The organism is Enterobacter sp. GER_MD16_1505_Eko_090 (assembly GCF_003331015.1).
Taxonomy (GTDB): domain Bacteria; phylum Pseudomonadota; class Gammaproteobacteria; order Enterobacterales; family Enterobacteriaceae; genus Enterobacter; species Enterobacter roggenkampii.
Genome location: NZ_PUQF01000012.1, coordinates 114,482 through 171,993 on the forward strand (window position 1 = coordinate 114,482; position 57,512 = coordinate 171,993).

The following is a 57,512-nucleotide window of genomic DNA, read 5'->3' on the forward strand; positions in this document are numbered from 1 at the left end:
ACATATTGGAAAGAAAATACAAAAAAAAGAATTGCTGCTTGTGCTGGAGAATTTCAGCCTTATGGAGCGATACCTTTAGCAAACTTACATTCACTTGCTGCAAGAACAATAATTGACTTAATATTGAATAGATTTCCTGACAGTTCCTTTGCATATAGCTATCTTGGTAGACAAGAAGAACTGGTAGAACTTGGTGGTCAATGGAATGATTGTTGGATAAATAAATTTGGCAATCCAAATAAAGGCGATCGAATCATTTCTTTGATTTATGAAAACTCAAACTGGATGAATAACGATGCATAAATTTTATAGTTATGATTTAAATTTTTATATATGCATCAGTGAAGATATTATGGAAGAGTTATTTTCTTATAGACAGAAAAATTTCCTAAGTAAAGAGTCTGGAGGAATGTTATTTACAAATAAACTTGACAACACAGAAATAGAAATAAATAAAATCTCAATACCTTGCTCATCTGATATAAGGAAAAGAAACTATTTCAAATTAGATGAGAAAAAAGCGAAACAAGAAATACTAATACAATTTGAAAATGGTTTCCATTATTTAGGCGACTGGCATACACACAACGAGACTATTGCAAACCCATCACCTACTGATATTAATAGCATTCATGAGTTATTTACCAAATCTAAACATAACAGACCATTTTTTATAATTTTAATAATTCCTAATCAAAATGTAATATCTAATTGTTATTTGGCAGCGGCAGATGGAAAAAAGATATACCAATTTAAATATCAAAATCAAACAACAACGATTTAGAAAAGACTATAAATTAAGGAGAGCAAAGTGTCTATAATTAAAAGTTTTTCAGTAGGAAATGGTGATATGTGTTATATAAAGCATAATAGTGATAATTTCACAATCATTGATTGTAACATTAATACTGGAAATGCCAAAGGCATTATAGAAGAAATAAAAGAGCAATCAGCTCAAAAGAGTATAATGCGATTTATTTCAACTCATCCTGATGAAGATCATTTCGGGGGTATTCATCTGCTTGATGATGAAATAAAAATCCATAACTTTTATGTAATAAAAAATAAAGCGATAAAAAAAGATATTACAGTTTCATTTGAGAGATACTGTTCCTTACGTGATGATTGTGATAAAGCTTTTTATATTTCTAAGGGATGCACACGTAAATGGATGAATAAAAGTGATGAAAACCGTTCAAGCTCAGGAATAAGTGTTCTATGGCCTGAACTAAATAACCCTTTCTTTATTGAGGCGTTAAGTGCCTGCGAAACAGGTGAAAGTTATAACAATGCCTCAGCAGTAATTAGATATAGCCTCAATAATGGTGCCAGCATAATGTGGTTAGGAGACCTTGAAACTGAATTTATGGAAAATATTGCTAATGACATACACTTAGAAAAAACCACAATTGTTTTTGCAGCACATCATGGTAGAAAGTCAGGAAAAATACCAGATTCATGGCTGAAAAAGTTAGATCCTCAATATATTATCATCGGAGAAGCCCCATCTCGACATTTAAATTACTATACCGGATACCAAAAAATAACCCAAAACAGAGCCGGTGATATTACAATGAAATGCATCGATGATAAAGTTCATTTTTACGTATCGAATGCAGCCTATGAAAAAGACTCTTTGATTGATGAACAAGTATATGACGCATCTCTCGGGCACTACATCGGCTCACTTACAGTAGAAAAAGAATATACGTTATAGATTCACATTCAAAATGCAATATTAATCTCTATTTTTAAAAAATAAGAGTATAATTTCAAACTATACTCTTATTACTAAGAACTAAATACTAACTATCAGCACCGACAGCCACTGCACTTGTAACCATCCTATTACCATAATGTCTTGAAATAACTGAGAAAATAAAGGTCATTATGAAAAGAAAGGCAAGCACAATCCATTTTATATGCAAGCCATCAATTGAAATAAATTTCAATAAACCAGCACATAAAAACATAACTAAGGTTGCGCTACATAAATCTCTAAATAAAAGAAAATTTTTATGAGCATCAATCACCTGAGCACTTGAATCAGTTTTCTTATAAATATTTTTATACCAAAAGGGATTCCTATCTTGCTCTGGCATATCATGCAGAAAAAGCTCAGGCCATTTGTTTTGTAAATCATTCATGTTCAGACGTTCATCTTTACGACAAAGTTCAATAACTCTATTTCCTGGCAATACTCGTTTAACCCGCCAAAAGACCAGAATATGTTTGAAGTTTTGAGGAATGATATTAACTAATAACAACGATATGACGGATACCCCTCCAGAGATACCGAGCCCCGCATAAATATTCTTGATATTAACATATCCTTCGATGCCTAACTGAATTAAAAATATAACAACGCAGAGTACAGTTATAACTGCATATATAGTAGTTTTATTCGATTCTTTTAAATTTTTAGTTTCACTCATTAAATCACCTTTTCGTGATATGCCATATCATTGGAAGACAATTATAGCTAAAAACCGTGAAGATCTCCATCAACAAATTGTTTGTAAGATAAGCAAGGGCTAACTTTAAGAAGCTACGCTTATTAAAGTTTCCCTTGTTTTTTCTCCTTTCAGTCGAAAAAATACGCACACACTTCTTAAAGAGACTATAAATAACCATTTATTAAATTACACTGAAAGATGCAGGTCATAGTCTTTTTTTATCAAAATTTCCAGAACGTAATTTTCCAGCATTTGAAATGATTAATTCTTTTTCTTTTGAAGCAATTAGCGAAGGTATATCTACCGACATAAAATTTAAATTATCGCACCACCAATTCACAAATATATACACATTCTGGCTCATAAGCCTATGAGCTTCCGAAAAATAATTCTTTGCAAACATCTCATTTATTGATTTCAAACTCTCAACTTCTGTCTTATTTACGATAATTCTAAACATATCTTCACTTGGATATGCATTAATTTCGCCTATCCCTATATTTAATCTCTCGAATAATCCTTCCATAAGCAAATCAATCTCATTGAATGCTGAAATATATTTTTCCATATTCCCTCCGCCTTGTTATTATATTTCCCACAAGTTATCTGATCATTATAAAATGTCAAGAGTAATGCTGATAAATAAACATATATCAATAAACACCACTTGACATTACAGCAAATAAAGAATAATAAATTTATAAAAATAAAAAAGGAGTTTGTATGTTTGAAAATAATACTGGCGTCTACAATTACAAAAATAAAAACATTGATTTAAAATCCAATAACGCTAATTTATATAGAGATAAACTAAGGCAACACTGTGTTAGTGTTAGACTTAATAAAGAGGAATTACAATTTTTAAATGAAAAACGAGGAAACATAAGAAAAGGTGAATGGCTTCGAAAGAGCTTTCTGAACACAACCCCCACCCTCATTCCTCCAATCAATCTCGATGCCTGGAAAGAATTAGGGAAGATATCGCAAAACCTAAATAAGCTCAATATCCATCTTGATAACAAGAGTGATGGAAGCTGTTTGACAAATACAGAACTTTTTGCCGTTAGACGTCAAATCTCTGAGCTTCGTTTGCATCTCATAAATATTGATCTTTGGAGGATATCTGATGAAGGGAATGCAGAAGATTAAAAGAGGAAAATGTTTCTCAGGAATTATTCACTATGCTTTGAAATCAGTATCTCATCATAAAACTGTACCAAGAGTAATCGGTGGAAACATGCTGGGAAGCTCTACTACTGAGTTAATCGATGAATTTAATACAGCCAAAAAGCTTCGAGAAGATATAGTAAAACCGGTGTGGCACAATTCACTTCGATTACCAAAAGATGATACGCTTACAGATTATCAGTGGTCTAATATCGCTGATGATTACATGGCACGTATGGGTTTCTCGGAAACACATCTAAAATGCTATGTTCTACATGATGATATTAGCGGTCAACATATCCACATTATCGCCTGTCGTATTGATCTCATTGATGGCAGAGTCTACTTAGGTAAAAATGAAAATCTCATCAGTACACGTATTATCCAAGAACTGGAAGAAGATTATAAATTAACCCGAACTAGAGGGCCATCAGCTATTGGAGCGCAATCATCTAAGTCGAAAAATAAAAAAAGTCGTGGTGAGGATATGTTGGAAAAAAGAACTGGTAAGCCATGTTCTAAAGTCATAATCCAGGAAGCCATTGAAACCTTGCTTGTCAAAAATCTTTCGACTATAGAATTTGTACATCAACTCAAAGAAAAGAACATTGTAGCTGTTCCAAACATCTCATCTACTGGTCGTATGAATGGATTCTCGTTTAAATATGGAAATATGGCTTTCAAAGCATCGCAATTAGGAAAAACCTACTCATGGCCTGCTCTACAGAACAGGATCAATTATATTCCAGATCGCGACAACGGTTTTCTTTTCAATTTAAAAGCATCTTGCAGTGAAACTCTTGATATGATACCTCCTTCTGGGATTGTAATAGAAGAGGTTAATCCCACGATAGAAATGCTTGCACTTTGTAAAACTTCTCATGACGATAGATACGATACCGATTATACCAAAGAATGTATCTCGACAATTCCTAGTAATAGCGAAGGGCTGTTAACTGATGCTCAAAAATTAAGCTTAGAAATACCTAAGTTTAGATGGCTAGAAACAATTCCCTATATTGATGCAGTTATTAGTCTACTAAAAAACATCAAAATACTAACACTTAAACGCCCTAAAAACCCTAGTATTATCAGCAAGATAAGGATTACGAAGATAGCCCCTTTATGCCTCGCCACAACAGATGAGCCTGTCTCGGTACACCGCAAACGATCACCATCATTGTAGGCATAACTTTTCTTTTTCGGTCTTTGGATGGATAGAACGCGCATCACAATCGATCGTTTATACCGATCGATAAATCATTCATGATAGCCTATAACTATCATTATTACTCAATCGATCGGTACAAGTGATTTGCCTTCTTTTCAAAATCAGTCAAAATGAAAATTTGTAATAACCGACATAACAGACTGATTTATCTAGGCTATTTATTTACAACCGAGAAAAGTAGATTTTTTATGTCCAGTTTCAGCACATTCAAAAGCTTGAATTGCTTCATACATCGAATATGAACGTCATTTACTTAAAAGGAATCGGTATGAGCATTTACTCTATGAAGAGCAACAGTAAACAAGCAGAAACTGTTGCTCCTAAATTCGTTTTCTTAGGGGAAACCTACGAGTTTGTTGAAACTTTTTCAGGCGAAGTCATCGAATCATTTAATGAACAGATCTTAGTAAGGAATGATTCAGGTGAGGAAACAAAAATTTCTGACTACGGTATTACATTCAGGAATTCACACCGCATTCATAAATATGAGTTGCGCCAATATAGTGGATATGAGCGGTGTAGTGTAAATTACGATGCTCTGATCGTAAATGAGAATACAGGTGAGTATAAAGTAAATTTAAGCAGAAAACTCATTGTCATACCTGCATTCATGACAATGTTATTAAATAATGTATCAATGGCATCACACTACAAAGTGATGCCTGTTCCCAAACTTTTTTATATCCTTTTCACTTTGCTTTGCTTAGCTTCTTTCATTGCCTTCTGTATTTTACTTGCAGGATATAAAGATGGGTATGTTTTCAATGAACACAAATATGAGTGGTTAACATATCTCCTATCTCGCTCAGCAACTTTTATCTGCATCCAATGGATGAAAAGAAAAAGTTCAAGGTTTGATAACGAAATCAGAAATATTATTTATAATTTAGTTAAAAATAAAACATCATCATAAGGATAGTCGATTTATATAAGAAAGAATAATTATCTCCTCATTCACATTTCTGGTTCTGGTTGGCTGCTCCTCGGTTGAAAATCAGTCCTTAAAAATAAGACGCAAAACAGTGTGAAGACGAAACTACTAAAAGATAAGACTTCTAATAGAGCAAAAGCCTGTATCAAATCTACAGGCTTTTACTATCATTACAACCCATATTTTTTTCTCTTATTTTTCATTGATAAATCTCTTTGTAACTGGAAAGCATCATACTTCTTTTTTTCCTGAACATAGACCTTCTCTGATTGGCTACCATTATCGACAATAAAATTAATAAGCAAAGAGCATATTTTCCTTATACGTCTCTTATCAATTAAATCATCATCTAACTTATTAATAAATTTATAGTATGAATAGAGTAGAAACGTCAAAACAACATCACTATTAGAGAATTTTATCTTTTCAATTTCTTGCTTATATTTAATATAAAAGCCAGAACAAAATAGATATGATTGTTCGATGACTTTTTGTTGCGGCACTCCAGATTCTGATATTTTACTCACAAACTTATCGAGAATAATTAAATACCTCTCCATAAGATCAAGCTTTGTATTTTTCATATTAACCTTTCCTATTATGATAAAAACCTTGAATTATTAATACAATTATCACATTTTTTACAAGTGTCAATAGACACTAATCATCCGTACAATATTACACAGTGAGATTTTATCTGCTGCACATAACACTAAAGTTATTTATTTAATGAGAGAAGAATTATTCGGTTTTATGTGATGCTAAATATCTTCTATAATACCCAATCGCACTGTGCTGTGTAGTATTCATCTTTTGAGCCACCTCTTTCCATTTCAAACCGGACGATCTCAACTGAAATGAAAGACTTCTTTTTTTAGATGCCTCTTTCAAGTAATCCTCACGAGAAATACCATAGTATTTAATAACAGTTGAACGTGATACTTCTGCTAATTTCGCTAAATCTTTCGCTTTTATTTTTTTACCGTTTATAATCATAATAATATCCTCAATGCTTTTTCTAATTTTTCTTTGGTATCAGTATTTTTTATTTTTCCAAAATTATTCATCCCTCGTTTAGATTGAATAATTGAAAACTGTTTTTTTGAGAAATTTTTCCACGTCCACTTACAAACGCTTTGGCAAATTTGCCTAATTTCATTATGTGATAATGGGTTGTTAGAGTTGCTCTGTTTGTTAATTATATCAGCCGTTAAATACAAATAATTATAAAATTCATGCTCATTTTTACTCTCTTGATATTTTAGTATATTTTTATATGCAATTACTCTTAGATCTTCTAATAAATTAACATTGCGCCCCAATCCATATATATTTCTTTTGTTGCTATCATTCTTTCTAATTACATCAGGAACAAAATCAGCTAAATAGTATAGATCATACGCTTTAATATCTGTCCACGTGGTTCTCCATTCAAAGATGTTAAGAGGGTTTTTCATTAGAATATCAGCGTAAGATTTATCTGCTTTTAATCTTTCTGTAAATCCACACTGCACAACAGAAGCTAATCTTAGTGGTTTTATTTTTGCAGAGTTTGTTTTTAATACTGGTATTTTTAGAGCATAAAGTAAATGAGCATGACCATTTATTGTATTTTGTATGATCGCATTTGGTTTAGGCAGTCCAGCCATATCCCATGCAATTGCCCCATATTCATGATCCACATCAAAAACAAAACCATTTATAAAATATTTATTGTTATATCCTATATATTTCTTTAAGGTAGCTTTCTCTCTCGGTTTCCTGTATACACCATCATTAAAATCATCACAGCATAGAGCATATTTTTGTATTTGGCTCTTGTATTTATCCTCATTATATATTTCTTTTCTCATTATCATCCCCCTCTCATATTACCCCTCCGAATATCATTAAATACCTCTAATTAAAAAAGGAGTGTTATATATTAAATTATTTACCACTCTATAAATAATACAATATAAAACATTGTCAAGTGTCTATTTTAACCATATCAGATATTATATGGTTTCTGGTTGGAATTTTATGTGTCAATAGCAATTAATAGAGAACATTTAATAGCCATGGATATATTAAAATAACAAAAAGAAAACTCTATAAATAATTTCAATCCAGAATAAAATGAGAGAAAATAGAAAAGTAAAGACCGTGATTTTTTTCTTGCTAATTTAGTATTTACTTATCTTTTTTATTTTTTAAATCTCTAAGAAATTATTGCTTCTATTATAGATTCTTATCACACACAGAAAATAAATCAATATTGCATACTGATATTTTAACTCAACCAGAAAAGGGTCTTTATATTTAACTCCCCAAGACATCATTCATTGTATATCTTTCTTGCGCTGCTTCTGAAGCATAGCTCAAATTATTTAGAATTGTTATGAAAATATTGTGCCAAATAATTCGTTCATTTTTATTTTCCCACTCTTTGAAAATAGCCTGCTCAACAGAAATCCAGACTATATCAACATTAGGCTCTGACAATAACTTTCTAAAAAGATCATCAGAGGTTGTCAAAGCATGAGATATTATTTTTTGTCCTGAAAAATTAGACAGCCAAAATGGATGTGGCTCACATAAATCGGTTAATGACGTAAATGTTAATCCACGGATTTGAGCTGCGTGCATAGTATTTTGGACCTTATGATTATCACGCCACGCTCGAAGATCTTTTAGCAAGTAATTTACTCGCTGGTTTCTCGCTTTGCTATTTTCTACTTGGTACTGGATATATGCTGGTCCCCCGCCATTTTGCCTATATCGAGCAAGTGATTTTACACTAATACCAAGATACAGAGATGCCAACTCAACATTAAGTGTCGCGTCATCAGGAATCTCACTAAAAAGCTTCCATACTTCTGAAAACTCTCTTAACGTCTCAACAACACTCATCCCTCTTTCCTTTCTGGTAATGGCGGATACTTCGCAGATGCTAAAAGTGCATTATACAATTTAGGTGCAGTCATTAGCATATGCAACTCAATCCTTTGAAGTGCCTCAAAAACTCGCTGATTATCTGGCACAGCATACCTTTCCGTAGGATCGGTGGTATTGCGGTGGTTAAGCAACTTTTTCACAACTGCATATGAAGTTAGCTCTTCTGCAACACGGCCAAAGGTTCTGCGCAGATCATGCATACCCAACTTCGTTATGCCTGCTTCCTGACAGATATACTCACGTAGGCTTTTACTGTCGGAATAGTGTCCAACCTTACTTCGTGATGAACGAGCCGGAAAAACCCATTTGCGTTTATCTGCTCGCTTTTCGTTATCGTTGACGATATCTCTTCGATCTTCCAGAATTCGCTTTGTAGCATCGCAGATTGGCAACTCATGGTCATTACGGTTTTTGGTGTCGTAGAATCGAATCATTCGGTTTTCAAGATCGACGTAGCTTGTCGTTCTGGCTTCCTCTTCTGTCAGAGTCTCTCGCCAGCACAGTGCAGCGGTTTCTTCTTTCCGGGCTCCAATCAGAACGGTTAGCAACAGATAATCACAACCCAACCGATTAAAACCTCGCTTATTGTGTAATGCAGTTAGAAAACGTCCCAGGGTATCTTTGGGAGACAATGGGTTTCGTACTCCCTTGGCACGATAGCTATCCTCCAGTTCAGATCGCGTTCTGAACTTCTTCTGTACCTTTAAAATTGAAAAAGGATTATAGGACAGCGAAGGTTGTCGTTGTTGTGTCTGGGCATTGCCAGCTTCAATTTCAATCGCATGTTTAACTGCAACATTAGCCCATCGGAAAGTTTGTTCAGCAGCCGTTCTTGCTCTTGAAGCAATTTCATCAAACTTACTAAGGATTTCAGTACCCGTAAGATCTTTTATCCGAAGGTTTTGCCATTCTTTCAACCGATTCTCAGCTTTGTCTAACACATTGAGAGTGTTTGGTTTAGCGGGTTTGGTTCTGCCAAGTAAGTGGCTCCTGTATTGGGCAAAAGCTTCACTCACGGTCAATTCAGCAAGATCGAGTTCCCTCTTAATCTTGTTGGGATTTCTCTTTGTTGCGATCATGGTCTGAACCAACTGTCGAGCTACCTCACGGGCTTGATCGATACTCGGAAAATCAGACACATTTCCAACCTTTACTTTCAAGACAGAGCTTGGCTTCTTACCCTCGCTGACATTACGATCTGACGAGGCTACTCTTCGCTGGATTACATAGGTTTTTTTCGTCAAACTGACCTTCACACCAAAGCCAACAGGTGAATCTCGATGATCGTCAAAAACTATGTAAGGCTTTTGGTCAGGGTTGGCTTCGAAAACGACTTTTCCAGAGCTACTGAGTTCAGGCTTAACATTAATACTTAACTTGTTGATAATAAAAGCCTGGTTGAGAGTTGTTTTCAAAGTATCACCACCATTTGTAGCCCAAAGAAGGAGTACAACCAATCTATCACGCCTTGGGCTACAAGTGAGCTACAAATTTATGGGTTTATGTGGGTTTAAAGGGGTTTTACCTGAGGCCACATGAGCACTTGAAAGAATTAAAAAATGAGTAAAATCAATATGAATGAAGACATTGATAAGGACTTCTCTAGCCACACGCCGATGATGCAGCAGTATCTGAAGCTGAAGGCACAGCATCCGGAAATCCTGCTGTTCTATCGTATGGGCGATTTTTACGAGCTGTTTTATGACGATGCCAAACGCGCATCGCAGCTGCTCGACATCTCGCTGACCAAACGGGGCGCATCGGCTGGTGAACCCATTCCAATGGCCGGTATTCCGCACCACGCGGTAGAAAACTACCTGGCGAAACTGGTGAATCAGGGTGAGTCTGTTGCCATCTGCGAACAGATCGGCGACCCCGCAACCTCAAAAGGTCCGGTGGAACGCAAGGTCGTGCGCATCGTCACGCCGGGCACCATCAGTGATGAAGCCCTGCTTCAGGAGCGCCAGGATAACCTGCTGGCCGCGCTGTGGCAGGACGGCAAAGGCTTTGGCTACGCGACGCTGGACATCAGCTCCGGGCGTTTTCGTCTGAGTGAACCGGCCGATCGTGAAACGATGGCTGCCGAACTGCAGCGCACCAACCCGGCAGAACTGCTCTACGCCGAAGATTTCGCCGAAATGGCGCTGATTGAAGGTCGTCGCGGGCTGCGCCGCCGTCCACTGTGGGAATTCGAAATTGATACCGCGCGCCAGCAGCTGAATCTGCAGTTTGGCACCCGCGATCTGATTGGCTTTGGCGTTGAAAATGCCCCGCGCGGGCTGTGTGCGGCAGGTTGCCTCCTGCAGTACGTAAAAGATACCCAGCGCACCGCCCTGCCGCATATCCGCTCTATCACCATGGAGCGCCAGCAGGACAGCATCATCATGGATGCCGCCACGCGCCGTAACCTGGAGATCACCCAGAACCTGGCGGGCGGCGTAGAAAATACGCTCGCGTCGGTCCTCGACAATACGGTAACGCCAATGGGCAGCCGTATGCTGAAACGCTGGCTGCATATGCCGATTCGCGATACCGCTACGCTGGTTTGCCGTCAGCAGACGATTGCCGCCCTGCAGGATCGCTATACCGAGCTGCAGCCGGTCCTGCGTCAGGTGGGCGATCTGGAACGTATCCTGGCCCGTCTGGCGCTGCGCACGGCGCGACCGCGCGATCTGGCGCGGATGCGTCATGCTTTCCAGCAGCTGCCGGAACTGCGTGCGCAGCTGAGTGACGTTGACAGCGCGCCGGTACAGAAACTCCGCGAAACCATGGGCGAATTTACCGAACTCCGCGAGCTGCTTGAACGCGCCATTATTGATGCGCCTCCGGTTCTCGTGCGTGATGGCGGCGTGATTGCCCCGGGCTACAACGAGGAGCTGGACGAATGGCGCGCGCTGGCCGACGGCGCGACGGACTACCTTGATAAGCTGGAGATCCGCGAGCGCGAGCGTCTTGGTCTCGACACCCTGAAGGTGGGGTATAACGCGGTTCACGGTTACTACATTCAAATCAGCCGCGGGCAGAGCCACCTGGCGCCGATTCACTACGTGCGCCGCCAGACGTTGAAAAACGCTGAACGCTACATCATTCCCGAGCTGAAAGAGTACGAGGACAAAGTTCTCACCTCGAAAGGCAAAGCGCTGGCGCTGGAAAAACAGCTCTATGAAGAGCTGTTTGACATGCTGATGCCACACCTGGCCGACCTGCAGCTGAGCGCCAGCGCGCTGGCGGAACTGGACGTGCTGGTGAACCTGGCCGAACGCGCGGAAACGCTGAACTACACCTGCCCGACCTTTACCGACAAGGCAGGCATTCGCATTACCGAAGGCCGTCATCCGGTGGTCGAGCAGGTGCTGAACGAACCGTTCATCGCCAACCCGCTGAGCCTGTCGCCCCAGCGAAGAATGCTGATCATTACCGGTCCGAACATGGGCGGTAAGAGTACCTATATGCGTCAGACGGCGCTGATTGCCCTGCTTGCCTATATCGGCAGCTACGTTCCGGCGCAAAACGTGGAGATTGGCCCCATCGACCGTATCTTTACCCGCGTCGGGGCTGCGGACGATCTGGCGAGCGGCCGCTCAACCTTCATGGTCGAAATGACTGAAACGGCTAACATTCTGCATAACGCGACGGAGCACAGCCTGGTGCTGATGGACGAAGTCGGACGCGGAACGTCAACCTACGATGGTCTGTCGCTGGCCTGGGCCTGTGCGGAAAGCCTCGCGAATAAAATCAAGGCCATGACGCTGTTCGCCACCCACTACTTCGAGTTGACGCAGTTGCCGGAGAAAATGGAAGGCGTGGCTAACGTCCACCTTGATGCGCTGGAGCACGGCGACACCATCGCCTTTATGCACACGGTGCAGGATGGCGCGGCAAGCAAGAGCTATGGTCTGGCCGTTGCGGCGCTGGCCGGTGTACCGAAAGAGGTGATCAAGCGCGCGCGTCAGAAACTGCGTGAGCTGGAAAGCCTGTCACCGAATGCGGCGGCGACGCAGATCGATGGTACGCAGATGTCGCTGCTGGTGCCAGCGGAAGAGACATCGCCTGCTGTGGAAGCGCTGGAGAATCTCGATCCTGATTCCCTGACGCCGCGTCAGGCGCTGGAGTGGATTTATCGGTTGAAGAGTCTGGTTTAGTTTTCTGCGGTCTGTTTTGTCGGGTGGCGGCTTCGCCTTACCCGACCTACAAAACCGTAGGCCCGGTAAGCGCAGCGCCACCGGGCAAAAGGCCGCACAATATTATCGCCCGGTAAGCGCAGCGCCACCGGGCTTTTTTTTAGAGCAGCGGCGGGATTGTCGGCACCTGCGGCGCCTCGTCAATATCCTTCTGCGTCATGCGGAACGCTTCCGGGTAGTGCTCGCGGCTGGTACGACGCAGCGGTTCGGTATCGCGCCAGGTATACAGACAATGCTGGCACTGGTAAACGGTCCAGACCCCTTTCACCGGTGACGTCGCCATCACTTCAATATGCTCATCGGCACAACGTGGACAAATCATCTTTTCCTCCTTATTGGCGTGCAGCCAGCATCGCGGTCAGTTTTTCAGCCCAGGTTTTGGTTTCGGGAAGATCCTGTACCGGCTGGCTGTAGTGGCCACGGGTGTCCGGTGCAACAGGCGTGGTGGCATCAATAATCAGTTTGTCGGTAATGCCCGCCGGGCTGGAGCCTGGGTCGAGTTCAAGCACCGACATGTTCGGCAGTTGCACCAGATCGCCTGCCGAGTTGACCTTCGATGAGAGCGCCCACATCACCTGCGGGAGGTTGAACGGGTCGACATCCTCATCCACCATGATCACCATCTTCACGTAGCCCAGACCGTGCGGCGTGGTCATGGCGCGCAAGCCAACCGCGCGGGCGAAGCCGCCGTAACGCTTTTTGGTGGAGATGATCGCCAGCAGACCGTGGGTGTACATCGCGTTTACCGCCTGCACTTCCGGGAACTCCGCTTTCAGCTGCTGGTAGAGCGGCACGCAGGTGGCCGGCCCCATCAGATAATCAATCTCGGTCCACGGCATGCCGAGGTAAAGGGATTCGAAAACCGGTTTGGTGCGGTAAGAAACTTTGTCGATACGCACAACCGTCATGTTACGGCCACCGGAGTAGTGGCCGGTAAACTCGCCGAACGGCCCTTCAATTTCGCGCTTACGGCCTTCAATCACCCCTTCCAGGATCACTTCAGAACCCCACGGCACGTCGAAGCCGGTCAGCGGCGCGGTGGCAATCGGGTACGGGCTTTCACGGAGCGCACCGGCCATTTCATATTCCGACTGATCGTATTTCAGCGGCGTCGCGCCCATCAGGGTGATGATCGGGTCGTTGCCCAGCGTAATCGCAATCGGCAGGTCTTCGCCGCGCTCTTCCGCTTTGTGCAGATGCAGGGCGATATCGTGCATCGGCACCGGCTGCAGGCCGAGCTTGCGCTTGCCCTTCACTTCCATGCGGTAGATGCCAACGTTCTGCTTGCCGAAGTTATCCGGGTCGAGCGGATCGCGCGAGACAACGCACGCTTTGTCGAGATAAAAACCACCGTCCCCGTCGTTCAGGCGGAACAGCGGCAGGATGTCGAACAGGTTAATGTCTTCACCGTCCACCGTATTCTGCGCCCAGGCCGGGTTGGCGCGGCGCTCTGGCGCAATCGGGAATTTATCCCAGCGGCGAATAAACTCGTCGATCTGCTTTTTCACCGGCGTGTTCGCAGGCAGCCCCATCGAAATAGCGTGATTTTGCCAGGAGCCGATGGTGTTCATCACCACGCGGGCATCGGTAAAGCCGCGAATGTTGTCGAACCACAGCGCGGGTGCGCCGTCACCGATGCGGCCTGTCGCGTTGGCTGCCGCCGCCAGATCCGGCTCGGCGTTCACCTCTTCCTCAATTTTCAGCAGTTGCCCTTGCTCATCGAGCGCCTGCAGGAAGCTTCTCAGATCATCAAATGCCATCTTTATTCTCCTGTGAAAAATGTTTCGCCTCCCGCAACCCGTTCCAGCGGCGCGCCTTTTTATGCTCCAGGCCAAACTGGTCGAGCACGCGGGTCACAATATGCTGGGTAATGTCATCGGCGGTTTGCGGGTGGTTGTAGTACGCAGGCATGGGCGGCACCATCGCCACGCCCATGCGGGAGAGCGCCAGCATGTTCTCCAGATGAATGGTGCTGAGCGGCGTTTCACGGGGCACTAGCACCAGCTTGCGCCCCTCTTTCAGCACCACATCCGCCGCACGGCCCACCAGCCCTTCGGCATAGCCCGCGCGGATCCCGGCCAGCGTTTTCATGCTGCAGGGAATGACGATCATGCCGTCGGTACGAAACGAGCCGGAGGAGATAGTGGCGGCCTGGTCAGCCGGGCTGTGGACGACGTCAGCCAGGGCAGCAACGTCCTGGGCGGTGTAAGGCGTTTCCAGCTCAATGGTGGTTTTTGCCCACTTCGACATCACCAGATGCGTCTCTACTTCCGGCATTTCCCGCAGCGCCTGCAGCAGCGCCACGCCCAGCGGAGCACCCGTCGCCCCCGTCATTCCCACGATCAATCTCATTCATCACCTCAATCAATTTGTTCGTGTACGAACATTAGAGGTAAACTACTCCCGGATTGTTTTTCTGACAAGATTGTTCGTACACGATCACACAAAATGCTAAAAAATGCCGCATTATCATCCTGGACTTTAGCGGCTATCATAGGGGGTGATTTTTTCTGTCGGAGTGTTCATGGAACTAAGACAAGAGGCGTTCCACCTGTTACGTCAGCTTTTTCAACAGCATACCGCGAAGTGGCAACATGCCCTGCCGGAACTGACCAAGCCGCAGTATGCGGTGATGCGCTCGATTGCCGAGCATCCGGGCATTGAACAGGTGGCATTGACTGAAGTCGCGGTCAGCACGAAAGCGACCCTGGCGGAAATGCTGAGCCGCATGGAGGCGCGCGGGCTGGTCAAACGCGAGCACGACCCTGCGGATAAGCGCCGTCGCTTTGTCTTCCTCACGCCAGAAGGTGAGGCCCTGCTTGCAGACTGTAAGCCGGTAGGCAATGAGGTTGATGAGGCCTTTTTAGGACGCCTTAACAAGGCCGAGCGGGAGCAGTTCTCTGCGCTCATCAAAAAGATGATGCACGATTAACTCACGCTGGTGCGCATAAAATCGATAAAGGTGCGCACTTTTGCGGGCACATGCCGGGCATCAGGATAGACCGCATAGATCCCCTGCCGCGCAAAGGTATACTCCGGTAAAATCGTCACCAGCGTTCCCGCATCAAGCGAATCGCGCACCAGCCATTCCGGCAGTAACGCCACCCCACCGCCTGCGAGCGCAAAAGCCATAAGGGCCTGAGCGCTGTCGGCAAACAAACGCGGCGCCTTTTTTATCTCCAGCATGTCAGGCGCACCGCGGGCATCTTTCACCTGCCAGCGCAGCGGCGAGGCTAAGCGCTCGTGGATAATCCAGTCGGCCTGCGCCAGCTGCGCAATCGATTCGATAGGGTTTCCCGCAAGCCACTCGGGCGTCGCGACGGGGAGAATAGAAAAGTGAGAAATCAGTGCGGCGTGGTTGCGCGAATCAACAAGCGTTCCCAGCCGGATGGCCACGTCAAAGCGCTCCGAGATAAGGTCTGCGTGCAGTGACGACGAAACATGTCGGACGCGAAGATCCGTGTGCTGCTGGCTAAACCTGGCCAGCAGCGGCACCACGACCCGGGCGCCATATTCAGGCGTGGTCGTGATCCGCAGTTCGCCGGTGAGCCCCGCATGGTTCGCACGGACATCATCCTGCAGCCGTTCGGCCTCCTTCAGAAGCGCGACGCTGCGCTGATGAAAAAGCACGCCCGCCTCGGTTAGCGTCAGGCGGCGGGTGGAGCGCAGCAGCAGCGTAACGCCCAGCTCATCTTCAAGCTGGCGGATATTGAAGCTAACCACCGCTTTTGTCAGCCCCATCGCCTCGGCGGCCGCCGTAAAACTGCCGGTGTCGGCCACCGCGACAAACATCTGCGTCCGCTGCAGGTTAATCATCATCACACCCTTTACTGTCAAAATATTTTTGACAGTATATCGCGCTTTGTCAGGTTTATCCGTGCTTCCCGGATCGATACGATACGCCACCTCACCGGAGGATCCACCATGACGTATCGCAGCCAAGTTGCCGTTGTCTATCTGCTGGGCTTTTTTCTTGATTTGATCAACATGTTTATTGCCAGCGTCGCCTTTCCGGCGATGGCTCACGCCTTTAACACCACGCCTTCGGCCCTTACCTGGGTCAGTAACGGGTACATTGCCGGCCTGACGCTGGCGATCCCGTTCAGCAGCCTGCTCTCGCGCCGCATTGGGCCAAAGCGCGTCATCCTGCTTTCGCTTTTTCTGTTCAGTGCCGCCTCCGCTGCGGCGGGCCTGTCTGCAACGCTTGAAAGTCTGATTGCCTGGCGAGTGCTTCAGGGCGTGGGAGGAGGCTTACTGATCCCCGTCGGACAGGCGCTGACCTGGCAACAGTTCAGGCCTCAGGAGCGTGCGAAGCTCTCCTCGGCGGTGATGCTGGTCGCGCTGCTTGCCCCGGCCTGCTCCCCGGCTATCGGGGGACTGCTGGTACAGACGCTAAGCTGGCGATGGATATTTTTCGCCACGCTACCGGTCGCTATCGTGACCTTCGTTCTGGCCTGCCTGTGGCTTAAACACGAAATGCCTGCGATGAACGCGGCCAGACTGCTAAACCTGTCATTGCTCGCGGACCCGCTTTTGCGTTTTTCCATGCTTGTGTATATCTGCGTACCCGGCGTATTTATTGGGGTGAACGTCACGGGCATGTTTTATCTTCAGAACGTGGCGAACATGAGCCCAGCCGCTACGGGCATGCTCATGCTGCCGTGGTCTGTGGCATCGTTTCTCGCCATCACGGCAACGGGACGTTATTTTAACCGTATCGGCCCCCGCCCCCTGATCGTCATCGGCTGCCTGTTGCAGGCGACGGGCATTCTGCTTTTGATTGACGTCAGTTCGGCTACGCTGCTGCCTGCCGTCGCGTTTGCCCTGATGGGCGCCGGGGGAAGCCTGTGCAGCAGCACGGCTCAGAGCAGCGCGTTTCTGACAACGCGCCGGGACGAGATGCCGGATGCCAGCGCGCTGTGGAATCTCAATCGTCAATTGAGCTTTTTTGCCGGTGCCCTGCTGCTGGCGCAGGTGCTGAACCTGGCGCAGGCGTGGCTGACGCCACACGCCGCCTGGCACGGGATGTTTATTTTTGCCGCAGGCATGACCTTGCTGCCTGTACCGTACGTTTTTCGTCTTAACAATACGCAGGTGCTAAACCCGCTGCGACAGGAGAATTCATGACGCCTTTCGAACACGACATTATCAACCTCCACATTGCGCTTGAAGCATGGTTAGGCAAAGGTGAAGGCGAGGCCGACGCGCTGCTCGCCCGTTTCCAGCACGATTTTCTGATGATCCCGCCGGGCGGTGTGCAGGTCGACTATAACGGCCTGGCCAGTTTTCTGGAAAAACAGCGCGGAAGCCGTCCCGGGCTGAAAATCGTCATTGACGAATTAACCACGATCCAGAGCGGCGAACGGGGTGCAGTGCTTCACTACCGGGAGACGCAAACCCGGCCAGACCTGCCCGTTAACGTGCGCTGGTCAACCGCGGTGCTTAATCAGGAAGGTGACAAAATAACCTGGCGTCTGCTGCACGAGACGGCGACGCAGCCGTAACACAAAAGAAAAAGGCCCGTCTCACGACGGGCCTTTTTTGACGAAAGGTTGCTTATTCGCGGAACAGCGCTTCGATATTCAGACCTTGCCCCTGCAGGATTTCACGCAGGCGACGCAGACCTTCAACCTGAATCTGACGAACACGTTCACGGGTCAGGCCAATTTCGCGGCCGACGTCTTCCAGTGTCGCAGCTTCATACCCCAGTAAACCGAAACGACGCGCCAGCACTTCACGCTGTTTGGCGTTCAATTCGAACAGCCATTTGACGATGCTCTGTTTCATGTCATCGTCCTGCGTGGTGTCTTCCGGACCGTTATCTTTTTCATCGGCCAGGATGTCCAGCAGCGCTTTTTCGGAGTCGCCACCCAGCGGGGTGTCAACGGAGGTAATGCGCTCGTTGAGACGCAGCATACGGCTTACGTCATCAACCGGTTTATCGAGTTGTTCGGCAATTTCTTCTGCGCTTGGCTCGTGGTCCAGCTTATGGGACAACTCGCGCGCGGTACGCAGATACACGTTCAACTCTTTGACGATGTGAATCGGCAGGCGAATCGTACGGGTCTGGTTCATAATAGCCCGTTCGATGGTCTGACGAATCCACCAGGTCGCGTAGGTTGAGAAACGGAACCCGCGTTCCGGGTCAAACTTCTCAACTGCGCGGATGAGACCTAAGTTGCCCTCTTCAATCAGATCCAGCAGAGCCAGACCACGATTGCCGTAACGGCGGGCAATTTTCACGACCAGTCGCAGGTTACTTTCAATCATGCGACGACGCGAGGCCACATCACCACGCAAAGCACGACGTGCGAAATAGACTTCTTCTTCGGCCGTTAGCAGTGGGGAGTAACCAATCTCCCCAAGGTAAAGCTGAGTCGCGTCCAGTACACGCTGTGTGGCGCCCTGCGATAACAGCTCTTCTTCAGCCAAATCGTTATCACTGGGTTCCTCTTCTACTAAGGCTTTTTCGTCAAAAGCCTCTACTCCGTTCTCATCAAATTCCGCGTCTTCATTTAAATCATGAACTTTCAGCGTATTCTGACTCATAAGGTGGCTCCTACCCGTGATCCCTGAACGAGACACCCTGGCTGGCATGCCCCGTCAAATTATCGCTGCGGCAAGTACTGCAGCGGGTTTACGGATTTCCCCTTGTAACGAATTTCAAAATGCAAGCGTGTAGAACTGGTTCCGGTGCTACCCATGGTAGCGATTTTTTGCCCCGCCTTAACTTCTTGTTGTTCCCGGACCAGCATTGTGTCGTTATGGGCGTAGGCACTCAGGTAATCATCGTTGTGTTTGATGATGATAAGATTACCGTAACCGCGCAGAGCGTTACCGGCATACACAACGCGTCCATCTGCGGTCGCGATGATAGCCTGTCCTTTACTCCCTGCGATATCGATCCCTTTATTTCCCCCTTCGGAAGAAGAGAAGTTCTCGATAACCTTGCCGTCAGTCGGCCAGCGCCATGCAGAAATCGGCGAACTGGAGGTCATACTGCTGGCAGTCGGTTCAGTAGAGCTAACCACAGGTGCCGTAACCGGTGCTGTGACAGCAGTCGCAGTCCCTTTATTATTCGGCAACATTTTGTTAGCAGTCTGATCACCTGAATCCTCAGAATACGTAATTACAGGTTGTGAAGCAACCACCGTGGTGGATTTTTGTGCAGGCTTAACGCTGTTATTTTGAGCCGTCACATCGGCCGCTGAAACCGTGTTGCCAGGCGTAAGCGGCGTACCCGTCGCGTTGCCCACCTGGAGCGTTTGCCCGACTTCCAGACCGTATGGGGCCTGGACGTTGTTGCGCTGCGCGAGGTCACGGAAATCGTTCCCGGTGATCCACGCAATGTAGAACAGCGTATCGCCGCGTTTCACGGTATAGGTGCTGCCACCGGTGTAGCTGCCTTTCGGAATGTTCCCATACTGGCGGTTATAGACTATGCGGCCGTTTTGGGTCTGAACAGGCTGTTCAACTGGCTGAACCTGCATTGGCTGTGTAACAGGATGTTGCACAGGCTGAATTTGTGGTGTTTGCTGCGGCGCAGCCGTTCCCATTTTAGGTGGCGGCGTGATTAACATTCCGCTGGACGTGTTACCGGAGCCGCTGTTTCCGCCGACGGAACTGACGGGCGCAGGCGCGTTGTTAGAACTTGTACAGCCTGCCAGCCAGAGCGAAACCAGTGATAATGCCGCAACACGGCTGATGGTGAATTTAGGGCTTCCCGCGCTCATTTATCCCCCAGGAATGTGTTAACTACCAGTGACTTAAAATTTACCGTGATGGCACGAATCTTTCGCGCCACACCATACGCTGAATTTGCCTTAATAACCCTGGATAATTCCGAGTCTCAGGCCAACTCCCCCTTCACCAGAGGCACAAAGCGCACGGCTTCCACGGTGTCGATAATAAACTCGCCGCCGCGCCGACGAACGCGCTTCAACAGCTGCTGCTCGTCCCCGACAGGCAGAACCAGAATGCCCCCCTCATCCAGCTGCGACAACAGGGCAGCTGGAATTTCTGGCGGGGCCGCCGTCACGATGATCGCGTCAAACGGGGCACGAGCCTTCCAACCCTGCCATCCATCACCGTGTCGTGTCGAAACATTATGTAAATCAAGTTGTTTCAGGCGACGACGCGCCTGCCACTGTAAACCTTTGATCCGCTCCACGGAGCATACGTGATGAACGAGATGCGCCAGGATCGCGGTCTGATACCCCGACCCGGTGCCAATCTCCAGCACGCGGGAATCGGGCGTCAGCTCCAGCAGCTCCGTCATGCGAGCCACCATGTAAGGCTGCGAAATCGTCTGGCCCTGCCCGATGGGCAGCGCCACGTTTTCCCACGCTTTGTGTTCAAACGCCTCGTCTACAAATTTCTCACGCGGAACCAGGGCGAGCGCTTCAAGCACGTGCTCGTCGCGGATCCCCTGCGCGCGTAGTTGTTCCAGAAGAGTTTGTACACGTTTGTTTACCATTGCGCGTTCACTCCTGCGCGATCCAGCCAGCCCGACACCACATCATGCGCGCTATACGCGGTTAAATCTACGTGCAGCGGGGTAACCGAAACATAGCCTTCCTCCACGGCGGCAAAGTCGGTATCCGGACCCGCATCGCACTTATCGCCGGGAGGGCCGATCCAGTAAAGCGTGTTGCCGCGCGGATCCTGCTGCGGGATCACCTGATCGGCAGGATGTCGACTCCCGCAACGGGTGACGCGGATGCCTTTAATTTCATCGAGAGGAAGATCCGGCACGTTAATGTTGAGGATGCGTCCGGTACGCAACGGCTCGCGGCCGAGCGCCCGCAGGATCGAACAGGTCACCGCGGCGGCGGTGTCGTAGTGCGTGTAGCCGTTCAACGAGACCGCCAGCGCCGGGAATCCCAGATGGCGGCCTTCCATTGCGGCCGCCACGGTGCCGGAGTAAATCACGTCATCGCCGAGGTTAGGCCCGGCGTTAATGCCGGAGACGACGATATCCGGACGCGGCCGCATCAGCGCGTTCACGCCCAGAAAAACACAGTCGGTCGGCGTGCCCATCTGTACGGCAATATCGCCATTTTCAAAGGTAAAGGTGCGAAGCGACGACTCCAGCGTCAGCGAGTTAGACGCTCCACTGCGGTTACGATCGGGCGCCACAACCTGCACATCCGCAAACTCACGGAGGTGTTTCGCCAGGGTCTGAATGCCTGGCGCGTGGATCCCGTCATCGTTACTCAGCAATATTCGCATAATCACCCGAGGTGTTGATAAGTTCCCTGACAACACTGGTGGCAAAGCTGCCTGCCGGCAGCCAGAAGCGTAACTCGACGGTCACGTCATCCCACCAGTTCCAGCTTAACTGCTGCGGATAGAGCAGCATCGCGCGGCGTGCCGCGTCGACTTTTTCCCGCACCAGCAAGGACTGCAATTCTGGCGCATCCGCCACGGCTGACTGCTCGGCGGCCAGGGCCTCCCCCTGGGTTCCCCAGTCGCCCGTACCGGGCAACGCGGCGGTGATCAGCAGCCCTTTTGCGTCCACGCGCGACTGGACATCGGCCATCTCTTCGGCCGTTGCCACAAACCAGCTTCCGCGTCCCGCTAATTGTAGCGCATCGCCAACAACAACTTGATTCGCGTCCGGTTTTTTCAGCCTTTCGCTCACAATCTGATTAAACAACGCACTGCGGGCCGCCGACAACCAAAAACTGCGTTTATTCCTGTCACGCACCGGCGCGTCGCTTTGCGCCCAGCGCAGTGCGCCCTGCAGGTTGCTGCCGCCGATGCCAAAGCGCTGCGCGCCAAAGTAGTTCGGTACGCCGCGGTCGCTGATGGCATTCAGGCGTTTTTCAACGTCTTCACGGTCAGTCACGTCGCGCAGCACCAGCGTAAACGCGTTGCCTTTTAACGCGCCCAGACGCAGTTTGCGCTTGTGGCGGGCATATTCCAGTACCTTACAGCCCTCAAGCTCAAATTTGCTTAAATCAGGCATCGCATTGCCGGGAACGCGCGCGCAGAGCCACTGTTCCGTGACGGCGTGTTTATCTTTCTGCCCGGCAAAGCTCACCTCGCGGGCATGAATTTTGAGGAATTTTGCCAGCGCGTCGGCCACAAAGCGGGTATTGCAGCCATTTTTCAGAATACGCACCAGGATATGTTCGCCTTCGCCATCCGGCTCAAAGCCCAGATCCTCCACCACGAGGAAATCTTCCGGGCTGGCTTTCAGCACCCCGTTCCCCTGCGGCTTACCGTGCAGGTATGTCAGGTTGTCGAATTCTGTCATTTGCTCGCCTTCACCAGCAGCGCCACGGCTTCACAGGCAATCCCTTCGCCACGACCGGTAAAGCCCAGCTTCTCGGTCGTCGTCGCTTTCACGTTCACGTCGTCCATGTGGCAGCCCAGATCTTCTGCAATAAATACGCGCATCTGCGGAATGTGCGGCAGCATTTTTGGGGCCTGGGCGATAATCGTCACGTCGACGTTGCCAAGGGTATAGCCTTTCGCCTGGATGCGGCGCCACGCTTCGCGCAGCAGTTCACGGCTGTCCGCCCCTTTAAACGCCGGATCGGTGTCCGGGAACAGCTTGCCGATATCACCCAGTGCGGCCGCGCCCAGCAGCGCGTCGGTCAGCGCATGCAGCGCCACGTCGCCATCAGAATGCGCCAGCAGCCCTTTTTCATAAGGAATGCGCACGCCGCCAATGATAATTGGGCCTTCGCCGCCAAAGGCGTGTACATCAAAACCGTGTCCAATTCGCATTATGCCTTCTCCTGATGGGTCGAACGGGTAAGATAAAATTCCGCGAGCTGTAAATCTTCCGGACGCGTCACTTTAATATTATCAGCACGTCCTTCAACAAGCTCAGGGTGGAAACCGCAGTACTCCAGCGCAGAGGCTTCGTCCGTGATGGTCGCACCTTCGTTAAGCGCGCGCGTTAAGCAGTCGTGGAGCAGTTCGCGGGGGAAAAATTGCGGCGTCAGCGCGTGCCAGAGATCGACGCGATCGACGGTGTGGGCGATAGCCCGTTTGCCCGGCTCGGCACGCTTCATGGTGTCGCGCACGGGAGCGGCCAGAATGCCGCCCACTTTGCTGGTTTCGCTCAATGCCAGCAGGCGAGCGAGATCGTCCTGATGCAGGCACGGACGCGCCGCGTCATGCACCAGCACCCACGGCGCGTTACCGGCCGCCTGAATGCCTGCCAGCACGGAATCGGCGCGCTCGGCACCGCCATCGACAACGGTAATCTGTGGATGATTTGCCAGCGGGAGCTGCGCGAAGCGCGCATCGCCGGGGCTGATAGCGATGATCGCCCGCGTCACCCGCGGGTGCGCCAGCAGCGCCGCCACGGCGTGCTCGAGGATCGTTTTATCGCCAATAGAGAGGTATTGCTTGGGACATTCTGTCTGCATGCGCCGGCCAAAACCTGCGGCCGGCACCACGGCGCATACGTCCGAAAAAGTTACTGCCATGTCGTAATCCTGGGCCTGATTATCGATTGTTTTGTGCTGAGCCCTGATTGCGTTTAGACGCATCCGGAACCAGACGATAAAAGGTTTCGCCCGGCTTAGTCATACTGAGTTCATTGCGTGCGCGTTCCTCAATCGCCTCTTGCCCGCCATTGAGGTCATCAATTTCAGCGAAGAGTTGATCGTTTCGCGCCTTAAGTTTGGCGTTTGTTGCCTGCTGAGCTGCGACGTCATCGCTCACCCGGCTATAGTCGTGCAGTCCGTTCTTACCGAACCACAGCGAATATTGCAGCCAGATTAGCAAAGCCAGCAACAGCAGCGTTAGTTTACCCATCCTGCCCCCTGAAAAACGGCATCATCATCCCAAGACTTCCCCAGAGCACTACGCCGGGGTAACAGAGATGCCGCAACATCGCGGGCAAATGTACCACATTTTTTCCGCAGAATCGTCCTGCTCAATATCGTTACACAGTTGGTTACGGTTTGAATTATGGCTGAAGTTAGCCCATGAGCCACAAAAATAACAGACCAAACATCAGCACCACCGTCACAATCGTGACCACGGTACTGTACAGGAGCTTGCCGTTGAGCAGCGAGTGAAGCGCAATGCCGACGACAACCGCCACGGGCATCAGCGCCAGAAAGAAAGGCCAGGTGTAGAGAAAGAAGAACAGCGTGTTGCCGCCGTAGATAAGAAACGGGATACCCAGCGCCAGCAACCATGAGACGAAGCCAATGATGGCCCCAGGAAATGACCAGGTCGTTTCGTCGTCGGTCGCAAGCGGCTCCGACCCGGTGGTGGTGATGTAATGTTCACTGTTGCGCATAGCTAGTCCTGTGACCGTGACTCATCGTTCGGGAAGACAGCTCCCGAACGATACCGTCTCAGGATCTGATAATATCGTCCCGTCTGAGCAGGTCTAATAATTGGCTTACTAAATTTGTTACCAATTGTTGACCCTCCAGGTGAATTTCAGGCGATTCAGGCGCTTCGTATAGCGCGTCAATGCCGGTGAAGTTGCGCAATTCTCCGGCACGCGCTTTTTTGTACAGCCCTTTCGGGTCGCGCGCTTCGCAAACCTCCAGCGGCGTATCCACAAACACTTCGATAAAGCGATCCTGGCCCACGCGTTCGCGCACCATCTGGCGCTCGGCGCGGTGTGGAGAGATAAATGCGGTCAGCACCACCAGCCCGGCGTCGGCCATCAGGCTGGCGACCTCCCCGACCCGGCGGATGTTCTCTTTGCGGTCGTCGTCGCTGAACCCTAAATCGCTGCACAGGCCATGGCGCACGTTGTCGCCATCCAGCAGGTACGTGCTTACGCCCTGCTGATGCAATGCCTCTTCCAGCGCGCCCGCCACCGTCGATTTACCCGAGCCGGACAGCCCGGTAAACCACAGCACTACTCCACGGTGACCGTGGAGCTGTTCGCGCTGGGCGACGGTGACCGGATGAGGATGCCAGACGACGTTCTCATCATGGGCAGCCATTACTTGCCTCCCAGCAGATCGCGCGCGCCCCAGTGCGGGAAGTGCTTACGCACCAGCGCGTTCAGCTCCAGCTCAAAGGCGCTGAATTCTGAAGCTGCGGACGCCTGTTCGTTTGGCTCACGGACCATCCCCGCGCCGACGGTGACGTTCGTCAGGCGGTCAATAAAGATAAGGCCGCCCGTCACCGGATTTTGCTGATACGGATCCAGCACCAGCGGTTCGTCAAAGGTCAGATCGACCAGACCAATACCGTTCAGCGGCAGCTCGGTAACCTCGCGCTGGGTCAGATTGTTGATGTCCACCTGGAACTGAATACCGTCCACGCGGGCGCGGGTCTTCTTGCCGGCGATTTTGATGTCGTAGCTCTGGCCCGGCGTCAGCGGTTGCTCCGCCATCCACACCACATCCACGGAAGCCCCCTGCACGGCGGCCAGCGTTTCCTGGGCATCCACCAGAAGATCGCCCCGGCTGATATCAATCTCGTCTTTCAGCACCAGCGTAACCGCTTCACCGGCGCCTGCGTCCTGCAGGTCACCGTCGAAGGTGACGATGCGTGCGATGGTCGATTCCACGCCGGATGGCAGCACCTTGACGCGCTGACCGACCTTTACGGAGCCTGACGCAAGGGTGCCGGAGAAACCGCGGAAGTCGAGGTTAGGACGGTTCACGTACTGCACCGGGAAGCGCATCGGCTGGGTGTCGACCACGCGCTGAATTTCAACCGTCTCCAGCACCTCCAGCAGCGTCGGGCCGCTGTACCACGGCATGTTCGCGCTCTGGGAGGCGACGTTATCCCCTTCCAGCGCCGAGAGCGGCACAAAGCGGATATCCAGGTTGCCCGGCAGCTGTTCGGCAAAGGTCAGGTAGCTCTGGCGGATCTCCTCGAACTTCTCTTCGCTGAAGTTCACCAGATCCATCTTGTTGACCGCCACCACCAGATGTTTGATCCCCAGCAGCGTGGAGATAAAGCTGTGGCGACGGGTCTGATCCAGCACGCCTTTACGGGCGTCGATCAGCAGGATCGCCAGGTCACAGGTCGACGCGCCGGTCGCCATATTGCGGGTGTACTGTTCGTGCCCCGGGGTGTCGGCAATAATAAATTTGCGCTTCTCGGTAGAGAAATAGCGGTAGGCCACGTCAATCGTGATGCCCTGCTCGCGCTCCGCCTGCAGGCCGTCAACCAGCAGCGCCAGATCCAGCTTTTCGCCCTGGGTACCGTGACGCTTACTGTCGTTATGCAGGGAGGAGAGCTGATCTTCATAAATCTGGCGCGTATCGTGCAGCAGGCGGCCAATCAGGGTACTTTTCCCGTCATCCACGCTGCCGCAGGTCAGAAAACGCAGCAGGCTTTTGTGTTGTTGCGCATGCAGATACGCTTCCACGCCGCCTTCGTTGGCAATTTGTTGAGCAATAGTGGTATTCATGGCGGCTCCTTAGAAATAACCCTGACGTTTCTTCAGCTCCATGGAGCCTGCCTGGTCGCGGTCAATCACGCGCCCCTGTCGCTCGCTGGTGGTCGACACCAGCATCTCTTCGATGATCTCCGGCAGCGTCTGGGCGTTGGATTCCACCGCGCCGGTCAGCGGCCAGCAGCCGAGGGTGCGGAAACGCACCATCTGTTTTTTAATCACTTCACCCGGCTGCAGGTCGATGCGATCGTCGTCGATCATCATCAGCATGCCGTCACGCTCCAGCACCGGGCGCTCGGCGGCCAGATACAGCGGAACGATCTCGATGTTTTCCAGATAGATGTACTGCCAGATATCCAGCTCGGTCCAGTTGGAGAGCGGGAAGACGCGGATGCTTTCGCCCTTGTTAATCTGGCCGTTGTAGTTGTGCCACAGCTCCGGACGCTGGTTTTTGGGGTCCCAGCGGTGGAAGCGATCGCGGAAGGAGTAGATACGCTCTTTGGCGCGGGATTTCTCTTCGTCACGGCGCGCGCCGCCGAAGGCCGCGTCAAAACCGTATTTGTTCAGCGCCTGCTTCAGCCCTTCGGTTTTCATGATATCGGTGTGTTTGGCGCTGCCGTGCACGAACGGGTTAATGCCCATCGCCACCCCTTCCGGGTTTTTATGCACCAGCAGCTCGCAGCCGTAGGCTTTCGCGGTACGGTCGCGGAATTCGTACATCTCGCGGAATTTCCAGCCGGTGTCCACGTGCAGCAGCGGGAACGGCAGCGTGCCCGGATAAAACGCTTTACGCGCCAGATGCAGCATGACGCTGGAATCTTTACCGATGGAGTACATCATCACCGGGTTAGAAAACTCGGCGGCCACTTCGCGGATAATATGGATACTTTCCGCTTCGAGCTGCCGCAGGTGTGTAAGACGTTTTTGGTCCATAACCGTTCCTTAAGCCAAATTTACAACAGAAGAACCAAAGCCTTCTGTATCGGTTGTGTGCTGAAACCAGGCGAGCGTGCTGTGCAGCTGCACCACTTCCCCCACCACGATCAGGGCAGGCATCGGGGCATCTTTCGCCAGGGTTGCAAGGTCTTGAAGTGTGCCGACAGCAACATGCTGATCGACGCGCGTGCCGCGAGAAATGACGGCAACGGGGGTCGTCGCCTCGCGACCGTGCTGAATAAGCTGTTCGCTGATGTCCGCCGCTTTCATCGTGCCCATGTATATCGCCAGCGTCTGGCGGCTCTGGGCGAGATGCGACCAGTCGAACGGCGTGCTGTCCGCCTTGTAGTGGCCGGTCACAAAGGTGACGCTCTGGGCGTAATCGCGGTGGGTCAACGGGATACCGGCGTAGGCCGTTACTGCAGAAGCCGCCGTGATGCCGGGCACCACCTGGAACGGAACGCCCGCTTCAGCTGCCGCCTGCAGCTCTTCGCCGCCGCGACCGAAAATGAACGGATCGCCCCCCTTCAGGCGCACTACGGTTTTGCCCGCTTTCGCGGCGTCAATTAGCATCTGGTTGGTGTCGTGCTGCGGCACCGAGTGTTCGCCCGCCCGTTTGCCGACGCAGATTTGCTCCGCGTCGCGACGGATCAGCTCGCGCACGCCGTCGGTGACCAGGTGGTCGTAGAACACCACGTCCGCATCCTGCAGCACCTGCAGGCCGCGCAGCGTCAGGAGCCCGGCATCGCCCGGCCCCGCGCCCACCAGAATGATCTCCCCGCCCGTACTGCCGGGGTTATCCAGTTCGTCCTCGAGGATTTTCTGCGCCGCTGTCTCATTACCGGCATGCATCAGGCTGGCAAAGCGGCCGCGAAACACGCGTTCCCAGAAGCGACGGCGTTCCGTCACGCTGGTCAGGCGGGTTTTCAGATGGTTGCGCCAGTAGCTGGCTTTCTCCGCCATGCGCCCGAGGCTGGTCGGCAGCAGCGCTTCGATTTTTTCCCGCAGCACGCGCGCCAGCACCGGTGCGGTACCGCCGGAGGAGATCGCCACCAGCAGCGGCGAACGGTCAACGATCGACGGGAAAATAAACGAGCATAAAGGCTGGTCGTCCACCACGTTCACCAGGCGGTAACGGGCCTGAGCGGCGTCGGAGATCCGCTGGTTCAGTTCACGATCTTCGGTCGCCGCAATTACCAGCACGACGCTGTCGATTTGTGACTCGTCGAAATCCGCCTCTTCAACGACCTGCACCTGGGCCCCTGCGCGCTGCAGAAACGCGATTTTGCGATCGGCGATTTCACCCGTGCCAACCACCAGCACCGGTTTCTCTTTAATCGCAGCAAATAAGGGCAGATAGTCCACAGGCAACAACTCACTAACAACGAGGAATAGAGGGACTATAGGGGGCGGCTTAGACCGAATGAAATTACGAATTGGAATGAGTAGTTACTCAATGGAATAACGCTGTGAAAAAGCTAATACCAAAAAGTGCTTAACGCGCGAAATTTCGGGCATTTAAGAACGATTCAAATTGTGTATGGACGATCACAGTTTCATACTAGGCGGGTTATTATTTTGCTCTGTTTTTAAGGACTCACTATGTTTTCCGCAACGCGCCACCGTATTGCTGCCCTGGCGCTCGGCGTTTGCTTTATTCTTCCTGCCCAGGCAAAAAACCAACCTTATGGTGAAATCGCCACTATGCAGGCGCGGCATATTGCCACCGTTTTCCCTGGCCGCATGACCGGATCGCCTGCGGAAATGCTCTCCGCGGACTATCTTCGTCAGCAGTTTGCCGACATGGGTTACCAGAGCGATATCCGATCGTTTCACAGCCGCTACGTCTATACCTCGCGAAATAAAACGAAAAACTGGCATAACGTGACCGGCAGTACGGTGATTGCGGCCCACGAAGGCAGCGCAAAAGAGCAAATTATCATTATGGCGCACCTTGATACCTACGCCCCGATGAGTGACGCCGATACGGATAACAATCTTGGCGGGCTGACGCTGCAGGGCATGGACGATAATGCCGCAGGCCTGGGTGTGATGCTCGAACTGGCCGAGCGGATGAAAGATATTCCCACCCAATATGGCATTCGTTTTGTTGCCACCAGCGGTGAGGAAGAGGGCAAACTCGGCGCTGAGAATCTCCTTAAGCGCATGAGCGCTGAGGAGAAGAAAAATACGCTGCTGGTGATCAACCTCGACAACCTGATCGTCGGCGACAAGCTCTATTTCAACAGCGGGCAGAGTACGCCGGGTACCGTGCGGAAACTGACGCGCGACCGGGCGCTGGCGATAGCCCGCAGCCATGGGGTTTATGCCACCAGCAACCCCGGCGGTAACCCGGATTATCCGCGAGGCACAGGCTGCTGCAACGACGGGGAAGTGTTCGATAAGGCGGGCATTCCGGTGCTGTACGTGGAAGCGACGAACTGGGCGCTGGGCAAAAAAGATGGCTACCAGCAGCGGGCTAAATCGAAGGCCTTCCCGGACGGGACGAGCTGGCACAACGTGATGCTGGACAATCAGCAGCACATCGATCGCGCGCTGCCGCAGCGGATTGAGCACCGCAGTCGTGATGTGGTGAAGGTGATGCTGCCGCTGGTGAAGGAGCTGGCGAAAGCGGGGAAAGCCTGAGGCCGTTAAGCCCGGTGGCGGCTACGCCTTACCGGGCCTACATATGGAACGAGCCTTAGTAGGCCCGGTAAGCGCAGCGCCACCGGGCAAAAAGGTTATCACCCTTCGTGCAACCCGCACTCGCGCTTCAGCCCGAAGAATCGCGTCTCTTCTTCCGCCATGCCCGGTTCCCACTTACGCGTGGTGTGGGTATCGCCCACCGACAGATAGCCCTGGTCCCACAGCGGATGGTATTTCAGCCCGTGCTTTTGCAGGTACTGGTACACCGTCCGGTTATCCCAGTCGATAATCGGCAGCACTTTAAACACCCCGCGCTGCACCGCCAGCACCGGTAAGGTTGCCCGGCTGCCGGACTGCTCACGGCGCAGGCCCGCAAACCACGTCTGCGCATTAAGCTCTTTCAGCGCCCGGTTCATCGGCTCAACTTTGTTGATCTCATTGTATTTCTCAATGCCCTCAACCCCCTGCTCCCACAGCTTGCCGTAGCGCGCCTCCTGCCAGGCCGCGCTTTCCGTCGCGCGGTAAACTTTCAGGTTCAGCCTGAGCTTGTCCGTCAGCTCGTCAATGAACTGGTAGGTTTCCGGGAACAGATAGCCGGTATCGGTGAGGATCACCGGAATGTCCGGACGGATCTGATTCACCAGATGCAAACTGACCGCCGCCTGAATACCAAAGCTTGACGAGAGCACATACTCTCCCGGCAGGTTTTCCAGCGCCCACGCCACGCGCCCTTCAGCGTCCAGCTTTTCAAGGTGGGCATTGGTTTCTGCCAGCGCCAGAATGCGTTCGACTTTTGGCAGGTCATTAAGGGCGTTTAGATCGAGTACGGACATAATTACCTCTCGTGTTTACTCCCAGAAATCCCTGGCGGGATCGAGCACCGGGCGAATGATGCCCGCACGCACCGTAAAGTCGCCGAAGCCTTCACCCGCTTCGCGCTCTTTCGCCCAGCGCCCGACAAGCTCGTCGATGGAATCAAGAATTTCCGGCTCGGTGATGTTCTCGCGGAACATACGCGGAATGCGCGTGCCGATACGGTTACCGCCCAGGTGCAGGTTGTAGCGCCCCGGCGCTTTCCCCACCAGCCCCAGTTCGGCCAGCATCGCGCGACCGCAGCCGTTCGGGCAGCCCGTCACGCGCATAACAATATGCTCGTCCGGAATGCCGTGTTTTTCCAGAATCGCTTCTACCTTGTCAGTGAATGACGGCAGGAAACGTTCCGCTTCCGCCATCGCCAGCGGACAGGTCGGGAACGACACGCAGGCCATTGAGTTTTCACGCTGCGGCTTCACCGCATCCATCAACCCATGTTCGCGCGCCAGCTTCTCGATCTTCGCCTTCTGGCTTTCCGGCACGCCGGCAATGATCAGGTTCTGGTTAGCCGTAATGCGGAACTCGCCCTTATGGATCTTCGCAATTTCCAGCAGGCCGGTTTTCAGCGGACGCCCCGGATAATCCAGAATACGGCCGTTTTCGATAAACAGCGTCAGGTGCCATTTATTGTCGATACCCTTCACCCAGCCAATGCGATCGCCGCGACCGGTGAATTCGTAAGGGCGGATCGGCTCAAACTTGATGCCCGCGCGACGCTCCACTTCCGCTTTGAACGTCTCCACGCCCACGCGCTCCAGGGTATATTTGGTTTTCGCGTTTTTACGGTCGGTACGGTTACCCCAGTCGCGCTGGGTCGTCACCACCGCTTCCGCCACGGCCAGCGTGTGCTCCAGCGGCAGGAAGCCGAACTCGCTCGCGGTGCGGGCATAGGTTTTCTTGTTACCGTGCTCAATGGACAGGCCGCCGCCCACCAGCAGGTTAAAGCCCACCAGCTTGCCGTTTTCGGCAATCGCCACGAAGTTCATGTCGTTGGCGTGCAGGTCGATATCGTTCTGCGGCGGGATCACTACCGTGGTTTTAAACTTACGCGGCAGGTAGGTCTGGCCGAGGATCGGCTCTTCATCGGTGGTCGCGACTTTTTCCTGATCGAGCCAGATCTCCGCATAGGCGCGCGTGCGCGGCAGCAGGTGCTCGGAGATCTTCTTCGCCCACTCGTACGCTTCAGCGTGCAGCTCGGACTCATACGGGTTCGAGGTGCAGAGCACGTTACGGTTCATGTCGTTGGCGGTCGCCAGCGCGTCCAGCCCAACGGAGTGCAGCATCTGGTGCACCGGCTTGACGTTCTTCTTCAGAATGCCGTGGAACTGGAAGGTCTGACGGTTGGTCAGACGGATGCTGCCGTAGATCGTGTTTTCACCGGCAAACTTGTCGATCGCCTGCCACTGTTTGGTGGTAATCACCCCACCCGGCAGACGGCAGCGCAGCAGCATCGCGTGACGCGGCTCCAGCTTCTGCTCTGCACGCTCGGCGCGGATGTCGCGGTCGTCCTGCTGGTACATGCCGTGGAAACGGATCAGCAGGAAGTTGTCGCCTTTGAAACCGCCGGTGAGACCGTCATTCAGATCTTCAGCAATGGTGCCACGCAGATAGTTGCTTTCCAGCTTCATGCGCTCGGCGTCTGTCAGTGTACCTTCGACCACCAGTGGCCCTGGATGTTTTTCGCTCATTAGTAGACATCTCGCTGATAACGGCGCTCAACGCGCAGCTCACTTAAAAATTCGTCCGCCGCTTCGGCATCCATACCGCCGAATTCGGCAATCACTTCCAGCAAAGTCTGCTCAACGTCTTTCGCCATGCGATTGGCGTCGCCGCAGACATAAATGTGGGCACCGTCATTGATCCAGCGCCACAGCTCTGCGCCCTGTTCGCGCAGTTTGTCTTGTACGTATACTTTTTCTTTCTGGTCGCGGGACCAGGCCAGATCGATGCGGGTCAGTACGCCTTCTTTGACGTAGCGCTGCCACTCCACCTGGTAGAGGAAATCTTCCGTAAAGTGCGGGTTGCCGAAGAACAGCCAGTTTTTACCCGGTGCGCCATCCGCCGCACGCTGCTGCATGAAGGCGCGGAACGGCGCAATGCCGGTGCCCGGGCCAATCATGATGACCGGCGTTTCCGGGTTTGCAGGCAGGCGGAAGTTGTCGTTGTGCTCGATAAAGACGCGCACTTCGCCCTCTTCTTCCACGCGGTCTGCCAGGAAGCCCGATGCTCCACCCGTACGGGCGCGGCCTTCGATGTCGTAGCGCACCACGCCGACGGTGATATGCACTTCGCTCTCCACCTCGGCCTGAGACGAGGCAATCGAGTACAGGCGTGGGGTCAGCGGACGCAGCAGGCCGATCAGCGCATCGGCATCCAGCTGAGCCGGAGAGAAGCGCACCATATCGACAATCGGCGTCGTCGCGGCGTAATGCTGCAGCTTCGCCTTGTCGCCCACCAGCGGCAGCAGGGATTCGCTGCGCGTTAAGGTGGCATAATTTTCGACGATATTCGGGGTATTCACCGTCAGCTCAAAATGCCACTGCAACGCTTCAGAAAGCGGCTGCGTTTTGCCGTCAACGGTGACGGGCTCGTCGCCTTTCAGCCACAGCAGCTCAACCAGCTCTTTCACCAGCGCCGGATCGTTCTGATACCAGACGCCCAACGCATCGCCAGGCTGATAGCGCAGGCCCGAGTCGCCGAGATCGATTTCGATATGGCGAACGTCTTTTTCAGAATCGCGGCCGGTAATTTTCTGGTTCACCGACAGGCTCGCCGCCAGCGGCGCCTCTTTGGTGTACGGGCTGGTGTGGATGTCGTTAACAGCACCCGTCGCGGTGAACGCGGCCTGGGCTGACGTCTCTTTCGGCACGCGCGCTTTTAGCACGTCGACGATGCGGGCGCGCCATTCGGCGGCGGCGGTCTGGTATTCGACATCCGCGTCAACGCGGTCCAGCAGGCGCTCTGCGCCCAGCTCCGCCAGCCTGCTGTCGAAGTCTTTGCCGGACTGGCAGAAGAATTCATAGGAGGTATCGCCCAGGCCAAAGACGGCAAACGCCGTGCCATCCAGCTTCGGCGCTTTTTTCGAGAACAGGAACTTATGCAGCGCCACCGCTTCTTCTGCGGGTTCACCTTCACCCTGCGTAGAAGCCACCACTACCAGCAGTTTTTCTGACGCGATTTGCTTAAATTTATAATCCCCGGCGTTGACCAGGTTCACGTTCAGCCTGGCGGCCAGCAGGTCGTCACGCAGCGCTTCGGCCACGCGGCGGGCGTTACCCGTCTGCGAGGCGGAAATCAGAGTAATGGCCGGAATTTCTACGGCCGTGGCCGGTGCACCCGCCACAGCGCCAGGCTGCTGATTGAGCATTCCCCAGAAATAGCCGGAGACCCAGGCAAGCTGAGTGGGAGAAAAATCAGAGGTGGCAGCCTGAAGGCGCGCCAGCTGCTCCGGGTTCAGGGGAAGCAAGTTTGAAGGTGGGGCCTGTGTTGTCATGCGTCGTTATGTTCCAGTAGCCAAGCGGACTTTAAGCGAATAAATCCAAACTGAAGATAAGGTTAACGGCGAGGATAATAACAATTAAAGAAGGGATGGAAATAATAAATAACCAAATGGACTAACCTGTTTTGGTTGTCATGCTTAGCGATAAAACCGATTAAATAATTATTTGAAATATAAGAACAAATAGCGATAAACACCCCGTATACGAGGCGGTTGCCGCTCAGAGCCGTTTTAGTTAATGCTAAAATTTGTGCTTTCCGGTACTATGCGGCGGTTTTTTCCGCATTACTGAGAGCGATCATGTCCACCACACTGTTTAAAGATTTCACCTTCGAAGCCGCCCACCACCTTCCGCATGTCCCTGAAGGGCATAAATGTGGCCGTCTGCACGGGCATTCGTTCATGGTGCGTCTTGAGATCACCGGTGAAGTTGATCCGCATACCGGTTGGATCATGGATTTTGCCGAGCTGAAGGCGGCGTTTAAGCCGACCTACGATCGTCTGGATCACTACTACCTGAATGAGATCCCGGGCCTTGAAAACCCGACCAGCGAAGTGCTGGCAAAATGGATTTGGGATCAGATGAAACCGCGGGTACCGCTGCTGAGCGCGGTGATGATCAAAGAGACCTGCACCGCGGGCTGCATCTATCGCGGCGAGTGATGCTTGCCGGGTGGCGGCTTCGCCTTACCCGGCCTACAAAAGCCTCGAAACCCAGGCCCGGTAAGCGCTCGCGCCACCGGGCTTTTTTTCAGGCGATATTCAGATACTTATGCGTCTGCATCGACAGGCGCCAGTTGCGCGCAATACAGGTTTCAATGCACAGGCGCGTTGCATCGTCTTTCTGGCTGATAGGCTGCAGGGCAATCACCCGCTGCTTTTCGTCCGTCAGCGTGGCCAGCAGTTCATCCAGCGCTTCGATATCACGCACGCGTCCTACCGGGTGCTTAATCTCATCCGCGCGCTCCAGCGCCTGAGACAGCACGTCATACCCGCCGCGCATATTCACTTTTGGCGATACCGTCACCCAGGTGGTGTGCGAGCAGCGCACTTCATGGGTGCCGCTGGTTTCGATCTGGCAGCTGTAGCCGTTCTTTTCGAGCAGCTCGGTCAGCGGCGTCAGATCGTGGATGCAGGGTTCACCGCCGGTGATCACGACGTGGCGCGCCGTCCAGCCCTGACGGCCAATAATGGCGAGCAGATCTTCGGCACTGCCCGCGCCCCACTTATCGCTCTCTTTGGTTTTCGCCAGAATGCTAAACAGCGACACTTCCCGATCTGCGAGCTTATCCCACGTATGTTTGGTGTCACACCAGGCACAGCCAACCGGGCATCCCTGTAAACGAATGAAAATAGCGGGAACGCCGGTAAAGTAACCCTCGCCTTGCAGGGTCTGGAACATCTCGTTAATCGGGTACTGCATAGTCATCTCAGTAAAGGGGATAAACGATAAGTATCGCAGATCCCCGCCGGATGGTCATGCTCCATCGGTGCTTTACGCGCCAATCGCCGCCATAAACCGTTCCGTGATTTGCTGCGGACGGGTGATCGCGCCGCCGACCACCACCGTATGCGCGCCCAGCGCCAGACACCTGGCCGCACGCTCGGGGGTATCCACGTTGCCTTCGGCAACCACGGACACCGTCACGGCGGCCAGCACCGCCTTCAGGAAGGCGCAGTCGTTTTCCGGAAGTGAATGGCCCGCCGTTTCCGCCGTGTAGCCGTAAAGCGTGGTGCCGACGCAGTCAAAGCCCAGCGCCTGCGCCGTCACGGCTTCCTCCACGGAGGAGATATCCGCCATCAGCAGCACCGCGGGATAACGTGCGCGGATGCGCGAGACCAGCGTTTCCAGAGATTCTCCGCCGGGACGTGGCCGCGCCGTCGCATCAAGCGCAATGATGTCCGGCGAGACGCTCATGAGCTCATCCACTTCTTTCATTGTCGCGGTGATAAACACCTCGCTTTCGGGATAATCCCGTTTGATGATGCCGATGACCGGCAAAGACACCTGCTGCCTGATGGCCTCGATATCCACCACGCTGTTGGCGCGAATGGCGGCAGCCCCGCCCTGTGCCGCAGCCAGCGCCATGCGCGACATAATAAACGGGCTGTGCAGCGGTTCATTTTCCAGCGCCTGACAGGAGACGACCAGTTTTCCCTTCAGGTTATCCAGTACAGTTTTCATTACGATAAGATCTCTTCCACTTCGTTTTTGATAATCGTGACGTGCGGGCCATAAATGACCTGAACGCCGTTGCCGCGCACGATAACGCCGCGCGCCCCGGTGGCTTTCAGTGCCGACTCATTCACTTTGCTGCCGTCTTTAACCGTGACGCGAAGACGCGTGGCGCAGCAGTCCACCTCGTCCAGATTCTCTTTTCCGCCTAATCCGGCGATCACCGCGGCTGCGCGTTCGTTTTGCGGCAGACTGACCTCATCAGCCATTGCCTCCTTTTCCCGACCTGGCGTCGCGAAATCAAAGCGGTTAATCAGATAGCGGAAGGTAAAGTAGTAAAGGAAGAACCACGGTACGCCGACCAGCGGAACGAACATCCAGTTGGTTTTGGCTTCTCCCTGCAAAATGCCGAACAGCACGAAGTCGATGAAACCGCCGGAGAAGGTTTGCCCGATGGTGATATGCAGCATGTGCGCGAGCATGAATGCCAGCCCGTCAAACAGCGCATGGATGACGTAGAGCACCGGCGCAATAAACAGGAACGAGAATTCGATAGGCTCGGTAATCCCGGTCAGGAACGAGGTTAACGCCGCAGAAAGCAGCAGCCCGGCAACGCGTTTTTTGTTCTCGGGTTTTGCCGTGTGGTACATCGCCAGGCACGCCCCGAGCAGGCCAAACATCATCGTAATAAAGCGCCCGGACATGAAGCGTGACGTGCCCTCATAGAAATGTTGCGTGTTCGGGTCAGCCAGCTGAGCGAAGAAGATCCGCTGCGTGCCTTCCACGAGGTGTCCGTTGACGATTTCACTCCCGCCAAGCGCGGTGGTCCAGAAAGGCAGATAGAAGATGTGGTGCAGACCGAACGGACCCAGCATGCGTAAAATGAAGCCGTACAGCAAAGTGCCCAGATAGCCGGTCGCATCCACCAGCCCGCCGAGACCAAAAATCAGCTTCTGGAAATGCGGCCAGACCACGGTCATGAGCGCACCGACGAGTATCGCCGCCAGCGAGCTGATGATAGGAACAAAGCGCGAGCCGCCAAAAAAGCCCAGGAACTGCGGAAGTGCAATCTTGTTAAACCGATGATGGAGCGCGCAGGTTACCAGCCCAATCACCACGCCGCCAAAGACGCCGGTTTCCAGCGTCTGAATACCCAGCGTCATGCCCTGCCCCACCGCGCCCGGGTTCTCATGCGCCAGTTTGCCGGTGAGGATCAGTAGCGCGTTGATGGTGGCATTCATCACCAGAAACGCGAGTAACGCCGCCAGCCCCGCCGTGCCCTTATCGCTTTTTGCCAGCCCGACGGCCACCCCAACGGCAAACAGCACCGAGAGGTTCGCAAACACGATGGATCCTGCGCTGCTCATGATGGTGAAAATGGCCTGGAGCCAGCTCACGTCTAAAAACGGATAGGCTGCCAGCGTGTTGGGATTCGATAGCGCGCCGCCTATCCCCAGCAGCAGACCCGCCGCAGGCAGCACGGCAATCGGCAACATAAAGGATTTGCCAAAGCGCTGCGCTTTTTCAAACCATCCCCCTGAAGAAGCCCCACTGAATATTTGCATCATTTTTTCATCCCCCCATTAATGGATGAAAATTTTTACCATATTAATATTAAACAGTGAAAATTATCATCAAAAACCAGGACGACGATCATACTTTTTCGAAATGACTGGCATCCCGCCCCCGCTTTCCGCCACACTAGTCGCAGAGAAACGCATTAAGGATCGAGCATGTCAGACCATGAAAACCTGCTGCTGAAGCTACGCCAGGAGGCTTCCGGGTACAGCCCAACACAACAAAAACTCGGTGAGTTTGTTCTCAGCGATCCTGCCCGGGTGCTCTACCTGACGATCACCGAACTGGCGCGCGAGAGCCACACCAGCGAGGCCAGCGTGACGCGTCTTTGCCGCACGCTGGGCTGCAAGGGCTATAACGAATTTAAAATGGCGCTTGCGCTGGATATTCAGCAGGGCCAGCCCGCGCGCCAGGCGGGGGATGAGATTGATAACGTCGTGGATGAGTCGGTGCAGGCTTTGCAGGACACCGCCAGGCTCCTTGACCGCACGCTGCTTGAAAAGGCCGCGCTGGCGCTGCATCAGGCGCAGTCGGTGCAGATTTATGGCGTTGCGGCCAGCGCGATCCTCGGGGAGTATCTGCACTACAAGCTGTTGCGGCTGGGCAAACCCGCACAGCTGTTTAGCGATATGCACCGCGCGGCCATGAATGCGACAACGCTTTCGGAAGAGACGCTGGTGGTGGCAATCTCCAGTTCCGGCTCAACGCGAGATCTACTCCACGTGGTGAAGCTTGCCCGCAAGCGCGGCGCTAAGGTTCTGGCACTCAGCAATACGCCTCGTAGCCCGCTGGCGTCCCTGAGCGACATGCAGCTGGTGGCCGCCAAGCCAGAGGGGCCGCTTAGCGCGGGCGCGCTCAATGCCAAAGTTGGGGTCATGCTGCTGGTCGAACTGCTGACCACGTCCATGATTGCGCTGGATGGCCGTTACGGCGACGTTAGCCAGCAAACGGCCAGCGCCACGCTTCCTCTGTTACTCTAAAAACCCTTCGCAGGCTAAATAAAATAGCCTGCGCTTAATGTCGCCTGATTTAAGTTAAGTGATGTTTAAATCATTTATCCGGTAAATGTTTGGTGTAACAAAGTATTATATTTATTACATTTAGAATTAAATTCACCACCCGATAAGCACCACAAAAATGACTTTAAAATCATCACGTTGAAATATTCATTTTAATAAATTGAATTTTCACCCTGCCTGTAATGTCCAATATCTCCACCTGAATTCCTTTCCTTAAAATAAGCTTAAGATGCTGTCTATTTCGGCGTTTTATTATTTAAATGCCGTTTACTTTTGCACGCCTACAATCCGCCTCATCAATCATAATGAGACGGTATTAATGAAGATGTTAATGATTACAGGTGTGACGGGGTTTCTGGGCGGTGCAGTACTGGAAAAAATTCTGACCAGCGATCAATCCGTAAAACTGCTTTTGCTCGCGCGTGCCAGCGATCCGCAGAGCGGGCTGGAGCGCGTGTTGGAGAACATGCGCAAGTTCAACGTTCCTGAGGACAAACTGGCCACTCTGAGCGTGGACAATATCCTCATTGGCGATCTCAGCCAGCCTGAAGCCTTCCTGAACGATCCGCGTCTGGACCAGGTCACGCATGTCGTGAACTGTGCAGCTGTTGCCTCATTTGGTAACAACCCGCTCATCTGGAAGGTCAACGTGGAAGGAACGCTGGCACTGGCGCGCCGCATGGAGCAGGTTTCAACGCTACAACGCTTCCTCCACGTGGGCACGGCAATGTCATGTACGCCGGAGCAGGATTCCCTGGTCGCCGAAAGCGCCGAATTCAGAGAGAATGCTGAACACCTGGTGGAATACACGTTTTCGAAGTCAACCATCGAACAGCTGATGCGCCAGGAGTGTCCGAACCTGCCGCTGCTCATCGCGCGTCCGTCCATCGTTGTCGGCCATACCCGCCACGGCTGCACGCCCTCGAGCAGTATTTTCTGGGTCTTCAGCATGGGCCTGATGCTGCAGAAGTTTATGTGCTCGATGGAGGACCGGATCGACGTTGTCCCGGTGGATTATTGCGCCGACGCGCTGTTAATGCTGCTCAACAGCAACGCGCGTCCGGGGGAAGTGGTACACATTTCGGCCGGAGAAGAGAACAGCGTTCGCTTTGCGGATATTGATAATGCGATGGCGCAGGCGCTGGAGAAAGCCCCCGTCGGAGATAAATATGCCCAGGTCAGCTACGAAACGCTGGTCAGAATGCGCCGTGAACTGAAAACGATTTTTGGCCCGTGCAACGAACGTCTGATGCTGAGAGCCATGCGGTTATACGGCGCGTTTGCCACGCTTAACGTGCGCTTCAGCAACGATAAGCTGCTGAGCATGGGGATGCCGAAGCCACCCCGGTTTACGGATTATATTGCCCGCTGCGTGCAAACCACCCGGGGGCTGACCATTCCGGAGCAAATGGCGGTCGATTTTAAATAGCCAAAAAAAATGCCAGTCATTCGACTGGCATTTTCATGTTAAGGCTTAGGCGATTACGCCTGGCCTTTGATCTCTTTACGACCGTTGTATGGTGCTTTTTCGCCCAGCGCTTCTTCGATACGAATCAGCTGGTTGTATTTAGCAACACGGTCAGAACGGCTCATAGAACCCGTTTTGATCTGGCCAGCAGCGGTACCCACAGCCAGGTCAGCAATGGTCGCGTCTTCAGTTTCGCCAGAACGGTGAGAGATAACCGCGGTGTAGCCAGCGTCTTTCGCCATTTTGATCGCAGCCAGCGTTTCGGTCAGGGAACCGATCTGGTTGAATTTGATCAGGATGGAGTTAACGATGCCTTTCTCGATACCTTCTTTCAGGATCTTGGTGTTGGTTACGAACAGGTCGTCACCCACCAGCTGGATTTTGTCGCCCAGTACTTTAGTCTGGTATGCGAAGCCAGCCCAGTCAGACTCGTCCAGACCGTCTTCGATAGACACGATTGGGTACTGTTTGGTCAGGTCTTCCAGGAAGTGAGTGAACTCTTCGGAGGTGAACGCTTTGTTGCCTTCGCCAGCCAGAACGTATTTACCGTCTTTGTAGAATTCTGATGCTGCACAGTCCATCGCCAGGGTGATGTCTTTGCCCAGCTCGTAGCCCGCTGCTTTTACCGCTTCTGCGATAACAGCCAGTGCTTCTGCGTTAGAACCCAGGTTTGGCGCATAGCCACCTTCGTCACCCACAGCTGTGTTCATACCTTTAGCTTTCAGAACTTTAGCCAGGTTGTGGAACACTTCAGAACCCATACGTACTGCTTCTTTCAGGGATTTCGCGCCAACTGGCTGAATCATGAATTCCTGAATATCAACGTTGTTGTCTGCGTGCTCACCACCGTTGATGATGTTCATCATTGGTACAGGCATGGAGTATTTGCCTGGGGTGCCGTTCAGTTCAGCGATGTGCTCGAACAGTGGCATACCTTTAGCCGCCGCAGCCGCTTTGGCGTTCGCCAGGGAAACGGCCAGGATTGCGTTCGCACCGAAGTTAGATTTATTTTCAGTACCGTCCAGATCGATCATGATCTTGTCGATGCCAGCCTGATCTTTGGCATCTTTGCCAACGATAGCCTGAGCAATAGGACCGTTAACAGCGCCAACCGCTTTCAGTACGCCTTTGCCCATGAAACGGGATTTGTCGCCATCACGCAGTTCCAGCGCTTCGCGGGAACCGGTAGAAGCACCTGATGGAGCAGCTGCCATACCGACGAAACCACCTTCCAGATGAACTTCGGCTTCAACGGTCGGGTTACCACGGGAGTCGATGATTTCACGACCGATGACTTTAACGATTTTGGACATTAGATTTTCCTCAGTACAAGTTAAACTAAAACTCCAGACAAACAACGCGTACCAAAGGTACGCGTTGCCGTTCTAACTTTTTTTACTTCGCCTGACGCTTCTGGTAGTCGCTGGCGGCTTTTACGAAGCCTGCAAACAGCGGATGCCCGTCACGTGGCGTTGAAGTAAATTCCGGGTGGAACTGGCAGGCGACAAACCACGGATGGTTTGGCACTTCGATGATCTCGACTAACTGATCATCCCCGGAGCGGCCCGCAACACGCAGACCCGCAGCTTCAATTTGTTTCAACAGCATGTTGTTGACTTCATAGCGGTGACGATGGCGCTCGGTGATGACCGGCTCGCCGTACAGCTTGCGAACCACGCTATCGTCAGTCAGCTGGCAGGCCTGTGCGCCGAGACGCATAGTGCCACCCAGATCGCTCTTCTCGGTACGGACTTCGACGTTACCGTCTTCATCACGCCATTCAGTGATAAGCGCCACAACAGGGTACTTACAGTCTGGCACAAATTCCGTAGAGTTCGCGTTTTCCATTCCCGCTACGTTGCGCGCAAATTCGATCAGCGCAACCTGCATACCCAGACAGATGCCGAGGTATGGAATATTGTTTTCACGCGCATAACGCGCGGTGGCGATCTTGCCTTCTACACCACGGTAGCCGAAGCCGCCAGGGATAAGGATAGCATCCAGATCTTTCAGGATTTCAACGCCACGCGTTTCGACATCCTGCGAATCAATCAGCTTGATGTTCACGGAGACACGGTTCTTCAGACCACCGTGTTTCAGCGCTTCGATCACGGACTTATAGGCATCCGGCAGCTCAATGTACTTGCCGACCATACCGATAGTCACTTCGCCTGCCGGGTTGGCTTCTTCGTAAATAACCTGTTCCCATTCAGACAGGTTTGCTTCCGGACAGTTCAAGCTGAATCGTTTACAAATATAATCGTCCAGACCCTGTGATTTCAACAGGCCCGGGATTTTATAAATGGAATCGACATCTTTCATTGAAATAACGGCTTTTTCAGGCACGTTACAGAACAATGCAATTTTCGCACGTTCGTTCGCCGGAATGGCGCGATCGGAACGGCAAACCAGGATGTCAGGCTGAATACCGATAGAGAGCAGCTCTTTAACAGAGTGCTGGGTCGGTTTGGTTTTCACTTCACCTGCCGCCGCCATGTAAGGCACCAGCGTCAGGTGCATGAACAGCGCGTGTTCACGACCAATGTCTACCGCCAGCTGACGAATCGCTTCGAGGAACGGCAGGGATTCGATATCACCCACGGTACCGCCGATTTCAACCAGCACAACGTCATGTCCTTCGCCACCGGCAAGGACACGCTCTTTGATGGCGTTAGTGATGTGTGGGATAACCTGCACGGTCGCGCCCAGATAGTCACCACGGCGCTCTTTACGCAGAACGTCAGAGTAGATGCGGCCAGTCGTGAAGTTATTACGACGGGTCATTTTGGTACGAATGAAACGCTCGTAGTGGCCAAGATCCAGATCGGTTTCAGCGCCGTCTTCAGTAACGAACACTTCCCCGTGTTGGGTTGGGCTCATGGTGCCAGGATCGACGTTGATGTACGGATCCAGTTTCATCATGGTCACATTGAGGCCACGGGCTTCAAGAATGGCTGCGAGGGAGGCTGCGGCAATGCCTTTACCCAGAGAGGATACGACCCCGCCGGTCACAAAAATATAGTTCGTTGTCATGCTGAACCTGAGAAGTTAGGGTGAAACGATGGAATAACCAGGACGGGAAAGTAGTATACCCGAACACGGCGAGCGCCACAAACTTTCATTCTCCGTCTCCATTCCAGGCCATGACAAACATAAGGAGTGAGAAAATAGCCCCTTTTGGGTAAATGTTTTTGACGCAAATCAAGCGCTTGTCATTTAAAAAATCACACAAATTGCGCTTGATCGCAAAATTTCGTTAGAGATCAGATTCCTGGCGCTTTACTTCCTGCCAGACTTCTTCCATCGCGTCGAGGTCAATACCGCTCATTTCCAGGCCTCGCGAGGCGACAATCCGCTCCACTTCGCGAAAGCGGCGTTCGAACTTAAGGTTGGCTTTTTGCAGCGCCGTTTCCGCTTTTACACCCAGGTGGCGAGAAAGGTTGACGGTCGCAAACAGCAGATCGCCCATCTCTTCCTCAAGCTTTGCTTCATCCACCACCGCCTGCTGCGCTTCGTGCATCACCTCGTCAATCTCTTCGTGCACTTTATCCAGCACCGGGCCGAGGGAGGTCCAGTCAAACCCCACGGCGGAGCAGCGTTTCTGGATTTTGTGCGCGCGCATCAGCGCGGGCAGGCTCAGCGGAATGTCGTCCAGCGCGGAGTGCTGGGATTTTTCTGCCCGCTCGGCGCTTTTGATCTGCTCCCAGCGGGCCAGGACTTCGGTGCTGGTTCCTGCGGTAGCGTCACCGAAAATATGGGGATGACGGCGCTCAAGCTTGTCGCTGATGGCAGCGCAGATATCGTCAAAGTTAAAGCGCCCCTCTTCCTGCGCCATCTGCGCGTAGAACACAACCTGGAAAAGCAGATCGCCCAGCTCGCCGCGCAGGTCGTCAAAATCTTTACGGGAAATCGCGTCCAGCACCTCGTAGGTCTCTTCAAGGGTGTACGGGGCGATGGTGGCGAAAGTCTGCTCTTTGTCCCACGGGCAGCCGTTTTCCGGGTCGCGCAGGCGTTTCATGATGCCGAGCAGGCGGTCGATTTGAGTCATAATACTGTCCTGATGAAAAAATGCCGGGTGGCGGCGTTGCCTTACCCGGCCTACGGAAGAGGATGTTTAGCCGCCGTGCAGACGACGCGCGTCAATCACATCCGGCACCTGGTTCAGCTTGCCGAGCACGCGGCCCAGCACCTGCAGGTTATAGATTTCGATGGTCATATCGATGGTGGCAAGCTGCTCGCGGGTATCGCTGCGGCTGGCGACGCCCAGTACGTTGACCTTCTCGTTGGCGAGAATGGTCGTAATGTCGCGCAGCAGGCCGCTGCGGTCGTTGGCGGTGACGCGCACCACCAGCGAGTAGCCAGCGGAATAGCTTTCCCCCCAGACCGCTTCCACGATGCGCTCCGGCGCATGGGACTGAAGCTCGGCAAGCTGGTCGCAGTCGGAACGGTGAATCGAAATTCCGCGCCCCTGAGTGATAAAGCCAACGATATCGTCGCCTGGGATTGGCTGGCAGCAGCGGGCAATGTGGTGCATCAGGTTACCGACACCTTCGACCACCACGCGGCCGTTGTCTTTGCTGCGCTGCTGCGGCGCGTAGGTTTTCTGCTGCAGTTGCTTCAGCGCCGCCGCGTCCTGCTCTTCCGCGCTTGGCTTATTGAACTGCGCCTGCAGGAAGTTCACCATCTGATTCAGACGAATATCACCGCCGCCAATCGCCGCTAACAGCTCATCAAGCTCGTTGAAGTTGTAGCGCGGCAGCAGGAATTTCTCCGCCTCTTTCAGGCTGATCCCGATATGCTCCAGCTCGTCGTCAAGGATCTGGCGACCGGCAAGGATATTCTTGTCTCGATCCTGTTTACGGAACCAGGCGTGAATCTTCGAGCGCCCGCGGCTGGTGGTGACATACCCCAGGTTCGGGTTAAGCCAGTCCCGGCTCGGGTTCGGCTGCTTCTGGGTAATGATTTCAATCTGGTCGCCCATCTGCAGCTGATAGGTGAACGGTACGATACGCCCGCCAATTTTCGCCCCGATGCAGCGGTGCCCCACATCGCTATGGATGTGGTAGGCAAAATCGAGCGGCGTAGAGCCGGCCGGCAGGTCGACAACGTCCCCTTTCGGGGTAAAGACGTAGACGCGATCGTCAAAGACCTGGCTGCGCACTTCGTCGAGCATCTCGCCGGAATCGGCCATCTCTTCCTGCCACGCAATCAGCTTACGCAGCCAGGCAATGCGGTCTTCGTGGCCAGAGCGCGCCCCGCCGGACGTGCCTTCTTTGTATTTCCAGTGCGCGGCAACGCCCAGCTCGGCGTCCTCGTGCATCTGTTTGGTGCGGATCTGAATCTCGACCGTTTTACCGCCAGGGCCAAGCACCACGGTATGGATTGACTGATAGCCGTTCGGTTTGGGGTTGGCGACATAGTCGTCAAACTCATCGGGCAGATGGCGGAAGTGCGTGTGCACTATCCCCAGCGCGGCGTAGCAGTCCTGCAGACGCTCCGCCACGATACGCACGGCGCGCACGTCAAACAGCTCGTCAAAGGCGAGGTGTTTCTTCTGCATCTTGCGCCAGATGCTGTAGATGTGCTTTGGTCGACCGTAGACTTCGGCGCGCACGTTCTCTTCTTTCATCGCCTGGCGCAGTCCGCCGACAAACTCCTCGATATAGTGCTCGCGATCGATGCGGCGCTCGTGCAGGAGTTTGGCAATCCGTTTATATTCCGCCGGGTGCAGATAGCGGAAGCAGTAATCTTCCAGCTCCCACTTCAGCTGACCAATCCCCAGCCGGTTCGCCAGCGGCGCATAGATGTTTGTACACTCTTTGGCAGCCAGCACGCGCTCGTCTTCCGGCGCATCCTTCACCTCTCGCAGATGGGCAATACGCTCGGCCAGCTTGATGACCACGCAGCGGAAATCATCCACCATGGCCAGCAGCATCCGGCGAACGTTATCGACCTGCTCTGAGGAGACGGAATCCGTATGCGCGGCTTTGAGCTGACGAATGGCTGCCATATCGCGCACGCCGTGGATCAGCGCGACGACGGATTTTCCGACGCTGTCGCGCAGCACGTCTTCGCTGACCACGTCCGCATCCGCGAGGGGGAAGAGCAGCGCGGCCTGCAGCGTTTCGATGTCCATGTTCAGCATGGACAGGATTTCAACCATCTCCACGCCGCGCCACAGGAGAAGATCGGCGTCGGGATGCCCCTGCGTGGTGCGCAGACAATAGGCCCAGGTTTCGGTTAAGCGTTCACACGACTGCTGGCTGGAAATTCCCAGACTTGCGATCCATTTTTGTGGGTCAAACTCCCCAGCTTTATTGAGATGTGCACTTCTTACCGCAACCATTGTCCTCTCCTTTAGGGACCAGGGCCTGTCGAAGTCGACAAGCCAAACAAATTAGATGTGCTCGAACAACACCATCGATTCCAGATGCCCAGTGTGCGGGAACATGTCCAGCATTGCCAGACGCTGAATCTGGTAACCCGCGCTGAGCAGTGCCTCGCTGTCCCGGGCAAGCGTTGCCGGGTTACAGGAAACATAGACCACACGCTTTGGCGCGAGTTTAATAATATGTGCCATCACGCCCGGGGCACCGGCACGCGCCGGGTCGAGCAAAATTTTATCAAAGCCCTGCTTTGCCCACGGTTGTTGGGTGACATCGTCCTCAAGATTTTGATGAAAGAATGTCACATTTTGCAAGCCGTTCTGCCGCGCGTTCTCCTGCCCTTTCGCCACCAGCGCCTCAACGCCTTCCACACCGACGACGCTGGCCGCTTCTCGCGCCAGCGGCAGCGTGAAGTTGCCCATTCCGCAGAACAGATCGAGCACCCGGTCGCTTTTCTGAACGTCCAGCCACGCCAGCGCTTTCGCCACCATCTGCTGGTTAACGCCATCATTCACCTGAATGAAATCCCGCGGGCTGAACGTTAAGCGTAGCCCGTTTGACGCATACCAGGGCGCCTCACCGGTAACCTGTTCAAGTATCTCGCTTTGTGGTGCAAGGAAAAGCGCCAGGTCGTGGGAATGCGAAAAGCGTTCCAGTTTTTCGCGATCTTTCTTCGACAACGGCGCGGTATGACGCAGCACCATCAGCGGGCCATTGTTTGCCATGACCAGTTCGACGTGCCCAAGATGGCGTACGCCGTCCAGCCCGGAGAGGCAGATGCGCACTTCCGGAAGCAATGCCTCAAGATGGGGCACCAAAATGGGGCACTGCTTCACGTCAACGATGTCGCTGGAGCCGGCCTTGCGAAACCCCATCTCCAGCCGCTCCGTTTTTGGCTGATAGCTGAGGCTCAGGCGCGCGCGACGACGATAGCCCCAGGGCTCATCGGCAACAATTTCGTTAACGTCATGTTTGAGCAGACGCGCCAGCGCGCGGCTTTTGCTTTTTTGCTGTAATTCTGTGCTCGCATGCTGTTGCTGGCAGCCGCCGCACACGCCAAAATGGGGGCAGCGGGGTGCCACACGCTCCGGGCTATCGCTGAGGCGACGCTTAACCTGCCCGCGCGCAAACTGGCGTTTATCTTCCGTCAGCGTAATTTCTGCTCGTTCTGCTGGCAGTAAACCTGTTATAAACAGAGCCTTACCATTGTGGCGTGCCACTCCCTGCCCAAACGGATCGAGGTCCGTGGCCTCAACAGTGATGATTTGACGCGTCGTCACGCGTCGCTTTGCAGAGTAGAATTGCGCCATCGCCGAGATTTTTCTCACATAACCATAATTATCTTAATTGTCCCATAACGGAACGCCATGACCAACTACAGCCTGCGCGCGCGCATGATGATTTTGATCCTCGCCCCCACCGTTCTCATCGGTTTGCTGCTGAGTATCTTCTTTGTGGTGCACCGCTATAACGATTTGCAGCGACAGCTGGAAGATGCCGGCGCCAGCATTATCGAACCGCTTGCCGTATCCAGCGAGTACGGCATGAACCTGCAAAACCGCGAATCCATTGGGCAGTTAATCAGCGTACTCCACCGCCGCCACTCGGACATCGTACGCGCCATTTCCGTTTACGACGAACATAACCGCCTGTTTGTGACCTCAAACTTTCATCTCGATCCGGCGGCCCTGAAGATCCCGGACGGTACGCCGTTCCCGCGCCACCTCACCGTATTGCGGCGCGGCGATATCATGATCCTGCGCACGCCGATCGTGTCGGAAAGCTATTCCCCCGATGAGTCTGCGCAATCCGACGCCAAATCCAGCAATAATATGCTGGGATATGTGGCGCTGGAGCTGGATCTCAAGTCGGTCCGGCTACAGCAGTACAAAGAGATCTTCATTTCCGGCGTGATGATGCTGTTCTGCATCGGCATTGCGCTGATCTTCGGCTGGCGCCTGATGCGCGACGTGACGGGTCCCATCCGCAACATGGTTAACACGGTTGACCGCATTCGCCGGGGACAGCTCGACAGCCGTGTGGAAGGGTTTATGCTGGGCGAGCTGGACATGCTGAAAAACGGCATCAACTCGATGGCGATGTCGCTGGCGGCCTATCACGAAGAGATGCAGCACAACGTTGACCAGGCGACGTCCGACCTGCGCGAAACGCTGGAGCAGATGGAGATCCAGAACGTTGAGCTGGATCTGGCGAAAAAGCGCGCTCAGGAAGCGGCGCGTATTAAATCGGAATTCCTTGCCAATATGTCGCACGAGCTGCGCACGCCGCTCAATGGCGTGATCGGCTTTACCCGTCTGACCCTGAAAAGCGAGCTCAACCCCACTCAGCGGGATCACCTGCATACCATTGAACGCTCGGCCAACAACCTGCTGGCGATCATTAACGACGTGCTGGACTTCTCCAAGCTGGAAGCGGGCAAGCTGATCCTCGAGAGTATCCCCTTCCCGCTGCGCAGCACGCTGGATGAAGTGGTGACGCTGCTCGCGCACTCGTCGCACGACAAAGGCCTGGAGCTGACGCTTAATATTAAAAACGACGTGCCGGATAACGTTATTGGCGATCCGCTGCGCCTGCAGCAGGTCATAACCAACCTTGTCGGGAATGCCATTAAGTTCACCGAAAGCGGTAATATCGACATCCTGGTAGAGAAACGCTCGATCAGCAGCAATAAGGTCCAGATTGAAGTCCAGATCCGCGATACCGGCATCGGTATTCCGGAGCGCGACCAGTCGCGTCTGTTCCAGGCGTTCCGTCAGGCGGACGCTAGCATCTCCCGCCGTCATGGCGGTACCGGTCTGGGGCTGGTGATCACCCAGCGCCTGGTGAACGAGATGGGCGGCGATATCTCTTTCCACAGCCAGCCAAACCGCGGTTCAACCTTCTGGTTCCACATTAATCTGGACCTTAATCCGAACGTGCTGACCGATGGCCCGGTGACGGACTGCCTGAAAGGCAAGCGTCTGGCCTACGTTGAACCTAACGCTGCGGCGGCGCAGTGTACGCTCGACATCTTAAGCACCACGCCGCTGGAGGTGGTCTACAGCCCCACCTTCTCGGCGCTTGCCGTAGAGCATTACGATATTCTGCTGATGGGCATTCCGGTCACCTTCACCGGCGAGTTGACCATGCAGCAGGAGCGCCTGGCGAAAGCCGCGTCGATGACCGACTACCTGCTGCTGGCGCTGCCGTGCCATGGGCAGCTCAACGCGGAAGAACTGAAAAACGACGGCGCGGCCGCGTGTCTTTTGAAACCACTGACCGCAACCCGTTTGCTGCCAGCCCTCACGGAATATTGCCGTCTTAGCCAGCATGCCCTTCCGCTGATTAACGATGAGCAAAAATTGCCGATGAGCGTGATGGCGGTGGATGATAATCCGGCCAACCTGAAGCTCATTGGCGCATTGCTTGAAGACCAGGTTCAGCATGTTGAACTGTGCACCAGCGGCGCGCAGGCGGTTGAACAAGCTAAGCAGATGCAGTTCGATTTAATCCTGATGGATATTCAGATGCCGGGCATGGACGGCATTCGGGCCTGCGAGCTGATCCACCAGCTGCCGCATCAGCAGCAAACGCCGGTTATTGCTGTCACCGCGCACGCGATGGCGGGCCAGAAGGAGAAGCTGCTGAGCGCCGGGATGAACGATTACCTGGCAAAGCCCATCGATGAAGAGAAACTTCATAACCTGCTGTTGCGCTACAAGCCGGGTCATATTGGCGGAACGTACACGGTTTCCAGCGAGCAGGCTGAGATAAGCGTTAATCAGAACGCCACCTTTGACTGGCAGCTCGCGCTGCGCCAGGCGGCAGGTAAACCCGATTTGGCCCGCGACATGCTGCAAATGCTGGTCGCGTTTCTGCCGGAAATTCGCAATAAGGTGGAAGAGCAGCTGGTGGGTGAAAACCCGGAAGATCTGCTGGACGCAATCCACAAGCTGCACGGCAGCTGCGGGTACAGCGGCGTACCGCGGCTGAAAAACCTCTGTCAGTTGCTGGAGCAGCAGCTGCGTGCGGGCACGCCGGAATCGGAGCTTGAACCGGAGTTCCTGGAGCTGCTGGATGAAATGGATAACGTGACGCGCGAAGCGATGAAGGTGTTGGGGAGCTGAGGTAAAAGCCCGGTGGCGCTTCGCTTGCCGGGCCTACAGGTGCACTAACGTAGGCCGGGTAAGGCGAAGCCGCCACCCGGCAATCACAGCTAAAATGCCTGCCCCACTTTCAGCACCGCCGCGATATTCCTTGCGGCCATCCTGACGTTCTCGCCGGCATTTTCCAGCGCGTCTTCCAGCGTGCAAATGGTGTAGATCACGCTAAACACGGCATCAATGCCGTGATCGTGTACCACGCCAACGTCCGCCGTCAGGCTGCCTGCAATGCCAATAACGGGTTTGTTAAAGCGTTTTGCCACCTTCGCCACCCCCACCGGGACTTTGCCGTGGATCGTCTGGCTGTCAATGCGGCCTTCCCCCGTGATCACCAGATCCGCATCGGCCACCTGATCGGCCAGGTGTAGCGCATCGGTCACGATCTCAATGCCCTGGCGCAGCTGCGCGCCGCAAAAGGCGTAGAGCGCCGCGCCCATGCCCCCCGCCGCGCCGCCGCCAGCAAGGTTCAGTACGTCGATATCCAGATCCCGGACAATGACGCTCGCATAGTGCGCAAGCGCGTTGTCCAGGGTGACGATCATCTCGGGTGTGGCGCCCTTCTGCGGGCCGAATACCGCTGACGCGCCATCCTTCCCGGTAAGCGGATTGGTTACATCGCAGGCCACCTCAATCCGGCATTCCACCAGACGCTTGTCCAGCCCGCTCAGGTCGATACGCGCGAGTTTTCCCAGCTCGCCCCCGCCCTGCCCAAGGGGCTGTTCATTGTCGTCCAGCAGCTTCGCCCCCAGCGCCTGCACCATCCCTGCGCCGCCGTCGTTGGTAGCGCTGCCGCCAATGCCAATAATAATATGCTTAACGCCCGCATCCAGCGCGTGACGAATCAGTTCGCCCGTGCCCCAGGAGGTGGTTTTCAGCGGATTACGCTGCGAAGGCGCAACCCGCTCCAGGCCGCTTGCCGCCGCCATTTCAATAAAGGCGCTCTGCTTATCACCGGACAAGCCATAAAACCCCTCCACGCGCTCGCCCAGCGGGCCGGTCACCGGAACATGTACAATGCTTCCCTGCGTTGCCGCGATCATCGCCTCAACCGTCCCTTCGCCACCGTCCGCGACCGGCAGCTTCACGTAAACCGCCTCGGGAAAGATCTCGCGAAAACCACGCTCTATCGCTGTCGCAACCTCAAGCGCACTCAAACTTTCCTTATACGAGTCCGGTGCGATAACAATTTTCATAAGCCATCCTTACGCATAGTCGTTACGTTAAGCATACACCACGTAAAAGACCGCTCATGGGAGCGGTCCCAATGCGTTTATCGTACCATGCACGGGCGTTTATTGTCGAATGTCCAGTCAGGGATCAGATACTGCATCGCCATCGCATCGTCGCGCGCGCCCAGACCGTGTTTCTGATACAGCTCATGGGCCTTCATGACCTGATCCATATCCAGCTCAACCCCCAGCCCCGGCGTGGAAGGCACCTGCACCATGCCACCTTTGATCTCAAACGGCTGCTTAGTGAGACGCTGATTACCTTCCTGCCAGATCCAGTGGGTGTCGATAGCAGTGATCGTGCCCGGCGCAGCGGCGGCGACGTGCGTGAACATCGCCAGCGAGATATCGAAGTGGTTGTTGGAGTGCGAACCCCAGGTCAGGCCAAACTCATGGCACATCTGCGCCACGCGCACCGAGCCCTGTATCGTCCAGAAGTGCGGGTCAGCCAGCGGAATGTCGACTGACTGGAGGGATAAGGTATGCCCCATCTGACGCCAGTCGGTAGCAATCATATTGGTCGCGGTTGGCAGCCCTGTAGCGCGACGGAATTCCGCCATCACTTCACGGCCAGAGAAGCCTTGCTCAGCCCCGCACGGGTCCTCCGCGTAGGCCAGCACGCCTTTCAGCTGCTTACCGATCGCAATCGCTTCATCAAGGGACCAGGCCCCGTTCGGATCGAGCGTCACGCGCGCCTGCGGGAAACGTTTTGCCAGCGCGGTGATGGCTTCCGCCTCTTCTTCCCCGGCCAGCACGCCGCCCTTCAGTTTAAAATCGTTGAAGCCATATTTCTCGTAAGCGGCTTCCGCCAGGCGCACCACCGCATCCGGGGTCATTGCCTCGTCGTGGCGAAGCCGGTACCAGTCGCACTGTTCTTCGGGCTGGCTCTGGTACGGCAGTGGCGTCAGCTTGCGGTCGCCGACAAAGAACAGATAGCCCAGCATTTCCACTTCGCTGCGCTGCTGCCCCTCGCCCAGCAGCGACGCAACGTTAACGCCCAGATGCTGGCCCAGCAGATCCAGCATCGCGGCTTCAATGCCGGTCACCACGTGGATAGTGGTGCGCAGATCGAAGGTCTGCAGACCCCGGCCCCCGGCATCGCGATCGGCAAAGGTGTTACGCACGGTGTTGAGGACATTTTTGTACTCACCCAGCGTTTTGCCCACCACCAGCGGAATGGCGTCCTCCAGCGTTTTGCGGATCTTCTCCCCGCCCGGAATTTCACCCACGCCGGTATGGCCGGCATTGTCTTTGATGATAACAATGTTGCGAGTGAAGAACGGCGCGTGCGCGCCGCTCAGGTTCATCAGCATGCTGTCATGGCCCGCAACCGGAATGATTTGCATGGCGGTGACGACAGGGGTCGTAAAAGTACTCATCGTGTAATCCTTTTATCAGTGACGTCCGAAAACAGGGCGCTTACGGTCAAATGTCCAGCCGGGAATAAGGTACTGCATCGGGCCCGCATCGTTTCGCGCGCCACCCGGCAATTTTTTATACGCCTCATGGGCTTTATGGATCCGATCCCAGTCCAGCTCCACGCCCAGGCCCGGCGCATCCGGTACGGCAATCTTGCCATTGATGATTTCCAGCGGATTTTTCGTCAGGCGGGCTTCGCCTTCCTGCCAAATCCAGTGCGTGTCGATGGCGGTCGGGTTACCCGGCGCAGCGGCGCCAACGTGGGTAAACATCGCCAGCGAAATATCAAAGTGATTGTTCGAATGACAGCCCCAGGTGAGTCCCCAGTCATCGCACAGCTGCGCCACGCGGACCGCGCCTGAGAGCGTCCAGAAGTGCGGGTCCGCCAGCGGAATGTCGACGGCGTTGAGCATCACCGCATGGCCCATTTCGCGCCAGTTCGTGGCGATCATATTGGTCGCCACCGGCAGCCCGGTGGCCCGACGGAACTCGGCCATCACTTCGCGGCCCGAGAAGCCCTGTTCCGCGCCGCAGGGGTCTTCCGCATAGGTCAGGACATCGCCCAGCCCTTTGCACAGGCTAATCGCTTCATCCAGCAGCCATGCGCCGTTGGGATCGACGGTGATCCGAGCATCCGCAAAGCGTTTTTTCAGCGCCCGGACCGTTTCAATCTCCCGCTCGCCGGGCAGCACGCCGCCCTTCAGCTTGAAATCCTTAAAGCCGTAGCGATCCTGCGCCGCCTCGGCCAGCCGCACCACCGCGTCGCTGGAGAGCGCTTCCTGGTGGCGCAGGCGATACCAGTCGTGATCGCCCGTGGATCGAGCCAGATAGGGGAGATCGGTTTTATTGCGATCGCCAATGTAGAACAGATAGCCCAGCACGGTGACCGCATCGCGCTGTTTGCCGGGCCCCAGCAGTTCGCAGACCGGGACATTGAGCGCCTTACCCAGTAAATCAAGCAGAGCCGCTTCCAGTGCGGCGACCGCATTGACGCGCAGTTCAAACGTCCAGGCACCTTTACCGAACGTCTCAAAGTCTGCCGACTGGTTGCCCTTATGCACCCGCTGAACCACCCTGTTCAGACGGGCAATCTCCTGCCCCACCACCAGCGGAATGGCATCGACCAGCGTCTGGTAAATCACCTCTCCGCCAGGGGCCTCGCCCACGCCGGTATTCCCTGCGCTGTCTTTTAGCACGACGATATTACGGGTAAACCAGGCGTTATGGGCGCCGCCAATATTGAGCAGCATGCTGTCCTGCCCGGCCACCGGGATGACCTTCATCTCGGTGACGATAGGGCTCGATTGCGTTGTCATCAGCCACGCTCCGCAACAGGTTTAAGTTCGACGCGTTTGATATCCCCCACCAGCACCAGGTAACTCAGGACCGCCACCAGCGCATGCACACCCACGTAGATTAGCGCACCGTTGAACGAGCCGGTGGTACCGACGATGTAGCCGATAGCGATGGGCGTCACAATCCCGGAGATGTTGCCGAACATGTTGAACAGACCGCCGCTCAGGCCGCTGATCTCTTTCGGGGCCGTATCCGCCATCACCGCCCAGCCCAGCGCGCCAATGCCTTTGCCGAAGAAGGCCATCGCCATAAAGCCGATAATCATCCACTCGGCATTGACGTAGTTACAGAACACCATGGTCATGGAGAGCAGCATGCCGAGCACGATGGGCGTTTTACGCGCGATGTTCAGTGAACCCGTGCGGCGCATCAGCCAGTCGGAAATCACCCCGCCGAGCACGCCACCGACGAAGCCACAGATGGCCGGGACCGAGGCAACAAACCCCGCTTTCAGAATCGACATGCCGCGTGCCTGCACCAGGTACACCGGGAACCAGGTGATGAAAAAGTAGGTCAAGGCGTTGATACAGTACTGGCCCAGATAGATCCCGATCATCATGCGCGATCCGACAAGCTGCCTGATCTGCGCCCATTTCTGGCTGAACGGCACTTTCGCCGTCGAGGATTTCTGATCCATGTTGATCAGCGCGCCGCCTTCAGCGATGTACTCCAGCTCTTTTTTGTTTACGCCAGGGTGCTGGTTGGGTTCGTGGATCACTTTGAGCCAGATAAAGCTGATGACGATCCCGAGTCCGCCCATAAAGAAGAACACGTGCGACCAGCCCACCTCATGGGTTAGCCAGCCCATAATGGGCGCAAAGATCACCGTCGCGAAGTACTGTGCGGAGTTGAAAATCGCCACCGCCGTTCCCCTCTCCTGCGCCGGGAACCAGGCCGCCACAATGCGGCTGTTGCCCGGGAAGGAAGGCGCTTCCGCTAAGCCCACCAGGAAGCGCAGCGTGAAGAGCGCGACGATAATGCCGAAGCCGCTGAAGATATCGACGAAGCCCTGCAGCAGGGTAAAGGCAGACCAGATGAAGATGGACCAGAAGTAGACCCGTTTCGAGCCAAAGCGGTCGAGCAGCCAGCCGCCAGGAATTTGCCCGATGACGTAGGCCCACGAGAAGGCGGAGAAAACGTAACCCATGCCCACGGGATCAAGGCCGATATCTTTTGCCATTTCCGAGCCGGCAATCGACAGCGTGGCGCGGTCACCATAGTTAAAGGACGTGACGATAAACAGCATCACCACTATCCAGTAGCGGGCATTGGTGCGCTTTTCAGCGCTGCTCGCTGCGTGGCTTAATGAACTCATTGTTGCACTCCTGAAACATAGCTTTCGCCTGGTTCATTCTGTACAGCACCGGTAGGGTAAGCAGAATGAGATTGGTTTTTGTCGTTTTGGTACGGCCTGAAGCCGTTTTATCGTGACCGGAAAAGTATATGAAGGAGTGCCTCTTCACCTCACCGTGCAAAAACACAGTATTAAAGGGTATAAGGGAGGTTGTTTAGGGCAT

The 57,512-nt window shown here is 53.4% G+C and carries 54 protein-coding genes (1 of these 54 cut by a window edge); 15 read left to right on the forward strand and 39 right to left on the reverse strand.

Features of this window, described 5'->3' with window-relative positions:
• The 3 genes in view from C6A40_RS15060 to C6A40_RS15070 are tightly spaced (at most 49 nt apart) and all read left to right on the forward strand, a layout consistent with a single transcriptional unit that may run on beyond the window.
• Nucleotides 1-303, forward strand: the 3' end of a protein-coding gene (locus tag C6A40_RS15060) for a ThiF family adenylyltransferase (protein ID WP_001513933.1). Its footprint begins 1,572 nt before the window's first position; the window shows 303 of its 1,875 coding nt (coding positions 1,573-1,875); its start codon lies beyond the left edge, outside the window; it ends in the stop codon at nt 301-303.
• Nucleotides 304-352: 49 nt separating this feature from the next.
• On the forward strand, nt 353-784 hold the full coding sequence (locus C6A40_RS15065; RefSeq protein ID WP_224504639.1) for a Mov34/MPN/PAD-1 family protein: 432 nt from the start codon (nt 353-355) through the stop codon (nt 782-784).
• Nucleotides 785-811: 27 nt separating this feature from the next.
• A complete protein-coding gene (locus tag C6A40_RS15070; protein ID WP_001513935.1) occupies nt 812-1,717 on the forward strand; it encodes a hypothetical protein in 906 nt (301 codons plus the stop codon).
• Nucleotides 1,718-1,805: 88 nt separating this feature from the next.
• On the opposite strand, the gene C6A40_RS15075 is transcribed toward C6A40_RS15070, so the two are convergent.
• Both C6A40_RS15075 and C6A40_RS15080 read right to left on the reverse strand, forming a co-directional pair.
• Nucleotides 1,806-2,435, reverse strand: a complete 630-nt coding sequence (locus C6A40_RS15075; protein WP_001513936.1) for a hypothetical protein — start codon at nt 2,433-2,435, stop codon at nt 1,806-1,808.
• A 226-nt stretch (nt 2,436-2,661) separates the two neighbouring features.
• Nucleotides 2,662-3,024, reverse strand: coding sequence for a hypothetical protein (locus C6A40_RS15080; protein WP_001513937.1), 363 nt, complete (start codon nt 3,022-3,024; stop codon nt 2,662-2,664).
• A 155-nt stretch (nt 3,025-3,179) separates the two neighbouring features.
• Here C6A40_RS15080 and C6A40_RS15085 point away from each other — a divergent pair, with 155 nt between their 5' ends.
• From C6A40_RS15085 to C6A40_RS15095, 3 genes are all read left to right on the forward strand, one after another.
• The gene (locus C6A40_RS15085; protein ID WP_042945965.1) at nt 3,180-3,605 is read left to right on the forward strand and encodes a hypothetical protein; all 426 of its coding nucleotides are present in this window, start codon (nt 3,180-3,182) and stop codon (nt 3,603-3,605) included.
• Nucleotides 3,583-4,809, forward strand: a complete 1,227-nt coding sequence (locus C6A40_RS15090) for a relaxase/mobilization nuclease domain-containing protein (protein ID WP_001513939.1) — start codon at nt 3,583-3,585, stop codon at nt 4,807-4,809. Before C6A40_RS15085 ends, C6A40_RS15090 begins: the two co-directional genes overlap by 23 nt.
• Nucleotides 4,810-5,122: 313 nt before the next feature.
• Nucleotides 5,123-5,767: a hypothetical protein gene (locus tag C6A40_RS15095; protein ID WP_001513940.1), complete on the forward strand. Its 645-nt coding sequence runs from the start codon at nt 5,123-5,125 to the stop codon at nt 5,765-5,767.
• Nucleotides 5,768-5,955: 188 nt separating this feature from the next.
• Here C6A40_RS15095 and C6A40_RS15100 read toward each other — a convergent pair whose 3' ends face one another.
• The 5 genes from C6A40_RS15100 to C6A40_RS15120 all read right to left on the reverse strand — a co-directional run bounded on the left by C6A40_RS15100 (nt 5,956) and on the right by C6A40_RS15120 (nt 10,137).
• Entirely contained in the window at nt 5,956-6,369 is a 414-nt protein-coding gene (locus tag C6A40_RS15100) for a hypothetical protein (RefSeq protein ID WP_001513941.1), read from the reverse strand.
• Nucleotides 6,370-6,526: 157 nt separating this feature from the next.
• On the reverse strand, nt 6,527-6,781 hold the full coding sequence (locus C6A40_RS15105; protein ID WP_001513942.1) for a hypothetical protein: 255 nt from the start codon (nt 6,779-6,781) through the stop codon (nt 6,527-6,529).
• On the reverse strand, nt 6,778-7,638 hold the full coding sequence (locus tag C6A40_RS15110; RefSeq protein ID WP_114191308.1) for a replication initiation protein: 861 nt from the start codon (nt 7,636-7,638) through the stop codon (nt 6,778-6,780). The genes C6A40_RS15105 and C6A40_RS15110 overlap by 4 nt, the downstream gene beginning before the upstream one ends.
• Before the next feature lie 448 nt (nt 7,639-8,086).
• Entirely contained in the window at nt 8,087-8,677 is a 591-nt protein-coding gene (locus C6A40_RS15115) for a hypothetical protein (protein WP_042945971.1), read from the reverse strand.
• Entirely contained in the window at nt 8,674-10,137 is a 1,464-nt protein-coding gene (locus C6A40_RS15120; RefSeq protein WP_024195068.1) for a tyrosine-type recombinase/integrase, read from the reverse strand. The genes C6A40_RS15115 and C6A40_RS15120 overlap by 4 nt, the downstream gene beginning before the upstream one ends.
• A gap of 159 nt (nt 10,138-10,296) precedes the next feature.
• On the opposite strand from C6A40_RS15120, the gene mutS reads away from it, so the two are divergent.
• On the forward strand, nt 10,297-12,864 hold the full coding sequence (gene mutS / locus C6A40_RS15125; RefSeq protein WP_114191312.1) for a DNA mismatch repair protein MutS: 2,568 nt from the start codon (nt 10,297-10,299) through the stop codon (nt 12,862-12,864).
• Between the two features lie 139 nt (nt 12,865-13,003).
• On the opposite strand, the gene C6A40_RS15130 is transcribed toward mutS, so the two are convergent.
• From C6A40_RS15130 to C6A40_RS15140, 3 genes are read right to left on the reverse strand one after another with little or no spacing between them, the layout of a single operon-like run.
• Nucleotides 13,004-13,225 (reverse strand): non-oxidative hydroxyarylic acid decarboxylases subunit D, encoded by a 222-nt coding sequence (locus C6A40_RS15130; protein WP_003862116.1) that lies wholly within the window; start codon nt 13,223-13,225, stop codon nt 13,004-13,006.
• 10 nt (nt 13,226-13,235) lie between these two features.
• The gene (locus C6A40_RS15135; RefSeq protein WP_114191309.1) at nt 13,236-14,663 is read right to left on the reverse strand and encodes a non-oxidative hydroxyarylic acid decarboxylases subunit C; all 1,428 of its coding nucleotides are present in this window, start codon (nt 14,661-14,663) and stop codon (nt 13,236-13,238) included.
• A complete protein-coding gene (locus tag C6A40_RS15140) occupies nt 14,653-15,255 on the reverse strand; it encodes a non-oxidative hydroxyarylic acid decarboxylases subunit B (RefSeq protein WP_008499595.1) in 603 nt (200 codons plus the stop codon). Before C6A40_RS15140 ends, C6A40_RS15135 begins: the two co-directional genes overlap by 11 nt.
• Nucleotides 15,256-15,427: 172 nt before the next feature.
• On the opposite strand from C6A40_RS15140, the gene C6A40_RS15145 reads away from it, so the two are divergent.
• Entirely contained in the window at nt 15,428-15,835 is a 408-nt protein-coding gene (locus C6A40_RS15145) for a MarR family winged helix-turn-helix transcriptional regulator (RefSeq protein ID WP_008499596.1), read from the forward strand.
• Here the strand turns inward: C6A40_RS15145 and C6A40_RS15150 are convergent.
• Nucleotides 15,832-16,719: a LysR family transcriptional regulator gene (locus C6A40_RS15150; RefSeq protein ID WP_045336512.1), complete on the reverse strand. Its 888-nt coding sequence runs from the start codon at nt 16,717-16,719 to the stop codon at nt 15,832-15,834. The two genes, C6A40_RS15145 and C6A40_RS15150, sit on opposite strands and share 4 nt — an antisense overlap.
• A 108-nt stretch (nt 16,720-16,827) precedes the next feature.
• Between C6A40_RS15150 and C6A40_RS15155 the strand changes: the two genes are divergently transcribed.
• On the forward strand, nt 16,828-18,030 hold the full coding sequence (locus C6A40_RS15155; protein WP_045336511.1) for an MFS transporter: 1,203 nt from the start codon (nt 16,828-16,830) through the stop codon (nt 18,028-18,030).
• Nucleotides 18,027-18,407 (forward strand): DUF4440 domain-containing protein, encoded by a 381-nt coding sequence (locus C6A40_RS15160; RefSeq protein ID WP_114191310.1) that lies wholly within the window; start codon nt 18,027-18,029, stop codon nt 18,405-18,407. Before C6A40_RS15155 ends, C6A40_RS15160 begins: the two co-directional genes overlap by 4 nt.
• 52 nt (nt 18,408-18,459) lie before the next feature.
• On the opposite strand, the gene rpoS is transcribed toward C6A40_RS15160, so the two are convergent.
• From rpoS to cysG, 13 genes are all read right to left on the reverse strand, one after another.
• Entirely contained in the window at nt 18,460-19,452 is a 993-nt protein-coding gene (gene rpoS, locus C6A40_RS15165) for an RNA polymerase sigma factor RpoS (protein WP_008499600.1), read from the reverse strand.
• A 59-nt stretch (nt 19,453-19,511) separates the two neighbouring features.
• Nucleotides 19,512-20,636, reverse strand: coding sequence for a murein hydrolase activator NlpD (nlpD, locus tag C6A40_RS15170; protein ID WP_008499601.1), 1,125 nt, complete (start codon nt 20,634-20,636; stop codon nt 19,512-19,514).
• 116 nt (nt 20,637-20,752) lie between these two features.
• Nucleotides 20,753-21,379: a protein-L-isoaspartate(D-aspartate) O-methyltransferase gene (locus C6A40_RS15175; RefSeq protein WP_008499604.1), complete on the reverse strand. Its 627-nt coding sequence runs from the start codon at nt 21,377-21,379 to the stop codon at nt 20,753-20,755.
• The gene (surE, locus tag C6A40_RS15180; RefSeq protein WP_021241911.1) at nt 21,373-22,134 is read right to left on the reverse strand and encodes a 5'/3'-nucleotidase SurE; all 762 of its coding nucleotides are present in this window, start codon (nt 22,132-22,134) and stop codon (nt 21,373-21,375) included. Before surE ends, C6A40_RS15175 begins: the two co-directional genes overlap by 7 nt.
• Entirely contained in the window at nt 22,115-23,164 is a 1,050-nt protein-coding gene (truD, locus tag C6A40_RS15185) for a tRNA pseudouridine(13) synthase TruD (protein ID WP_021241910.1), read from the reverse strand. Before truD ends, surE begins: the two co-directional genes overlap by 20 nt.
• On the reverse strand, nt 23,161-23,640 hold the full coding sequence (gene ispF, locus C6A40_RS15190; RefSeq protein ID WP_008499607.1) for a 2-C-methyl-D-erythritol 2,4-cyclodiphosphate synthase: 480 nt from the start codon (nt 23,638-23,640) through the stop codon (nt 23,161-23,163). Before ispF ends, truD begins: the two co-directional genes overlap by 4 nt.
• Nucleotides 23,640-24,350: a 2-C-methyl-D-erythritol 4-phosphate cytidylyltransferase gene (gene ispD / locus C6A40_RS15195; RefSeq protein ID WP_023616744.1), complete on the reverse strand. Its 711-nt coding sequence runs from the start codon at nt 24,348-24,350 to the stop codon at nt 23,640-23,642. The genes ispF and ispD overlap by 1 nt, the downstream gene beginning before the upstream one ends.
• 19 nt (nt 24,351-24,369) lie before the next feature.
• Nucleotides 24,370-24,681 (reverse strand): cell division protein FtsB, encoded by a 312-nt coding sequence (ftsB, locus tag C6A40_RS15200; protein WP_008499609.1) that lies wholly within the window; start codon nt 24,679-24,681, stop codon nt 24,370-24,372.
• A gap of 166 nt (nt 24,682-24,847) precedes the next feature.
• Nucleotides 24,848-25,174: a DUF3561 family protein gene (locus C6A40_RS15210; RefSeq protein WP_008499610.1), complete on the reverse strand. Its 327-nt coding sequence runs from the start codon at nt 25,172-25,174 to the stop codon at nt 24,848-24,850.
• A 58-nt stretch (nt 25,175-25,232) separates the two neighbouring features.
• On the reverse strand, nt 25,233-25,838 hold the full coding sequence (gene cysC, locus C6A40_RS15215) for an adenylyl-sulfate kinase (RefSeq protein ID WP_045336508.1): 606 nt from the start codon (nt 25,836-25,838) through the stop codon (nt 25,233-25,235).
• On the reverse strand, nt 25,838-27,262 hold the full coding sequence (gene cysN, locus C6A40_RS15220) for a sulfate adenylyltransferase subunit CysN (protein ID WP_045336506.1): 1,425 nt from the start codon (nt 27,260-27,262) through the stop codon (nt 25,838-25,840). Before cysN ends, cysC begins: the two co-directional genes overlap by 1 nt.
• Nucleotides 27,263-27,271: 9 nt before the next feature.
• The gene (gene cysD / locus C6A40_RS15225; RefSeq protein WP_008499613.1) at nt 27,272-28,180 is read right to left on the reverse strand and encodes a sulfate adenylyltransferase subunit CysD; all 909 of its coding nucleotides are present in this window, start codon (nt 28,178-28,180) and stop codon (nt 27,272-27,274) included.
• A 9-nt stretch (nt 28,181-28,189) separates the two neighbouring features.
• Complete coding sequence (gene cysG / locus C6A40_RS15230; RefSeq protein ID WP_045336505.1) at nt 28,190-29,548, reverse strand: siroheme synthase CysG; 1,359 nt, start codon at nt 29,546-29,548, stop codon at nt 28,190-28,192.
• 237 nt (nt 29,549-29,785) lie between these two features.
• Here cysG and C6A40_RS15235 point away from each other — a divergent pair, with 237 nt between their 5' ends.
• Nucleotides 29,786-30,829 (forward strand): aminopeptidase, encoded by a 1,044-nt coding sequence (locus C6A40_RS15235; protein ID WP_008499615.1) that lies wholly within the window; start codon nt 29,786-29,788, stop codon nt 30,827-30,829.
• Nucleotides 30,830-30,927: 98 nt separating this feature from the next.
• Here C6A40_RS15235 and cysH read toward each other — a convergent pair whose 3' ends face one another.
• From cysH to cysJ, 3 genes are read right to left on the reverse strand one after another with little or no spacing between them, the layout of a single operon-like run.
• Complete coding sequence (gene cysH, locus C6A40_RS15240) at nt 30,928-31,662, reverse strand: phosphoadenosine phosphosulfate reductase (RefSeq protein WP_008499616.1); 735 nt, start codon at nt 31,660-31,662, stop codon at nt 30,928-30,930.
• Nucleotides 31,663-31,677: 15 nt separating this feature from the next.
• Complete coding sequence (gene cysI, locus C6A40_RS15245) at nt 31,678-33,390, reverse strand: assimilatory sulfite reductase (NADPH) hemoprotein subunit (RefSeq protein WP_045336504.1); 1,713 nt, start codon at nt 33,388-33,390, stop codon at nt 31,678-31,680.
• Nucleotides 33,390-35,195 (reverse strand): NADPH-dependent assimilatory sulfite reductase flavoprotein subunit, encoded by a 1,806-nt coding sequence (cysJ, locus tag C6A40_RS15250; protein ID WP_023344814.1) that lies wholly within the window; start codon nt 35,193-35,195, stop codon nt 33,390-33,392. Before cysJ ends, cysI begins: the two co-directional genes overlap by 1 nt.
• A 306-nt stretch (nt 35,196-35,501) precedes the next feature.
• On the opposite strand from cysJ, the gene queD reads away from it, so the two are divergent.
• Nucleotides 35,502-35,864: a 6-carboxytetrahydropterin synthase QueD gene (gene queD / locus C6A40_RS15255; protein WP_023294450.1), complete on the forward strand. Its 363-nt coding sequence runs from the start codon at nt 35,502-35,504 to the stop codon at nt 35,862-35,864.
• Nucleotides 35,865-35,952: 88 nt separating this feature from the next.
• On the opposite strand, the gene queE is transcribed toward queD, so the two are convergent.
• From queE to C6A40_RS15270, 3 genes are all read right to left on the reverse strand, one after another.
• The gene (queE, locus tag C6A40_RS15260) at nt 35,953-36,624 is read right to left on the reverse strand and encodes a 7-carboxy-7-deazaguanine synthase QueE (protein WP_021241905.1); all 672 of its coding nucleotides are present in this window, start codon (nt 36,622-36,624) and stop codon (nt 35,953-35,955) included.
• Nucleotides 36,625-36,696: 72 nt separating this feature from the next.
• The gene (locus tag C6A40_RS15265) at nt 36,697-37,386 is read right to left on the reverse strand and encodes an N-acetylmannosamine-6-phosphate 2-epimerase (protein ID WP_021241904.1); all 690 of its coding nucleotides are present in this window, start codon (nt 37,384-37,386) and stop codon (nt 36,697-36,699) included.
• Complete coding sequence (locus C6A40_RS15270; protein WP_023294452.1) at nt 37,386-38,945, reverse strand: PTS transporter subunit EIIC; 1,560 nt, start codon at nt 38,943-38,945, stop codon at nt 37,386-37,388. Before C6A40_RS15270 ends, C6A40_RS15265 begins: the two co-directional genes overlap by 1 nt.
• A gap of 165 nt (nt 38,946-39,110) precedes the next feature.
• On the opposite strand from C6A40_RS15270, the gene C6A40_RS15275 reads away from it, so the two are divergent.
• Together C6A40_RS15275 and C6A40_RS15280 are read left to right on the forward strand one after the other, a co-directional pair.
• Entirely contained in the window at nt 39,111-39,935 is an 825-nt protein-coding gene (locus C6A40_RS15275) for a MurR/RpiR family transcriptional regulator (RefSeq protein ID WP_021241902.1), read from the forward strand.
• A gap of 358 nt (nt 39,936-40,293) precedes the next feature.
• Nucleotides 40,294-41,403: an SDR family oxidoreductase gene (locus tag C6A40_RS15280; protein WP_008499625.1), complete on the forward strand. Its 1,110-nt coding sequence runs from the start codon at nt 40,294-40,296 to the stop codon at nt 41,401-41,403.
• 53 nt (nt 41,404-41,456) lie between these two features.
• On the opposite strand, the gene eno is transcribed toward C6A40_RS15280, so the two are convergent.
• From eno to rlmD, 5 genes are all read right to left on the reverse strand, one after another.
• The gene (gene eno, locus C6A40_RS15285) at nt 41,457-42,755 is read right to left on the reverse strand and encodes a phosphopyruvate hydratase (protein WP_003862715.1); all 1,299 of its coding nucleotides are present in this window, start codon (nt 42,753-42,755) and stop codon (nt 41,457-41,459) included.
• Nucleotides 42,756-42,837: 82 nt separating this feature from the next.
• On the reverse strand, nt 42,838-44,475 hold the full coding sequence (gene pyrG, locus C6A40_RS15290) for a glutamine hydrolyzing CTP synthase (protein ID WP_008499626.1): 1,638 nt from the start codon (nt 44,473-44,475) through the stop codon (nt 42,838-42,840).
• 223 nt (nt 44,476-44,698) lie between these two features.
• The gene (gene mazG / locus C6A40_RS15295) at nt 44,699-45,490 is read right to left on the reverse strand and encodes a nucleoside triphosphate pyrophosphohydrolase (RefSeq protein WP_045336502.1); all 792 of its coding nucleotides are present in this window, start codon (nt 45,488-45,490) and stop codon (nt 44,699-44,701) included.
• 66 nt (nt 45,491-45,556) lie between these two features.
• Nucleotides 45,557-47,788, reverse strand: coding sequence for a GTP diphosphokinase (gene relA, locus C6A40_RS15300; protein WP_008499628.1), 2,232 nt, complete (start codon nt 47,786-47,788; stop codon nt 45,557-45,559).
• 51 nt (nt 47,789-47,839) lie between these two features.
• The gene (gene rlmD / locus C6A40_RS15305; RefSeq protein ID WP_023294454.1) at nt 47,840-49,138 is read right to left on the reverse strand and encodes a 23S rRNA (uracil(1939)-C(5))-methyltransferase RlmD; all 1,299 of its coding nucleotides are present in this window, start codon (nt 49,136-49,138) and stop codon (nt 47,840-47,842) included.
• A gap of 57 nt (nt 49,139-49,195) precedes the next feature.
• Here rlmD and barA point away from each other — a divergent pair, with 57 nt between their 5' ends.
• The gene (gene barA / locus C6A40_RS15310; RefSeq protein ID WP_045336500.1) at nt 49,196-51,955 is read left to right on the forward strand and encodes a two-component sensor histidine kinase BarA; all 2,760 of its coding nucleotides are present in this window, start codon (nt 49,196-49,198) and stop codon (nt 51,953-51,955) included.
• A gap of 89 nt (nt 51,956-52,044) precedes the next feature.
• Here barA and C6A40_RS15315 read toward each other — a convergent pair whose 3' ends face one another.
• From C6A40_RS15315 to gudP, 4 genes are all read right to left on the reverse strand, one after another.
• Complete coding sequence (locus C6A40_RS15315; RefSeq protein ID WP_039265523.1) at nt 52,045-53,184, reverse strand: glycerate kinase; 1,140 nt, start codon at nt 53,182-53,184, stop codon at nt 52,045-52,047.
• A gap of 77 nt (nt 53,185-53,261) precedes the next feature.
• Nucleotides 53,262-54,599 (reverse strand): glucarate dehydratase, encoded by a 1,338-nt coding sequence (gudD, locus tag C6A40_RS15320; protein ID WP_114191311.1) that lies wholly within the window; start codon nt 54,597-54,599, stop codon nt 53,262-53,264.
• Nucleotides 54,600-54,614: 15 nt separating this feature from the next.
• On the reverse strand, nt 54,615-55,955 hold the full coding sequence (locus tag C6A40_RS15325) for an enolase C-terminal domain-like protein (protein ID WP_045336496.1): 1,341 nt from the start codon (nt 55,953-55,955) through the stop codon (nt 54,615-54,617).
• Entirely contained in the window at nt 55,955-57,310 is a 1,356-nt protein-coding gene (gudP, locus tag C6A40_RS15330) for a galactarate/glucarate/glycerate transporter GudP (RefSeq protein WP_032675441.1), read from the reverse strand. The genes C6A40_RS15325 and gudP overlap by 1 nt, the downstream gene beginning before the upstream one ends.
• Nucleotides 57,311-57,512: the final 202 nt, after the last annotated feature.

Coding starts and splice junctions, on each gene's coding strand:
- C6A40_RS15065 (WP_224504639.1), top strand. CDS start 353: ATGGAAGAGTTATTTTCTTATAGACAGAAAAATTTCCTAAGTAAAGAG.
- C6A40_RS15075 (WP_001513936.1), bottom strand. CDS start 2,435: ATGAGTGAAACTAAAAATTTAAAAGAATCGAATAAAACTACTATATAT.
- C6A40_RS15080 (WP_001513937.1), bottom strand. CDS start 3,024: ATGGAAAAATATATTTCAGCATTCAATGAGATTGATTTGCTTATGGAA.
- C6A40_RS15085 (WP_042945965.1), top strand. CDS start 3,180: ATGTTTGAAAATAATACTGGCGTCTACAATTACAAAAATAAAAACATT.
- C6A40_RS15090 (WP_001513939.1), top strand. CDS start 3,583: ATGAAGGGAATGCAGAAGATTAAAAGAGGAAAATGTTTCTCAGGAATT.
- C6A40_RS15095 (WP_001513940.1), top strand. CDS start 5,123: ATGAGCATTTACTCTATGAAGAGCAACAGTAAACAAGCAGAAACTGTT.
- C6A40_RS15100 (WP_001513941.1), bottom strand. CDS start 6,369: ATGAAAAATACAAAGCTTGATCTTATGGAGAGGTATTTAATTATTCTC.
- C6A40_RS15105 (WP_001513942.1), bottom strand. CDS start 6,781: ATGATTATAAACGGTAAAAAAATAAAAGCGAAAGATTTAGCGAAATTA.
- C6A40_RS15110 (WP_114191308.1), bottom strand. CDS start 7,638: ATGAGAAAAGAAATATATAATGAGGATAAATACAAGAGCCAAATACAA.
- C6A40_RS15115 (WP_042945971.1), bottom strand. CDS start 8,677: ATGAGTGTTGTTGAGACGTTAAGAGAGTTTTCAGAAGTATGGAAGCTT.
- mutS (WP_114191312.1), top strand. CDS start 10,297: ATGAATGAAGACATTGATAAGGACTTCTCTAGCCACACGCCGATGATG.
- C6A40_RS15130 (WP_003862116.1), bottom strand. CDS start 13,225: ATGATTTGTCCACGTTGTGCCGATGAGCATATTGAAGTGATGGCGACG.
- C6A40_RS15135 (WP_114191309.1), bottom strand. CDS start 14,663: ATGGCATTTGATGATCTGAGAAGCTTCCTGCAGGCGCTCGATGAGCAA.
- C6A40_RS15140 (WP_008499595.1), bottom strand. CDS start 15,255: ATGAGATTGATCGTGGGAATGACGGGGGCGACGGGTGCTCCGCTGGGC.
- C6A40_RS15145 (WP_008499596.1), top strand. CDS start 15,428: ATGGAACTAAGACAAGAGGCGTTCCACCTGTTACGTCAGCTTTTTCAA.
- C6A40_RS15150 (WP_045336512.1), bottom strand. CDS start 16,719: ATGATTAACCTGCAGCGGACGCAGATGTTTGTCGCGGTGGCCGACACC.
- C6A40_RS15155 (WP_045336511.1), top strand. CDS start 16,828: ATGACGTATCGCAGCCAAGTTGCCGTTGTCTATCTGCTGGGCTTTTTT.
- C6A40_RS15160 (WP_114191310.1), top strand. CDS start 18,027: ATGACGCCTTTCGAACACGACATTATCAACCTCCACATTGCGCTTGAA.
- rpoS (WP_008499600.1), bottom strand. CDS start 19,452: ATGAGTCAGAATACGCTGAAAGTTCATGATTTAAATGAAGACGCGGAA.
- nlpD (WP_008499601.1), bottom strand. CDS start 20,636: ATGAGCGCGGGAAGCCCTAAATTCACCATCAGCCGTGTTGCGGCATTA.
- C6A40_RS15175 (WP_008499604.1), bottom strand. CDS start 21,379: ATGGTAAACAAACGTGTACAAACTCTTCTGGAACAACTACGCGCGCAG.
- surE (WP_021241911.1), bottom strand. CDS start 22,134: ATGCGAATATTGCTGAGTAACGATGACGGGATCCACGCGCCAGGCATT.
- truD (WP_021241910.1), bottom strand. CDS start 23,164: ATGACAGAATTCGACAACCTGACATACCTGCACGGTAAGCCGCAGGGG.
- ispF (WP_008499607.1), bottom strand. CDS start 23,640: ATGCGAATTGGACACGGTTTTGATGTACACGCCTTTGGCGGCGAAGGC.
- ispD (WP_023616744.1), bottom strand. CDS start 24,350: ATGGCAGTAACTTTTTCGGACGTATGCGCCGTGGTGCCGGCCGCAGGT.
- ftsB (WP_008499609.1), bottom strand. CDS start 24,681: ATGGGTAAACTAACGCTGCTGTTGCTGGCTTTGCTAATCTGGCTGCAA.
- C6A40_RS15210 (WP_008499610.1), bottom strand. CDS start 25,174: ATGCGCAACAGTGAACATTACATCACCACCACCGGGTCGGAGCCGCTT.
- cysC (WP_045336508.1), bottom strand. CDS start 25,838: ATGGCTGCCCATGATGAGAACGTCGTCTGGCATCCTCATCCGGTCACC.
- cysN (WP_045336506.1), bottom strand. CDS start 27,262: ATGAATACCACTATTGCTCAACAAATTGCCAACGAAGGCGGCGTGGAA.
- cysD (WP_008499613.1), bottom strand. CDS start 28,180: ATGGACCAAAAACGTCTTACACACCTGCGGCAGCTCGAAGCGGAAAGT.
- C6A40_RS15235 (WP_008499615.1), top strand. CDS start 29,786: ATGTTTTCCGCAACGCGCCACCGTATTGCTGCCCTGGCGCTCGGCGTT.
- cysH (WP_008499616.1), bottom strand. CDS start 31,662: ATGTCCGTACTCGATCTAAACGCCCTTAATGACCTGCCAAAAGTCGAA.
- cysI (WP_045336504.1), bottom strand. CDS start 33,390: ATGAGCGAAAAACATCCAGGGCCACTGGTGGTCGAAGGTACACTGACA.
- cysJ (WP_023344814.1), bottom strand. CDS start 35,195: ATGACAACACAGGCCCCACCTTCAAACTTGCTTCCCCTGAACCCGGAG.
- queD (WP_023294450.1), top strand. CDS start 35,502: ATGTCCACCACACTGTTTAAAGATTTCACCTTCGAAGCCGCCCACCAC.
- queE (WP_021241905.1), bottom strand. CDS start 36,624: ATGCAGTACCCGATTAACGAGATGTTCCAGACCCTGCAAGGCGAGGGT.
- C6A40_RS15265 (WP_021241904.1), bottom strand. CDS start 37,386: ATGAAAACTGTACTGGATAACCTGAAGGGAAAACTGGTCGTCTCCTGT.
- C6A40_RS15270 (WP_023294452.1), bottom strand. CDS start 38,945: ATGATGCAAATATTCAGTGGGGCTTCTTCAGGGGGATGGTTTGAAAAA.
- C6A40_RS15275 (WP_021241902.1), top strand. CDS start 39,111: ATGTCAGACCATGAAAACCTGCTGCTGAAGCTACGCCAGGAGGCTTCC.
- C6A40_RS15280 (WP_008499625.1), top strand. CDS start 40,294: ATGAAGATGTTAATGATTACAGGTGTGACGGGGTTTCTGGGCGGTGCA.
- eno (WP_003862715.1), bottom strand. CDS start 42,755: ATGTCCAAAATCGTTAAAGTCATCGGTCGTGAAATCATCGACTCCCGT.
- pyrG (WP_008499626.1), bottom strand. CDS start 44,475: ATGACAACGAACTATATTTTTGTGACCGGCGGGGTCGTATCCTCTCTG.
- mazG (WP_045336502.1), bottom strand. CDS start 45,490: ATGACTCAAATCGACCGCCTGCTCGGCATCATGAAACGCCTGCGCGAC.
- relA (WP_008499628.1), bottom strand. CDS start 47,788: ATGGTTGCGGTAAGAAGTGCACATCTCAATAAAGCTGGGGAGTTTGAC.
- rlmD (WP_023294454.1), bottom strand. CDS start 49,138: ATGGCGCAATTCTACTCTGCAAAGCGACGCGTGACGACGCGTCAAATC.
- barA (WP_045336500.1), top strand. CDS start 49,196: ATGACCAACTACAGCCTGCGCGCGCGCATGATGATTTTGATCCTCGCC.
- C6A40_RS15315 (WP_039265523.1), bottom strand. CDS start 53,184: ATGAAAATTGTTATCGCACCGGACTCGTATAAGGAAAGTTTGAGTGCG.
- gudD (WP_114191311.1), bottom strand. CDS start 54,599: ATGAGTACTTTTACGACCCCTGTCGTCACCGCCATGCAAATCATTCCG.
- C6A40_RS15325 (WP_045336496.1), bottom strand. CDS start 55,955: ATGACAACGCAATCGAGCCCTATCGTCACCGAGATGAAGGTCATCCCG.
- gudP (WP_032675441.1), bottom strand. CDS start 57,310: ATGAGTTCATTAAGCCACGCAGCGAGCAGCGCTGAAAAGCGCACCAAT.